At 37.4% G+C, this 46,296-nt stretch carries 52 protein-coding genes and 3 pseudogenes (1 of these 55 cut by a window edge); 8 read left to right on the forward strand and 47 right to left on the reverse strand.

Annotated features, from left to right (window positions below):
• On the reverse strand, positions 1–1,286 hold the 5' portion of the coding sequence (locus CGSMWGV1500E_RS02515) for an MFS transporter (protein ID WP_004128394.1). Its footprint begins 37 nt before the window's first position; the window shows 1,286 of its 1,323 coding nt (coding positions 1–1,286); its start codon is at positions 1,284–1,286; its stop codon lies beyond the left edge, outside the window.
• Between the two features lie 309 nt (positions 1,287–1,595).
• Positions 1,596–2,213, reverse strand: coding sequence for a hypothetical protein (locus tag CGSMWGV1500E_RS02510; RefSeq protein WP_004128396.1), 618 nt, complete (start codon positions 2,211–2,213; stop codon positions 1,596–1,598).
• A gap of 461 nt (positions 2,214–2,674) precedes the next feature.
• Here CGSMWGV1500E_RS02510 and CGSMWGV1500E_RS02505 point away from each other — a divergent pair, with 461 nt between their 5' ends.
• Positions 2,675–2,995 carry a type II toxin-antitoxin system RelB/DinJ family antitoxin gene (locus CGSMWGV1500E_RS02505; RefSeq protein WP_004128397.1) on the forward strand — a complete coding sequence of 107 codons (321 nt, stop codon included), beginning with the start codon at positions 2,675–2,677 and terminating at the stop codon, positions 2,993–2,995.
• Between the two features lie 569 nt (positions 2,996–3,564).
• On the opposite strand, the pseudogene CGSMWGV1500E_RS06540 reads toward CGSMWGV1500E_RS02505, so the two are convergent.
• The 24 genes and pseudogenes from CGSMWGV1500E_RS06540 to CGSMWGV1500E_RS02395 form a co-directional block, all read right to left on the reverse strand.
• Positions 3,565–3,609: pseudogene (locus CGSMWGV1500E_RS06540) on the reverse strand (hypothetical protein); the annotation flags it as partial.
• Between the two features lie 223 nt (positions 3,610–3,832).
• A complete protein-coding gene (locus tag CGSMWGV1500E_RS02500; RefSeq protein WP_004128400.1) occupies positions 3,833–4,438 on the reverse strand; it encodes a hypothetical protein in 606 nt (201 codons plus the stop codon).
• A 198-nt stretch (positions 4,439–4,636) separates the two neighbouring features.
• On the reverse strand, positions 4,637–5,680 hold the full coding sequence (locus CGSMWGV1500E_RS02495) for a DNA methyltransferase (RefSeq protein WP_004128403.1): 1,044 nt from the start codon (positions 5,678–5,680) through the stop codon (positions 4,637–4,639).
• On the reverse strand, positions 5,659–6,546 hold the full coding sequence (locus CGSMWGV1500E_RS02490; protein WP_004128410.1) for a DNA-methyltransferase: 888 nt from the start codon (positions 6,544–6,546) through the stop codon (positions 5,659–5,661). The genes CGSMWGV1500E_RS02495 and CGSMWGV1500E_RS02490 overlap by 22 nt, the downstream gene beginning before the upstream one ends.
• On the reverse strand, positions 6,543–6,731 hold the full coding sequence (locus tag CGSMWGV1500E_RS02485; RefSeq protein WP_004128413.1) for a hypothetical protein: 189 nt from the start codon (positions 6,729–6,731) through the stop codon (positions 6,543–6,545). Before CGSMWGV1500E_RS02485 ends, CGSMWGV1500E_RS02490 begins: the two co-directional genes overlap by 4 nt.
• A 168-nt stretch (positions 6,732–6,899) precedes the next feature.
• Positions 6,900–7,673 (reverse strand): MvaI/BcnI family restriction endonuclease, encoded by a 774-nt coding sequence (locus CGSMWGV1500E_RS02480; RefSeq protein ID WP_004128416.1) that lies wholly within the window; start codon positions 7,671–7,673, stop codon positions 6,900–6,902.
• A gap of 10 nt (positions 7,674–7,683) precedes the next feature.
• Positions 7,684–8,406: an MvaI/BcnI family restriction endonuclease gene (locus CGSMWGV1500E_RS02475; RefSeq protein WP_004128419.1), complete on the reverse strand. Its 723-nt coding sequence runs from the start codon at positions 8,404–8,406 to the stop codon at positions 7,684–7,686.
• Between the two features lie 72 nt (positions 8,407–8,478).
• Positions 8,479–8,694 (reverse strand): hypothetical protein, encoded by a 216-nt coding sequence (locus CGSMWGV1500E_RS02470; protein WP_155114866.1) that lies wholly within the window; start codon positions 8,692–8,694, stop codon positions 8,479–8,481.
• Positions 8,695–8,927: 233 nt separating this feature from the next.
• A complete protein-coding gene (locus CGSMWGV1500E_RS06545) occupies positions 8,928–9,233 on the reverse strand; it encodes an AAA family ATPase (protein WP_080572226.1) in 306 nt (101 codons plus the stop codon).
• A gap of 684 nt (positions 9,234–9,917) precedes the next feature.
• Positions 9,918–10,220: a TIGR04076 family protein gene (locus CGSMWGV1500E_RS06265; RefSeq protein ID WP_230455189.1), complete on the reverse strand. Its 303-nt coding sequence runs from the start codon at positions 10,218–10,220 to the stop codon at positions 9,918–9,920.
• Positions 10,221–10,416: 196 nt separating this feature from the next.
• Entirely contained in the window at positions 10,417–11,535 is a 1,119-nt protein-coding gene (locus tag CGSMWGV1500E_RS02460) for an SPFH domain-containing protein (protein ID WP_004128427.1), read from the reverse strand.
• Positions 11,536–11,556: 21 nt separating this feature from the next.
• The gene (locus CGSMWGV1500E_RS02455) at positions 11,557–12,174 is read right to left on the reverse strand and encodes a hypothetical protein (RefSeq protein ID WP_230455190.1); all 618 of its coding nucleotides are present in this window, start codon (positions 12,172–12,174) and stop codon (positions 11,557–11,559) included.
• A 1,380-nt stretch (positions 12,175–13,554) separates the two neighbouring features.
• Positions 13,555–13,848 (reverse strand): GIY-YIG nuclease family protein, encoded by a 294-nt coding sequence (locus CGSMWGV1500E_RS06495; RefSeq protein ID WP_004128439.1) that lies wholly within the window; start codon positions 13,846–13,848, stop codon positions 13,555–13,557.
• 53 nt (positions 13,849–13,901) lie between these two features.
• Complete coding sequence (locus tag CGSMWGV1500E_RS02440) at positions 13,902–14,480, reverse strand: DUF7010 family protein (protein ID WP_004128442.1); 579 nt, start codon at positions 14,478–14,480, stop codon at positions 13,902–13,904.
• A gap of 220 nt (positions 14,481–14,700) precedes the next feature.
• A complete protein-coding gene (locus CGSMWGV1500E_RS06550) occupies positions 14,701–14,880 on the reverse strand; it encodes a hypothetical protein (protein WP_080572227.1) in 180 nt (59 codons plus the stop codon).
• Entirely contained in the window at positions 14,852–15,100 is a 249-nt protein-coding gene (locus CGSMWGV1500E_RS02435; protein WP_050543269.1) for a type II toxin-antitoxin system RelB/DinJ family antitoxin, read from the reverse strand. The genes CGSMWGV1500E_RS06550 and CGSMWGV1500E_RS02435 overlap by 29 nt, the downstream gene beginning before the upstream one ends.
• A gap of 5 nt (positions 15,101–15,105) precedes the next feature.
• On the reverse strand, positions 15,106–15,750 hold the full coding sequence (locus CGSMWGV1500E_RS02430) for a helix-turn-helix transcriptional regulator (protein WP_004128450.1): 645 nt from the start codon (positions 15,748–15,750) through the stop codon (positions 15,106–15,108).
• Between the two features lie 570 nt (positions 15,751–16,320).
• Positions 16,321–17,490, reverse strand: a complete 1,170-nt coding sequence (locus CGSMWGV1500E_RS02425; protein ID WP_004128452.1) for a M20 metallopeptidase family protein — start codon at positions 17,488–17,490, stop codon at positions 16,321–16,323.
• A gap of 617 nt (positions 17,491–18,107) precedes the next feature.
• Positions 18,108–19,046 (reverse strand): ABC transporter permease, encoded by a 939-nt coding sequence (locus tag CGSMWGV1500E_RS02420; RefSeq protein WP_004128457.1) that lies wholly within the window; start codon positions 19,044–19,046, stop codon positions 18,108–18,110.
• Positions 19,043–19,822: a hypothetical protein gene (locus tag CGSMWGV1500E_RS02415; RefSeq protein WP_004128460.1), complete on the reverse strand. Its 780-nt coding sequence runs from the start codon at positions 19,820–19,822 to the stop codon at positions 19,043–19,045. The genes CGSMWGV1500E_RS02420 and CGSMWGV1500E_RS02415 overlap by 4 nt, the downstream gene beginning before the upstream one ends.
• Before the next feature lie 10 nt (positions 19,823–19,832).
• The gene (locus CGSMWGV1500E_RS02410) at positions 19,833–20,942 is read right to left on the reverse strand and encodes an ABC transporter ATP-binding protein (protein WP_004128461.1); all 1,110 of its coding nucleotides are present in this window, start codon (positions 20,940–20,942) and stop codon (positions 19,833–19,835) included.
• Between the two features lie 450 nt (positions 20,943–21,392).
• The gene (locus CGSMWGV1500E_RS02405) at positions 21,393–21,842 is read right to left on the reverse strand and encodes a hypothetical protein (protein ID WP_004128462.1); all 450 of its coding nucleotides are present in this window, start codon (positions 21,840–21,842) and stop codon (positions 21,393–21,395) included.
• 236 nt (positions 21,843–22,078) lie between these two features.
• Entirely contained in the window at positions 22,079–23,050 is a 972-nt protein-coding gene (locus CGSMWGV1500E_RS02400; RefSeq protein ID WP_004128463.1) for a Fic family protein, read from the reverse strand.
• Positions 23,051–23,262: 212 nt separating this feature from the next.
• Positions 23,263–24,546: a hypothetical protein gene (locus tag CGSMWGV1500E_RS02395; RefSeq protein WP_004128464.1), complete on the reverse strand. Its 1,284-nt coding sequence runs from the start codon at positions 24,544–24,546 to the stop codon at positions 23,263–23,265.
• Between the two features lie 500 nt (positions 24,547–25,046).
• On the opposite strand from CGSMWGV1500E_RS02395, the gene CGSMWGV1500E_RS02390 reads away from it, so the two are divergent.
• Positions 25,047–25,457, forward strand: coding sequence for a hypothetical protein (locus CGSMWGV1500E_RS02390; protein WP_004128465.1), 411 nt, complete (start codon positions 25,047–25,049; stop codon positions 25,455–25,457).
• A gap of 96 nt (positions 25,458–25,553) precedes the next feature.
• On the opposite strand, the gene CGSMWGV1500E_RS02385 is transcribed toward CGSMWGV1500E_RS02390, so the two are convergent.
• From CGSMWGV1500E_RS02385 to CGSMWGV1500E_RS02370, 4 genes are all read right to left on the reverse strand, one after another.
• On the reverse strand, positions 25,554–26,507 hold the full coding sequence (locus tag CGSMWGV1500E_RS02385) for a hypothetical protein (RefSeq protein ID WP_004128486.1): 954 nt from the start codon (positions 26,505–26,507) through the stop codon (positions 25,554–25,556).
• Positions 26,508–26,622: 115 nt separating this feature from the next.
• Positions 26,623–27,129, reverse strand: a complete 507-nt coding sequence (locus CGSMWGV1500E_RS02380; RefSeq protein WP_004128489.1) for a GNAT family N-acetyltransferase — start codon at positions 27,127–27,129, stop codon at positions 26,623–26,625.
• A gap of 494 nt (positions 27,130–27,623) precedes the next feature.
• A complete protein-coding gene (locus tag CGSMWGV1500E_RS02375; RefSeq protein ID WP_004128492.1) occupies positions 27,624–27,920 on the reverse strand; it encodes a type II toxin-antitoxin system RelB/DinJ family antitoxin in 297 nt (98 codons plus the stop codon).
• Positions 27,921–28,050: 130 nt separating this feature from the next.
• Positions 28,051–28,485, reverse strand: coding sequence for a hypothetical protein (locus tag CGSMWGV1500E_RS02370; protein WP_004128494.1), 435 nt, complete (start codon positions 28,483–28,485; stop codon positions 28,051–28,053).
• Between the two features lie 546 nt (positions 28,486–29,031).
• Here CGSMWGV1500E_RS02370 and CGSMWGV1500E_RS02365 point away from each other — a divergent pair.
• A complete protein-coding gene (locus tag CGSMWGV1500E_RS02365) occupies positions 29,032–29,280 on the forward strand; it encodes a prevent-host-death protein (protein WP_004128496.1) in 249 nt (82 codons plus the stop codon).
• A complete protein-coding gene (locus tag CGSMWGV1500E_RS02360) occupies positions 29,277–29,654 on the forward strand; it encodes a type II toxin-antitoxin system death-on-curing family toxin (protein WP_004128499.1) in 378 nt (125 codons plus the stop codon). Before CGSMWGV1500E_RS02365 ends, CGSMWGV1500E_RS02360 begins: the two co-directional genes overlap by 4 nt.
• A 90-nt stretch (positions 29,655–29,744) precedes the next feature.
• Here the strand turns inward: CGSMWGV1500E_RS02360 and CGSMWGV1500E_RS02355 are convergent, their stop codons facing one another.
• Positions 29,745–30,362, reverse strand: a complete 618-nt coding sequence (locus CGSMWGV1500E_RS02355) for a DUF4097 family beta strand repeat-containing protein (RefSeq protein WP_004128502.1) — start codon at positions 30,360–30,362, stop codon at positions 29,745–29,747.
• 467 nt (positions 30,363–30,829) lie between these two features.
• On the opposite strand from CGSMWGV1500E_RS02355, the gene CGSMWGV1500E_RS02350 reads away from it, so the two are divergent.
• Positions 30,830–32,104, forward strand: a complete 1,275-nt coding sequence (locus CGSMWGV1500E_RS02350) for an ATP-binding protein (RefSeq protein WP_004128505.1) — start codon at positions 30,830–30,832, stop codon at positions 32,102–32,104.
• Between the two features lie 371 nt (positions 32,105–32,475).
• On the opposite strand, the gene CGSMWGV1500E_RS02345 is transcribed toward CGSMWGV1500E_RS02350, so the two are convergent.
• The gene (locus CGSMWGV1500E_RS02345; RefSeq protein ID WP_004128508.1) at positions 32,476–33,123 is read right to left on the reverse strand and encodes a zinc ribbon domain-containing protein; all 648 of its coding nucleotides are present in this window, start codon (positions 33,121–33,123) and stop codon (positions 32,476–32,478) included.
• Positions 33,124–33,364: 241 nt separating this feature from the next.
• Between CGSMWGV1500E_RS02345 and CGSMWGV1500E_RS02340 the strand changes: the two genes are divergently transcribed.
• Both CGSMWGV1500E_RS02340 and CGSMWGV1500E_RS02335 read left to right on the forward strand, forming a co-directional pair.
• The gene (locus CGSMWGV1500E_RS02340; RefSeq protein WP_004128511.1) at positions 33,365–33,565 is read left to right on the forward strand and encodes a helix-turn-helix transcriptional regulator; all 201 of its coding nucleotides are present in this window, start codon (positions 33,365–33,367) and stop codon (positions 33,563–33,565) included.
• Position 33,566: 1 nt separating this feature from the next.
• Positions 33,567–34,016, forward strand: a complete 450-nt coding sequence (locus CGSMWGV1500E_RS02335) for a hypothetical protein (protein ID WP_004128514.1) — start codon at positions 33,567–33,569, stop codon at positions 34,014–34,016.
• An 89-nt stretch (positions 34,017–34,105) separates the two neighbouring features.
• On the opposite strand, the gene CGSMWGV1500E_RS06555 is transcribed toward CGSMWGV1500E_RS02335, so the two are convergent.
• The 12 genes and pseudogenes from CGSMWGV1500E_RS06555 to CGSMWGV1500E_RS0106090 form a co-directional block, all read right to left on the reverse strand.
• Entirely contained in the window at positions 34,106–34,204 is a 99-nt protein-coding gene (locus CGSMWGV1500E_RS06555; protein ID WP_415692680.1) for an IS3 family transposase, read from the reverse strand.
• Between the two features lie 317 nt (positions 34,205–34,521).
• Entirely contained in the window at positions 34,522–34,701 is a 180-nt protein-coding gene (locus tag CGSMWGV1500E_RS02330; RefSeq protein ID WP_004128517.1) for a hypothetical protein, read from the reverse strand.
• A 486-nt stretch (positions 34,702–35,187) separates the two neighbouring features.
• Entirely contained in the window at positions 35,188–35,799 is a 612-nt protein-coding gene (locus CGSMWGV1500E_RS02325; RefSeq protein ID WP_004123508.1) for a CadD family cadmium resistance transporter, read from the reverse strand.
• Between the two features lie 449 nt (positions 35,800–36,248).
• Positions 36,249–36,563 (reverse strand): annotated as a pseudogene (locus CGSMWGV1500E_RS0106085) (hypothetical protein); the annotation flags it as partial.
• A gap of 3 nt (positions 36,564–36,566) precedes the next feature.
• Complete coding sequence (locus CGSMWGV1500E_RS02320; RefSeq protein ID WP_004128523.1) at positions 36,567–37,370, reverse strand: KilA-N domain-containing protein; 804 nt, start codon at positions 37,368–37,370, stop codon at positions 36,567–36,569.
• 25 nt (positions 37,371–37,395) lie between these two features.
• The gene (locus CGSMWGV1500E_RS02315) at positions 37,396–38,301 is read right to left on the reverse strand and encodes a BRCT domain-containing protein (protein WP_004128525.1); all 906 of its coding nucleotides are present in this window, start codon (positions 38,299–38,301) and stop codon (positions 37,396–37,398) included.
• Positions 38,302–38,464: 163 nt separating this feature from the next.
• On the reverse strand, positions 38,465–38,686 hold the full coding sequence (locus CGSMWGV1500E_RS02310; protein WP_004128528.1) for a hypothetical protein: 222 nt from the start codon (positions 38,684–38,686) through the stop codon (positions 38,465–38,467).
• A gap of 265 nt (positions 38,687–38,951) precedes the next feature.
• Entirely contained in the window at positions 38,952–39,230 is a 279-nt protein-coding gene (locus CGSMWGV1500E_RS02305; RefSeq protein ID WP_004128533.1) for a hypothetical protein, read from the reverse strand.
• A gap of 186 nt (positions 39,231–39,416) precedes the next feature.
• Positions 39,417–39,596, reverse strand: a complete 180-nt coding sequence (locus CGSMWGV1500E_RS02300; RefSeq protein WP_004128547.1) for a hypothetical protein — start codon at positions 39,594–39,596, stop codon at positions 39,417–39,419.
• Between the two features lie 453 nt (positions 39,597–40,049).
• Complete coding sequence (locus CGSMWGV1500E_RS02295; RefSeq protein WP_004113321.1) at positions 40,050–41,528, reverse strand: Lsa family ABC-F type ribosomal protection protein; 1,479 nt, start codon at positions 41,526–41,528, stop codon at positions 40,050–40,052.
• A gap of 107 nt (positions 41,529–41,635) precedes the next feature.
• Positions 41,636–41,920 carry a hypothetical protein gene (locus tag CGSMWGV1500E_RS06500; RefSeq protein WP_004114737.1) on the reverse strand — a complete coding sequence of 95 codons (285 nt, stop codon included), beginning with the start codon at positions 41,918–41,920 and terminating at the stop codon, positions 41,636–41,638.
• Positions 41,921–42,011: 91 nt separating this feature from the next.
• Positions 42,012–42,603 (reverse strand): annotated as a pseudogene (locus CGSMWGV1500E_RS0106090) (DUF4097 family beta strand repeat-containing protein).
• 129 nt (positions 42,604–42,732) lie between these two features.
• Between CGSMWGV1500E_RS0106090 and CGSMWGV1500E_RS02285 the strand changes: the two are divergent.
• Positions 42,733–43,536 (forward strand): sulfite exporter TauE/SafE family protein, encoded by an 804-nt coding sequence (locus tag CGSMWGV1500E_RS02285; RefSeq protein WP_004128553.1) that lies wholly within the window; start codon positions 42,733–42,735, stop codon positions 43,534–43,536.
• Positions 43,537–43,650: 114 nt separating this feature from the next.
• On the opposite strand, the gene CGSMWGV1500E_RS06295 is transcribed toward CGSMWGV1500E_RS02285, so the two are convergent.
• From CGSMWGV1500E_RS06295 to CGSMWGV1500E_RS06300, 3 genes are all read right to left on the reverse strand, one after another.
• Entirely contained in the window at positions 43,651–44,283 is a 633-nt protein-coding gene (locus CGSMWGV1500E_RS06295; protein WP_004128556.1) for a metal ABC transporter permease, read from the reverse strand.
• 239 nt (positions 44,284–44,522) lie between these two features.
• The gene (locus CGSMWGV1500E_RS02280) at positions 44,523–45,962 is read right to left on the reverse strand and encodes an InlB B-repeat-containing protein (protein WP_004128559.1); all 1,440 of its coding nucleotides are present in this window, start codon (positions 45,960–45,962) and stop codon (positions 44,523–44,525) included.
• Positions 45,963–46,179: 217 nt separating this feature from the next.
• Positions 46,180–46,296 (reverse strand): LPXTG cell wall anchor domain-containing protein (locus tag CGSMWGV1500E_RS06300; protein ID WP_155114869.1); only part of this gene is annotated, 117 nt, incomplete at its 5' end.

Raw genomic sequence — 46,296 nt, forward strand, 5'->3', positions numbered from 1 at the left:
ACAACAAGCAATCCTGCTGTGAAAATCAGCGCAAGTATAGGCAAAAGCTGCCATTGGAACGTAGACGAGAATGCAAATCCAATCCAAGATCCGCTAGTAGCACCAATCGCAAACGCGAGACGCGCCAAACCAGAAAACTTAGCGAGCGCACTTCCTTTAAACAGAATCTGACGCGCAACAATAATCGGCTCTACCAATAACATTCCACCAATCGCTTCAAGTAAGAATGCAAAGCACATCATTGGCAAAAGATTAATAAACATAAGGCAATAAGCAAGCAAGCTCACAATAATACCCAAAATCGCAACTTTTCTTAAACCGAGTTTTTGAGACGAGTGCGCATATAAAACGGACGCGAGCACGCTTCCTACGCCAGTGAAAATATACAGCATTGTTAAAGATTGAGAGCCATATTGCTTACCGATACCGAGCAGGATATAGGAAACGGAGCATGCAGGAATAAAAGCAACCAAAAGAGATCCAGCAAGAAGCATGATTTTACTCTTGAGCGATGGATTCGCAGATTGCTTAGCTGCAGATTTATTGGATGTAGATTTGGAATCAACGTCATTTTCTTGCGATACTTGCGATACTTCTCCTTCTTCACTAATCGCTTGCGATTCATTCTCTACATCTTGCTGCACTTCCTCTTCTTCGCAAGATGCTCGCGATATATCTTGCTTCATAATAAATCGCGTAGCGCAAGCCGCAAAAGAAGTCACGGACGAGAAAACCAAAACCGCAGGAATCGACCAGCTTGCAATCCAAGATCCAAGCGGAGAGCCGAGCAAGGTTCCTGTAACACTCGCCAAAACGCTTACAATGCCACTGTAGTTTACAATCATGCCGTCATCGCCGCCGGCAGCATCAACCTCGAAAACTTCGCTAGCAATATCAATCACTTGACCTGTAATCAACAATGCGCAAGAAAGAGCTACAAGCGACCACTTCCACGCAGAAGAGCCAAACATAAGAAGCGGTAGCAAACTGAGCACGCCTTCTACGCCTTCAGTCATAGCAAGAGCGCGAAAACCGCCAAGCTTATCAACAATCCAACCAGAGCATGGCGAAAGAAAATCGGCAACCGTCATAAAAGTCTTACGAAAACCAATCACCCAAGCCGGCAAGCCCACAATAATAATCGAAGGCAAAACCGATCCTTCATACGCTTGATTGCCGAGCATAGAAAAACAGAAGCCAACCAGCGCCCATCGCAATGCAGGACTAATAGATCTCATACGAATAAAAATATTATTCTTGCTAAAAATTGACTTCACAGCAACCATCTCTCCCACAAAACTCTTGCAAAATAACGCAAACTTGCATAGCTGCTTACATGCAAACTCGCATAACTACCTTCAAATCGATATCCAACTTAAATAATTCATTACAAACTACACAAATCAAATAGCTTATTTGACAAATTTGACAACACTATACTCTTGTTTAAAAAAAGCAAAAATTGCATCTAAAAACCGCAAGAGACCAGTCTAAAATTACTACGAGTCTCTTCACTAGCCATCAAATAAGAGATTTGGTAATACTCAGTCTCACCTTGCCAGTAAGCGTCCAAGACAGTTGTAAACAGAGAGTTGCTAATTTTTTTGTTTGCTAATTTTTTGTTCAATAATTTTATCGGTAAATGCCTTTAAAAATTCTCTAGAATTACTCCATCCTGCACCATTATTTAATCCCGAGAAATCAAAACCAGATATTTCATCTAACGCTTTACTACAAACCCATTCATACATTCCAGCCTGTTTGCTTTTATATATTATTAGGAACAATGGTTTCATTGCTTTTTTACCCAACGACACAACACTCTTGTATTGCTTAGAATATACTACATCGTTATACCATCCTGTCAGCCGATAGTATTTATCTTTGACCCCCTTTTCACCAATCTCGTCGCATAGATTTTGTAACTGTTTAGCCACATATGTGAGAACCTTTTCATCTATGTTTTTTATGAGCAAAGTTTCATCAACACCATTTTTACTTACCTCTTTCCAGTCAACATCTTCATTATTTTCTGAGTGCTTTTCATTCCTTGCAGAATTTTCTGAGTGTCTTTTATTCCTTTCAGACTTTTGATTTTCTGTTTTTACTTCTCTATTATTATCGCTAAAATTATTCTGATTCTTACAACCTGAAATAAGTGACATAAGGCAAACTACCACAGTCAAAAAAGCATAATGCTTAATATGCTTCATTTTACGCCTCCTCTACAACTTAATCTTTACCTAATTGCGGCTACGATTCTCATGCTCAATCTTCACTCTGTTCTTCACCATCATGCTTCACTATCATCCGCCAAATATTTATTCATCTCGGAGTACAAATCATCTTTGAGTTTAATAAAACTGACGGGATGTAAATTATGGACAAGAATGCAGATATGCAGACTATAAAATGATTGTAACTAAAAATCATCCGATAATCTACAGGATTTTATTCCATACATAAACAGATGTGTGGCAAAATGAGTGCACGCTTTAACGATAGAAAAAGGTAATAGTTAAAAGGTTTAAAACCTGCTTAATAGCTTGATTTTGAATCCGAAAACACAACTACGGAAAGTTATAATTTTAATAGTGATTAAACTTTTGCTTTCAACTGCTTGCATATGCTTGCAAGCATTTTGTAAAATAAGGTCAGAAAGGACGCGAACACAATGACAAATACGAATGCTGTATATGCAAGAATCGATACAAATCTTAAAGAAGACGCTGAAAGCATCTTGAACCAACTTGGGATTTCACCATCTTCAGCAATACAAATGCTGTATAGCCAAATCGTTTTACAAAATGGCTTACCTTTTGAACTCCGCCTGCCAACTAATAAGCAAGAAAAACCGCTTGCTTTAGGTAATTTAACTCGAACTGAACTAGATGCAGAATTGCAAAAAGGCATCGATTCACTTTCGACAGGAAAATCGTATAGTGCTAACGATGTTGATAAGTTATTCGTATCTTCTACTCAGGCAGAAATATAGAAAACATTGTTAACAACTCAAACAACTAATGCGCGATTCATTTGAGACTGGCTGTATTAGTGTTTGGCTGTTTCTACGCGCAATTACATTGCTATGTTGTTGCGTTGCTATGTTGCTGTGTTTGCAACAATTCTGCGGTTATTCTGTTATATTTTGCGTTATGTCTTAACGTATCACATTATTATATATGTTTTGTTGTATTTAATCACATTATTATACGTATTTTGGTGTTTTTAATCACATAATTATACGTATTTGAATGATGCTCAGCATAAAAACGGTAAAATCGCACCCAAAAACCGCACCGAACCAGCCTAAAGCTGCCACTAATTAAACCTTTTAACGTTAGACCCTGTAAAGCCCTGCTGTACAAGGGCAAAAAAACACCCACCTATTAAGCCCTCGACATCAAGCAAACACTCTCTACATGGATTGAGAGAACTCCTAGTATAGCTACACTTTTTTCAAGTGCACACTATGGATATTGGATGCACTTTTTAACGATAGAAATATCAAAAAGGCTGTAACGTGTTTTATATCGCTTCACATTGTGAGCGAAATATAATTTGTTACTTATTGCCTTTAGTTCTATTATGCGTTTTGCAAAGCATTTGGAAATTTGACTCGTCCGTTGCACCACCTTTGCTTCAAGCTGTTACATGATCTGCGTCCATTTCGCTCAATTTATAGATACGTTTGGAATTGTTGTCACTACCCAAAGCATAAAGCGGACAATTTGATATATCTTTTTTCTTTAGCAGCTTACGTTTGGCGAGCATACACTTGCTTTTTTATTTTCTCGTCAAATACTCGTATGTTAAGAAGAGTTTTGTCAGATTATCCACCAAGTACATACTCAATAACACAACGTTTATTTTGAACTTGAGAATCTTCCAAAAGTGCATATACTCGTTCTGCAATCTGAGCCTTACTATAGGCATTTTTATGATACGTATAGTACAGCCTTCCCCATTCTTGGCCGCACATTTCACTTACAGTATAGTCAAATATTGAATCTGTCCAATCTATTACAGTATCGAAGTGGTTTTTCAACTGTTTAATATCTGTATCGTTTCTATGTTGAGCCATATAATCGTCAATTTTCCCATCACTCACACAGTCGAGAGCTGTTTCAAGAATTGCTTGACTTTTAGGATCGCCTTTCACATAGGTTTGCCACATATTCATCTTAGAATTAGAAGTATTTGAAAATTCTTCCTTAGCAAGCGTTACAAAACTACCATGATAAGCCGCATTTCTTAGTTCTTGTTTCACTAGTGGAACGCCGGCAATATTAATAGTTTCAAACCATACTTCAATTTCCGAAAGCGTTCCTTCACACACATAAATTGTAAGCTTTGTATTACTAATTAAATCTTGCTCATCTTTGGCAAGGCTGTTGAAATATTTTGGTTTGCCATCACGTTCAACAGCAAAGGCCACGATTGATTAACAAAACGTGCGAATGATGTAATACGCTGTTGCACATCAACGATATGGCAAGGCTTGTAGCCATTCTCAACCAGACACAAGTCCTCTCCCAGCTGACAGTTTCCTTACTTTTCAGCGGCTTCAGTGACAGGAGACCGGTGTAGTGAAAGCGGTCAGGCTGGAGGTTTATCAAATCCTCCCAGAAGTCCACTAACTGCCGCTGCAGTCACGCATAACCGCGCTGATAGTCCGGTATCCCAAATATTCTATTTTGAAAAAGCAGCGACAACGTCTGCAGCTCGTTTGCCATATCTTAAACCTCCAGAAAATTGACCTTTTGAAATCACTCCTCTTTTTTCTTTGCACGGGATTTCTTAGGTTCAACGGGGATTGCGAAATCAAGAATATACTCGAAAAAGTTGTGCCCATAGTTATGTAGCTACTCGGCCATCCAAATATACCTATTTTATTAACAAGGTTTCTTCTATCCCAGATGATAGTGTTTCTAAACTCATAGCCCGCTGCGCGCAATGCATTTACAACATTAATGTGAATAGGAACACGTTTCCTATCAATCCATGCATCTGTTATGTTTATAAGAATATGAGCCTTTTCATCAAATACCGGCATCATCTGTTTGAAAATCTCTGACATGGCCGCTTCAAAAGCGTCTACCTCAAGTGTTCCTAAATTTCTTGGATCTTGACTATATTGTTCAACTTTGCAAAATTGCTTGTTCTTTCTGAGGTCACCCCGACGGCTTTTGTTTTTCCGTTCTCTATTAAGAATATTAGCGTAGGGAGGCGAGGTAAATGCCAATTTCACTGTTCCGCGCACAATCCGATTAACTATATTCCTTGCATCATCACAAACTGCAATTTGTTTGCAATGACGGTCAGCTGGCGGCTCTTCTACACGCGAATTAGATAAATCTACATATTCCTGCTTTAAGTCAAAGCCCACTGCATTTCTATCTAAATCCTGAGCAGCAAGCAGCGTTGTTCCTGAACCGACAAATGGATCTAATACAAGTTCTCCTTTATGTGTGAATTGCTCAATAACACGCTTAGCCATCGCGATAGGAAATACAGCTGGGTGTACATTTCTGTCTCGAATATCTCGTGGTTCGTACATAAACTGCCATACACCTATTTGATTTTTCATCCAGTCTCTTGCTTCAATACAAGATAAAAAGCCCTTTTTGCAGTCGCATAAACGCGTATTATCGATTTTTATGAAATCGGCATCTGGCATTGTTCATATTCCCTCTCTTTCTTAAATCTGGTCTGCGCAAAATCGTAGAATTCTTGATTGATTTCAAACCCAATACAATTACGCTCAAGTCGATCACTCACTATCCATGTTGTCCCTGTTCCTAAAAATGGATCAAATACCGTCCCACCTTTAGGACTGCCGCATAATACGATTTGTTCAACGAGCTGTTCTGGAAATGTTGCCGTGTGACTCCCATTTAACGGCTGCGTATTAATTGCCCATACATCGCCCGGATTTTTCATACGGCCGTTTGCTCCAAGAACTTTTATTGCGTCCAAATCAAAGAAGTATTTCTTATTCAGCACGAAGTGAAATACATGCTCATAAGTATTGTTTAGTCTATCTGTCACACTCGCGGGTATTCTATTCGGTTTTTGCCAGATAATATCATCCCTCAGAAGCCATCCACGTTCCTGCATTTCTATTGCAAAGCGAGACGGTATCAATAGAAGTTGCTTATTCTGGTACAGCTTCCCATTTTGTTTGATCTTAGGCTGTAAAGGCTTTGTAGTGAAATATTTTTCTTTGCGATCTTTTTGCGCTTGAGTAATATTGCCGTCGGCATCCAAATACTTGCTCCAAGCTCCTGCTCCTGAGCCAAAATATGTATCGCCGACATTAATAAAAATATTTGCCGCAGGTTTCAAATATGGGCGAAGGTCGTCAAAAAAATCCGCAAGACGTGACACATATGCTTCAGGTGTTGCTTCAGATCCAATTTCTCCCTCTCCGTTGTATACTCGCTTAGCCCAATATGGAGGCGATGTTACCAAGAGATCAATCGAGGCTGGCTCAACTTTCTTTATCAATTCAAGTGTGTCTCCACACTCAATTACATGATTCATTTCTTTTCTTCCTCATTATTGTCTGCAATCCGCAAAATCAATTCCTTCTTATCTTGATCTAAAAAGATCGAAAACTTTGTTACTCCCTTTTCGACCGACAGATTATTTAAAATTGATTTAGGTAAACGTATACGCATGTCCTGCTGTAAAGTGTAAGTATCAAGATAGATGGGTTTCTTGTTCATGTTAGTCTCCTTTCGTCCTAAATTCAGGACTATTATAGCACATTTTTAGTCTTATTTTATTTCACCCTATGCAATAAAGATCACACGCCAAAATATATGCGCCGTCTATTACACGTTTTGCGCGAATTAGTAGCGGTGTAGCAGGCGGCGCTTCTTTAACTTAACCGATTATATGCTGTTGATAAAGATCTGTTTTACCGAAGGTCTTATTCTAAATTTTGTCCCATGATTATGTCCAGTTCTCGCATCGAAGTCAACGTATATGTACCCTCCCTCAACAAGAGAAAGGAATCTCTCAAGAGTCGGATCAACATATGCTTCAATCTCGTTGTACTTAAAAAACTCTTCCCCATTGATCCTCTTTGTTTCTGCTTTTACATACATGAGGTTATTTAATTTTATGCTGAGCTTCTTGGAAATATCCGAAAACGTCCAATACGGATGAGGATCTATGTCCCCTATTCCAACACCCCGTCTTATAAAATCGCGCCATTCAGAATATCTACTGTCGATCATTGAAAAATCAAAAGAGACAAAAATGCGTTCCTTTCCCCAATCTATATTGACTTTAAACCCACGATCACTCACCGCAGTGGCATTAATTGTCTGCCTGAAGCTTCGCTCATTAGCAGGATATATTGTCCCTGCTTCTTGATGTGGCCAACCATACAAAGGAAGAAGCACTCGAGGAACAATTTGTGCATTTCTCGGTAACGGCTCACTGTGAAACAAGGTTAATAATGAGCCTGTTTCAGCTCGCTGACTTTTTAATTCCCAATCGCCGAAATCTGGAAGTTGCAGATTATTTTCGGCGACATCCAAAAGATCCTCAAGCGTGTTACCCACACCACCCGCATTGCCGGGACGCTGGTTTTTGATCCAACCCATTGATTTTATTTCTGCTAACTTTTCTCTAAGCAGCTCCAAATCATGTTCTCTCATGTTTTCCCTCCTAAATAATTTTTTCGACGCTTTCAAATAAGCTGTTCAATCTTCTTACAGGGATTCGTATGTGCGGGCCTCTATCATGTGGAGCCTTTTGCCTGAAATCCGCCGCAGGCTGATCAATGCACAAATCCATTACTACATCACCAGAGGTAATCGCGTCATAAATGTTCCTTGGAGAGCTTAATATATAGGCCTCAACAAAATGGAATTCCTCATTCTGGGAATTAGCCGCCCCTCTGGTTTCAGCCAACGCTAATAACACTTGCTTGATTTTACCATTCCCACTTGTAAGATCCCAAGTTGCTAAATATTCATCCCTATAATACAAATCGACATTTGCTTCACCGTTTCCACGCAAAATGAATTCAAGACTATTTCTTTTATCCCCACGAATGGTAGTGAACAGTTTTCGCTTAGGAGTACCATCACGTTGAGAAGGCCTCTCATAACTAAATCTATCAAATATTTCATTAGGAGATAACCCACTGGTAGAGGTTTTATGGAATAGCGTTAGTGTACTTGCTTTGTTCTTCTTTCGCATGCCTTTAAGTTCGTATGTGCCTAAATCGGCAAGATGTAGATTGTTTTCAGCAACGCCAAATTCACGCTCTAATATTTGTCCGACAATTCCATCGTCTTTTCTGTACATATCATCCGGTATGCGAATGAATCCCTTATCCCTGATTTCCGCCATCTTTTTAATGACGCTTTCCTTAGTCCACACCATAAAAATTCCTCCTGTAAGAGAGATACAGCCTGCTCATTTGAAGGCAGGAGATAAACTCTCAGATCTGTATCTTTATTCCGTTTCCTCCATCATGTGCCTGAAGTGCTGTCCTTGATTCATCACCTCAAAGATGGAATAGAAAACATCTCTGTACTGCTCACGGTCGATGCTCTCGTCTACGAAGTGAAGACCATCGTTAAAGGCATCCGATCTGTTTATGTAAGAGAGCATGACCTGTGCCAGATGATATTTCATATAATCTAGAACTCCTCTGGCAGGATCATCCATGATCTGTTTCTTTATCATATCAAGCACTGTGGTACTGAGAACCGTGCTCTCGAAATCACACAGTTGCAGGAAGTAGTATTCAAGGATTCTCCGTATCACATTCATGAGCGAGATCGGAGCATCCAGCGTTTCACATTCCCACCAAAGGGCTGCATAGGAGTTCTGAACCGGATTGAAGTTTTTCTATCCTTCTCAGAAACCTTTGTGGCCTCAATGACGCATTTCTCTACGGTCTAAACGTTGTTCTTCTTGTTCACTTTGAAGAAGTACACATACAGATAATGCTTCACCTGATTGTATGTGATCTCACTGTGGAAGAACACATTATGTGTCAGGATGAATATCTGCTGTATATACTTTCCTTTATATTCGTAGTCTTCCAACCGGACATTGTTTCTGCAAACGCCAAGCATCTCGCGCACCAAAGCGATCACGATAAAGAACGCACTGGAGTCCATGCTGGAAACCGGATAATCGATAACCACGATTTTGTCCTTGCCAGAATCTATCTCAGTTTGGCTGCCGCGTAGCGATGATATAAGTACAGGAACGCGATAAAATTCCGTTCTCCTTCGCTGAGATTTTCAGCAACCTTATCATTTCCCGGATTACTTCATAAGTGCCTTTAACTCCTTCTTTTTTCGCGGAGCTGTAAGCCGAAAAGTGTCTTATTTTCAAGTGCTTTCGAGCCTATTTCACTTCGACCCGTGTCATCAATGCGACACTCTCCACGTGAGATTTTTAAGCTATTTTCAATAAGCTCATATAAATTCTTTACTTTTCTCCTATTTGCAAGCATTATCTATAGTTAGCTTACACCTGTTATTTCTTATCTCGGTTAGGAAATTTTATTTTTATAAAATGTCACAACATTCACGACATAATGAAACAAAATTATTTTTTCTTCATTATGTGTTGTCTAATCAGTATATTGTACAAACTCAGTTTTAGTTTCTAATCAATGAAATATACTATTCGACATCACGCCATACACAAGTACAACTTTATGCTCAAGCTCATCTAACATCGCAATCGAGCCTTCTCTAACAGTGGACGCAGTTCGTCCCGATAAGCGCAGAGACCATTGCATTTACTGTTCTTCACCTTACACGCGAAGCAGGAGACGCAGCCCTTGAACGGCTTGTCATAAATGTTGGTGATCTCTGTCTCTGCACTTGCTGCTGCCGCGCCCTCCATGGCCTTTCAAGTAGTTTTGTTGTATTCTAGCCCTTTCGCGGGCTTCCGTTAATAAGAACTACTTTCAAGAAGCTCCCTCCTAATCCTTCACAAGCATCATCAACACTGTTCTTAAAGTTCTGCTTTTCCATCCATTCCTGTTCCTCGTTAGTCTCTGGAATATCGATCCACTCGATTTTGAAAATCACAGGCCGAGTGCCGTCCTTACAGCAGGGAATCATCATGCGCTCATCATTTGTCCACCCATGCATGATGGAGCCTCCCTGTAGCGACGTATAGACATAGCGACTGATGACATCCAACACCTCTCCACAGAACTTGCCGTTCATCAGGTGATAGAAATCATCCTACTCCGGCGTTCTCTTCAAAATAGACTCATCGCCCGTCTTGAAACACAGACAAGTGCCTGACTTGGGATCAGCCAGATATTTTTTTCCTGCAGCTGTGCATTACCATCGAAAGATGAATATAAAAAGCTCCTCGCACCCGTCTCTTTCCGGAGAGAGGAGCTTCTTCCATCACTTATTAAAGTCCCATTATTTCTTTTTTCTTAACGTTAAATTCGTCCTGTGTAAGAATACCAGCATCAAGGAGTTCTTTTAACTTCTTGAGATTCGCTATCTGATCATCAAATGAAGACCCAGCAGCAGGTTTTTGTTCAGCTGTATTTGTAAGCCCCTGAACCATATTCATGCCAAATACCATGCCACCCATATTCCCAAGTCCATTATCCTGTATTCCTTGAGCAATTTTTTGCTGTGCAGCGACATTAGATGCTCTCTGTGACACATCATCATAGGCCTTTAGATTCATCTTGTTAGAGGAATACTGTTTTACAAGTTCTCTCGAATCCTCAGTAAATTCAATGTTTTCAATGGCTACTTGAACAATCTTGAAGCCGAATCTATCCTCCCATGTTCCTGCATTATAAGCATCGTTTGCAACTATCTGTGCAATCGCTGTCGACTGAGAAGGAAGTTGGGAAATACGGTATTTATTTGAAAGCGAGTTCAGCGCAACCGTGAACGACTGCAAAAACTCGGCAAGAATTTGAGAGCGTACCTTCTTATCATCAAAAGTATAGAATGTGACATTAGCAGGTACATAGTTTCTAATAAATTTAACCGGGTCGATGATTTTAATTGTAAATGAGCCACATGCAAAAATCTCCAAGTCCGTCCCGTAAAAAATATCGTTATAAACCTGAGCACCCTTTGTGCCGAATTTTATATCTCTTATCTCTCGCAGATTGACAAATGCTATCTGTTTATAGTCGGCGGAAATGCCGCCATATCCTACTCGGTTTTTGATTTGTCCAAATATTGCTTTCTTTATCCCGTCTCCATTAAAAACGCTCTCTTGACCGTTCTGATATTCATATCCACCGGCTTTTGTTATGATTTCTTCAATGCCTGACTGACTAAAGATAAAAGCAGCTGTATTCTCTGGTACATATATTTTTGAACCATTAGAAATAATTCCGTCTGATCCATAGAAATTTGTGCCTCTTCCGTTGTTCGAAGATTTTAACACGCCGGGAGAAACAACAACATGTTCATCAAACGCACCAGCCGTAATAATATCTTTCCATTGGTCTGCGAATGTTCCACCTATCGCACCTGTAAACGCTCTGACAATTCCCATGTAAATGTCCTCCAATCCTGCTTATAGTGCCTGCTCTGTATCACAGTATTTGCATTTAACTACCTGTCCTCTATTTCCAATGAGTGAAGCAGAACAGGAAACACATTTTTTGCCCACCCTCTCGACACCTTGAGAAGTTGAAGCACTTTTCTTTTTCCCTGGCTTAAATCCAAAGGCTCCAAAAAGTTCAGCAGCAGCATCTTTAAACTGATCACCCGCTTCTTTAAATGCCCCGATAAAAGTATCCTCATCATCATCCTCCTCATCATCATCTTCATCAGAGGAAAAATCTTGATCAACGGTGCCGCCACCGACCAATTTGTTTATGGCATCAATCCATTGATTAATCTTCTTTTTATTACCTAACTGAAAATTAAAAGATTCTACTTCACCGTTGACAAAATACACCTCAAGCGATGGAGTCCCATTTGATAGTTTACCCATGATAGCCTGAGGTTTACCGTTGTATTTCTTGATTTGGCTCAAGGGGTACTGAAAGATGTTTTTTACATTTCCGAAAGTTCCCTTGTTCATGCAAACGATATTCAGATTTGTAAGCATCAGCTCATCTGTATATATTGCCCATACTCCACCATGTGCCACGCTAACTTCTTTAAGTATAATTGCTTCATTTGGCATGAGCCTATACTGTTTTGTCATTTCATCCTCCCGACCTTATGATATCTCTTCCTATCTTTTACCGATGTTAAATGCACTCTTTAAATCATCAGAAAAAGCACCAATCCTATCTATAATGGGTACCGCATTCTCGTTGTTTGAGTAAAACATAATCAAAGACAAAAACACATTCCATGACATTTTTTCTTCTCTTCGTTTCAATTGAACTGTAGGTTTATCTGCTAATCCCCACTGCACCACATAAGTCGTCCTACGTAAAACCAATCCTTGCCCTTAATGGCGGAAAACTCTTCCGTCAAAATATCAATCAACTGTTCTTTTTTGCATCGAATATAGCCTCTTTCATATTAAATTTCCTTTAAGTTCATAAGCCAAAAATCACTGTTTACAATACTTCTAATATTTTACATTTTGTGCCGTTATTTGTCAGCATAAATGATAGCGTCGTCCTCAATGAATTATTCTAACTTCAGATTTTGGTACAGAACCTGCTGCAAATTGTCCTCAAGATACCAATGCACATTCTCCCTCGTTGTTGATCCATATGATATCGCGCTGTGGATCAGAAGGACTATATTTGTGAGGATATCTCTTTTTTGTCGAGTTTAGTCCGGTTCCAATTGCATGAAAAGTGTCAGCAATTCTTTGACTAGTACGATTCTTGCGTGCTTTAGAAATCCATGTTCGATTTAGCTGTGGATCATCTATGCAGTTTCTTACGATAACTGCTTCGGCAACTTTCCCAAGTAATCGCATAGCTTCTATCTTTGAATTACTTTGTAGTATTTCTGCAAAGACTACACGATTGTTATCAAAACGAATAGATCCTGTTTCTTCAACCAGAATCGAGAGAAGCTTTCCCGCTGGATTAAGTCAAAGCGTCGTTCTTTTGTTCGGGATATATAGTTGATCACCTATATGAGCATCCCCGTTCCCATAGGAGCATTTTCGCAGCTATCATCGATTTCGATCTCATCTGCGCTAAGAAAAAATCTCTGTTACACCGCAGGCAACGTATTGGGATATCTTTTTTATTTGAAGTCCATAGTCTTCAAAACCATGGGACGACATATTCATCTTCCTCCACCTGAAGCTTTCTCACGTGTATTTACACACGTTTTGGGAGTAATAATCGAAATCTATCCAGCCAACCAGCAAAAGCGACATACTATCCAAAAAACGACATACCTTTCTCAAAAAACGACATGCTTTTTTGACCGACATATCAGGCGGCTGTCCTTCGTAGCAAATACAGTGTCTTGATTTCTAACTCCGCTTCTTTTTCTTCCGTCACATTACCAGGGTTAGGATCATTACCATTCCTTACCTTGTAACGATCAGTATCAATAGCAAGGTTAGTAAATTTGTTTTCAAGATAACTTATTTCCGTTGCCCCCAAGAATTGTCACTCGTCGTAAACATAACCGCTTCACTAAAGTAAAAATCGTCTTTTAGGTGTTCATTAACTCTAAAAAGAACACCTTCACCATTTTTTCTGTTACTAGCCTGCCCGATGTATACTTCATCCTCGTCATTATCATTCTTGCCGAACAAAAAATAAACGCCGCACTGCTTGAGTTGCAGTCTTTTCTTACATTTATCTAGATAGGTTCTAGGAACTTTATAAGCTAAACCACTCCAACTAGGAAGCGTGCATTTAATACGCCCTGTCACGTCCCACCTTAAAAATGGGCATGAAAAAAGACATCTACTTTTTCGTAAATGTCTTAGTAATATATTTTATTCAGTTCGACAAGCTGGGATTTATGATCCTTGTTCTTAAAAATTCTTACCTCTTTTTGTAAGATAAATACAAAAATAAGTTCTGTGACTGCTACTATTCCCGCCACAACAACCCCACTAAATAAATTACCTATAACAAGTGCCAATATGGGAATTATAATAGCAAATAACTTATAGGATTTTGACTTATATAACCATGAATATGGTAATAAATGGGCGCCAAAAACCATCGCATAGACCATAACCATTTTGCTTGGTAGTGCATTAAAAACCCACATTACAATTAACAAATATAAAATCTGATTCATTGTGAATAAAAATCCTAAATGGCTTAGCTCATTTTCTTTTGAAAATATATCTACACCCATTTTCTTTCCTATCATCCATGACAATGGGAGTAAAGGTGTTGAGCAGCAAAAAGCCAAAATATTTTTGAACTCAATGCTAATATTTAGTGTATAAACGAAGAAAATCATTGTCCAAATTAAAACTGAAACAATAATAAATGGCAGCCCCTTTTTTTGTTTGATAATAATATCATTTCTTAATTCTTCTAAATTCATAATCACCTCAACAAATTCAAATTTATGTTTTACATTAACCTTATTATGCCAAGAATACTCAAGTCTTTAAATTAGAACTTATCAAACTCTGCTTGGATTGCGAGAACTCCGAGTATATCTACACTTTTTTGAGTGCACACTATGAATAGTGGGTGCAACTTTTAACGATAGAAAAAGGTAATCGCAAAAAGGTTTAAGGCCTGCTTGATAGCGCTTTACGTTACAATTCTTCCAGTTGTCTAGCTTGATCTCTTCTAACGTAAATAACCGCGAGTATTTGAACTTCTTTTCTATTCTCATCAACCAAAAAGTAAATGTAATAGTTTTTTACGCGTATTTTCCTAAACCCAAGCTTACCCCACGGTTGCTCATCAGTGTTCAAGCTCCTCAAAAACATCATCTATCGGATAACTATCACCTTGAACCGCCTGATCATAGCCTTTAGCCATCAAAGCATTAAACGTTTTCTCATCCATATCATCTTGTACTGGAAGCGACTTTGGAATAGTAAGCAAAAACGGAATACCATTATTAAGAATGATTTGACGGTAAAACATGTCAATAGCAGTAGCCCTAGGAACTACAATCGTTTCCAAAATCTGCTCAGTCTTCTGCTTAATATTTACTACTTATTACGAAGCAAACCAACTTTCATAAATTCTTTATCTCCAATACGGAACTTTTTACTATTAAACGCCACTCCCATAATTCTGCTAATAATATACTCATCGTTTATAAGCACGAAATACTGCTTATCTTTTTTATCCACCAAATAATACTGATCAACCCCAAGAGTGGAGACAGCTTTACTGAAATCATATATGCCAAACAATGGCAATCCTCCAAGGAGAGTAGAAAACCATCCAACAAAATTATCCACTATCTTCTCAGATGAACTGTTATAAGTTTTAACAACAGTTAGCATATTGATTTCTGAGTCAGGATATTCATCTAGAACAACCTGCTCTTTAATTTTCGACTTCTTAAAACTGCTCAACCTACCGTCTAAACCATATTTATTGAGATTAATAGGCTTCTTAGTAATAGAAAAATCAACGCTATTGTTCTCATCTAAAAGATAATCAACACTCACGCTTAAAGCAGATGCAATAAATTTCAGATTCTCGATATCCGGCAAACCCCGATTCGTTTCCCATTTTGCTACAGCAGCACGAGATACCATCAATAATTCCGAAAGCTCCTCCTGCGTCAACCCGGCTTCCAGACGAGCCTTTCTAATTTTTTCTCCCAAAGATATAACACTACTCATGACAAAACTCCTTTCAAATCACTTATTACACATCATGAAATTACTTGACGGAAACCAAATTAGTATTGAAACATTTGATTTAGATACCGCCTAATTACAAACTAACAAATAATTTACAACGGAAAAAGAAACAAGGTGAAACACTATAGTTACCAACCGTAACAGCATAAGAATGCAAATAATGTAGGGAACTTTTCTACGATTATTGCGACGGTTTGTTCCCCAAAACATACACAATCGAATTAATATCACTCGAGTGAAAACAGCCAAAACACGCTCAAAAACCGCACCAAGCCAGCCTACAGTCACCAATAATTAAACCTTTTAACGATATACCCTGTAAACCCCTGCTACACAAGGGCAAAAATGCACTCGGCTACTCAAAAGCCTTTGACATCAAGCAAACGCTCTCCACGTAGCTTGAGTGGTCATTATTCCGAAGCAAATAAAAAAAACAGCCCATAAAAGAGCTGTTTGAGTCATGCACTGACCTCCAAAAGTTGAACCAAGAAATCCAACTTTTGAAGGTAAGTGCAAAGTGGTCAAATCTTAAGGCCTTTTTAATGCAAATTAGTTGTTGTTTAGCCAGTTGACAACGGCTGTAAGCATTAGCCCCAGCCCAATTGGCATCATATTCTCGTCAAAATTCACTCCAGGATTGTGGTGGCTAAAGTTGTTGTCCGGCAATTTGCAATTTACACTGAAATAGGCGGTTGGAACTTTTTCAGCCACAAGAGCCATATCTTCGCTTGCCATTATTTTTGTGTCAGGAATAAGTTCGCCATCAAAATCACTATTTTTTATATAGCCCACAATTTCTCTTGTGAATTCCGGATCTGAATAAAGGCTTGGAACTCCGGTGAAGAAGTCAAGATCGATTTCAGCTTTGGTTGAGATCTTTAATCCTTCAATAATTTCCAGCATTCTTGATTTTAATTTATTTCTAACCTCCGGATTGTATGCGCGAAGTGTTCCTTGCATTTCTGCAAAAGCCGGAATAACATTTGAGTTTGAACCGGCACTTAGCATTCCAAAGGTCAATGTACTCGTTTCTTGAGGTGGACATTCGCGGGCGATTAGCTCTAAGAAATTTGTGTAAATATTGACAGCTACATGTATCGGATCAATCGTAGTGTGAGGATATGCGCCATGGCCGCCTTTACCCTTAATTGTAATTTTGAAGTTATCTGAGCTTGTAGCAAAATAGCCTTCATTGTAACAAATTGAACCTGTTTCTCCGTCAAGACCTGTGTGAAGTGCAAGGGCCCTATCCACCTGAGGATTTTCTAATACTCCGTTCTCAATCATCATTTTAGCTCCTGCAAAAATTTCTTCAGCAGGTTGGAACATAAATTTTACTGCGCCTTTGAAATGTGCCTTTTCTTTTAATAGAGCTTTTGCAGCAGTTAAGGCAATAGAAGAATGGAGATCGTGGCCACAGGCGTGGGCAGTATTTCCGGTTGATGCAAAGGGCAAACCACTTTCTTCATTCATTGGAAGGGCATCCATGTCTGCCCTAATCATAATGCATTTTCCTTCACCTTTTTCACCTTGAATAAGGGTAGATAAACCGGATGTACCATATTCTTTTACTTCAAGACCAAGTTCTTCGAGCTCACCCTTTACATATGCCTTTGTTTTTGGTAAATCCAGTCCAACTTCAGGAATTTGATGCAAGGCTCTTCTTTTTTCAATTAGCTCACCTTTGTATTCTAAAGCTTCTTTAAAATAATCAGTCATAATTCATTCCGCCTTTTTCCCATCGCCTCGACTCGACCTGCACGGATATCTGCGTTTTTCGTAGTGCGATCCGGTGATGCTGCATTTTCTTATATGTCTTGCCGTACACCTCTATCGTGCGAGCTTCCATCACAGGTTTTCTTTTTCCTAATAATGCCTGTAATCAATATACCAATTGATATTCCATATAATATACCAATTGCTAAATCACTTATGTTAGATATTACATTTAAAACTATTGCCAAAACTAGAAATAACATTCCTATCAGTACATAATTATTTTTATTTAATTTCATCTTTTTAGCCTCACTCAAGTTCTAATTTGTTTTTAATATATAACCCTATTATGCCAAGAATACTCAAGTCTTTAAATTAGAACTTATCAAACTCAGCTTGACTTGCGAGAACTCCTAGTATAGCTACACTTTTTTGAGTGCACACTATGGATATTTGGTGCACTTTTTAACGATAGGAAAAACTATCGTTAAAAGGTTTAAGATTGGCTTAATAGTTTGCTGAGCAATCTTACGCAATAATCAACATGCCACTAGTCTTACACCCACTCTCCATACGCGAATTTAATCTTTATATAATTAACTAAATCCCATATTTATCAGCTAAAACCCTATATTTGTTAAAGTACCTTTATGCTGTTGAACCGCCACACCAACATTCCATATGATCACACCAACAATTGCCCACAACGCACCAACAACAAGAATCACAAGTATCGATACACCAACATTTACAGAACCATCAACTATACTACGAGATGCTTGAGTAACATGAGTTACTGGAATCACATATAACACGTATTGCATCATCTTAGGAAATACGCTAATTGGAGCAATCACACCACAAACAATAGGAAGTATTGCACTAAGCGCGTTAGAAATAGTATAAACATCATTCATCATCATGCTTATAGCAGCTATAGCGATACCAAATCCCGTAGAAACAACAGGAACAATAAGGAACAACAGCATCAACGCACTCATATTAATCACAAAGAAAGCACTTGGGCTTACTACAAGCATTGTTATGAACAAAGTCACAGCATCACTCACTAAAGAAATAGTCACGAGCGCAATAATACGACCGAACCATAATGGTAATGCAACTTTCGCGCTTGTAAGCACGAATGGTGTCGTGCCTTCAAAACGATCCCATGCTAGTGCTTCTGACACAGTCATACTTGTGGAAATAGAACACGCACCCATCACAGCAGCAAGAGTTGAAGCAATCAAACTATGATTAAAACCAGCGCTAGTCGCTACACTAGCTGCTCCATTGAATCCTCCGCTTACAGCTCCAGCTAGAAAAACGTATAAGAACGTGGATAAAAGAGGCTCAATAATCATACGAATAACAGCAGTATTCCAACTATTTAAGCTAGGTATACTCTGTATACTCACTCTTGCACCAGTTCGTATACTAGATAACACGCTCACGTGACCATACTGTGAATATTGATTATATTGATGCAATCTAGCGCACTTACTATTTTGAATAATTTTATTTCGCATAGTTTCAACCTGATTATTATTTCGTATCATATTATGTTCAAACTTCCATTAAGCGTTGCAAGTCGAATAGCATGACGTAACATAAAACCTGCAATAACAAGCAGAACGCTGGATAATACAACACATAACACAATTGCTAACACAGTAGTAGCATTAAACGCTTGCGCATGAGACACCCACACTGCAGACGTAAGCGGATGAATAAACGCAATAATGCGAGCAGGCAATGGCATTGATTCTACAGGGATCACTATTCCACAAAGCATCCATACAGGAATTAAAATCAAACCTTCATAAACTGTAGCTTTACGGCATAATACAAAAATTCCAGATAATAATGCAGCAGAAGCTACGCAAGCAAGCATAGAAAGTAAGTATCCAACTAGCTGCGTGAATGTTATCATAAAGAACCCATGGCAGAAAACAGCCACTGTAATAATCGCAAGCGGCATACCAATGCACCCAAGTAAAGCTGCGGATCCTACAATAGGAAGAAACACTGCAGAAGGTGAGATAACACTTAAAGTTAAATATTGTAATGTTCCTAAATAACGCTGGTATCCAATAATTCCAACAGCAGTAGTTGTAGCAGACCATAATCCAGCTATAGAAGAATCAACCCAAATATTATTAAGACAATTAGCACAATTATGAGAAAAACCATAGTAGGCAACAATTTTCATCAACGCAAAACATACTGGAGCAAGTATCGCATTTTGCAAGAAAAACGTTGTTTTCGCTAAGCTTTTAAGCTGAAACCACATGCCACGAATCACAGAAGCGTATGAATGAGTAGAAGTATTCATATTAAGCCTCCTACTTACTTAATGGGAGTGAGGACGGCGAAGAAGACAGCGTAACAGCAGAAGTAGAAGTAGAAGTATTTGACGCAGAAATATTATCATTTTGCACAATAGCAAGATACGTTTCTTCCAAACTTGCAGCACGATCACCTAAACGCGTAATCCCATCAACAGAAATTTTAATATTTCGTTCTTGAGATAATGTTTTACTCCACGCGATAGTAATATTTAACACTCCGTGTGATTCAAAAACATCACACCACAACACTCCATCAAGTTTTTGCAATTCTTCCTTAACACTAGGAGTTCCGCTTGATGCTTCACCGTCATACGCGTACATTGTTACATGATCAATATGCTGCAAAGAAGCCAACTGCTGCACACTTCCCTGAGCGATAATATTACCGTGATTTATTACAGCAACAGTATCAGCTAATTTTTCAGCCTCACTCATCTCATGCGTAGTTAGCAAAATCGCTATTCCTTGATCTCGTAAAGCATGAATAATTTCACGTACTTTCCTAGCATTTTCAGGATCCAAACCAGTGGTAGGCTCATCTAAAAGCATAAGATCCGTTCTAGCAACCAGCGATCGAGCAATATGTAATCGCTGCCACATTCCCCTTGAAAAAGTTTGAACAGCATCATGAGCTTTATCAAGTAAATCAACTTGCTCAAGAGCATCGTGAATACGCTTTCCTTGCTCCCTATATGGAACAGCGGAAAGATCCGCAAAATAACGAAGATTATCTAATGCACTTAACTTTTGATAAAATCCTCGCTCACCTCCAAGAAGTAACGACACGTGCTTACGTGCTTCTCGAGGATTACTCACAGCATCAATACTGGCAATACGAACACTACCACTATCAGGAGCTAACAACGTGCCAACAATTTTCACGGTAGTTGTTTTACCTGCACCATTAGGGCCAAGCAAGCAAAATATTTCACCAGAATGAATATCAAAAGATACGTTATGTAAAACTTGGCGAGTTGTTTTCTTACGACCGAATCCACGAGAATAAGATCTTGTTATATTATCAATACGCAATATTAAGTTGCTAGATGACTGCTTATTATTGTTATCGCGACTATTAGTTGCATTTTCTATATTATTATTCATTATTATTGCTTCGTTCTTACGTGTTATTAAAGCTTAATTCTTACTTTTATTAAACCTTAATTCTTACTGTTATTGAATAAATTTCAACAATGAAAATCAGTTAGTCAGATAAGAAAAGATAACGCTTGCTTACAAGAACGATAAGAACACGCAAAAACATGCAAAAAACGTGCAAAAACCACAGAAAAACCAGCGCGCATGTGCAAACATAATGACAAAACATCATGTGCAATGCGTGTTTAATACTGCTAAAGAATATGTATCTTAAGCTGTTTTATGTGCTTTTATATGCCTTTCAAACCGTTCTTAAGACTAGCTATCATTTGGGCAGTCATAGCGCAACACCTCATAAACTTAAATGTGCTTTACGTGGAAAATTATATGAGCATTCCGCAAAAAACTCAAATATAAGCAATCACAAAACATTTGTTTAACATTTGCAAAATATTACTATTTCTTCTTATAACCTATAGCAACATTACCTGTTTTATTAATCCCTGGTATTTTAAGAACACAAGAGCTTGACTTACAAGAGCCTGGCTTGTCTTTTAAATCAAATTTCCCAACTAAAAATAAAGCTTTAAGTCCTGAACTAGGCAAATTAAACTGTGAGTCAACTAATTTGATGGGCTTATCTCCAAGAGTGACTTTAGACAAATCATAATGAGAATCCAGAATATCTCGTGACACAAAGAGATACAACTCATCTTTGTTCATATAGTTTTCTGGTATACGAAACTCTTCCCGAGACACCGCTACTGTTTCCCAATGATACGACGCAAGCTCCGCCTTCTCATCATCGTCGGAACATCCAGCAAGAGAAAAGAGAGAACCTAGCAGCAGAAGCATAACAAGACAACTTTGAAAAATGTTTTTACAAAAAATAGTTTTACTTCTCATAACACTACTAGCCTCCTTTTCGTTAACACCACTTTGTATCAAATGATTATAAAACAGATTATTAAGTAAACAAGATCTCCTATTCGCTCTGATTACTGTAATAATCTTAATAAATATCCTATTTTTTTATTAATTTGTCTAGACTATCGACACTAATTTCTTCATTTACTAGCAAACTATAATTTTCATAAACAGCAAGATTCGAAGAAACAGAAGAACCAACATAATCACGCGGTTTAATGCCTCCAACAATATTCCCTCATAAACGAAGCAATCACCTGCAAATCTTCACCCTCATAATACTCAACAAGCAACTTCTTAAACTCAGGAACCTTATTTTCTGGAATAACCAACAAGCCTTTACCGTGAGAAATCAAATAATGATTCGCAAAAATCACAGAAGCCCTCTTATTCCCATCTAAAAATATCTGCGACTTCATACAATAAACGCATAATTCAATCGCAATATCAATAGGCTCTTTCCTTCCAACTCTACCTTCAACATTCTCACTATCTTCCTCACTTTCAACAATATTCCTTATTTTTTCTTTAACATCTATTTCATTAGGAATAGGCGGAATATAAGTAGATCCACCAATCGCAACAGGAACACCCCTAATACGACCGCCGTCTAAGAAAAAACCCTCATTAACAAGCTTCGCTATATGACTGAGCATGTAATAATCAGACCTGCTTAATACAACATCCTCGTCTAAAATAAACTCCCAAGCATGCTTCAAATTCAAGATTTTTTGAACGTCACTCGCAGAAACACCAAACACTTTCCCGTTATCTATAATCTCTTCAGTTTGAGGAAAAGTAGTAGCAACACCTTCCAAAACCGCCTGATCGTAAATATTCGCCTTTAAGTTAGCCCTTGCAAAAGCAATATTGTTCACCAAATCAGCAGATAACTCACTATTAGAATATCCGGCATTCGCAAGCTGCCTTACTACAGCGCGAAGTTCCTTACGCAATTGCCTAGATTCACTTGCATTGCGAAGAAGAAGATTATACAAATCGTCCGAATACACACCAACATACGTGGACGTCAACTTTCCCGAAACACGCTTTCTGGTGTATAAATATTTACCATCTCCACGATTTTTGATTTCAGGAGTACCATCATACGCAAGCAAACTCAAGCGAGCATTAATATCAGCCTTTTTTCTAAGCAATTCTTGCACATCATCATATTTTGCAGCCATCTTCACACTCCTTTTTCACATAAATTGGGGAACATTTACTTAAATAAAATACCGTTTTGTTCCCCAATAATCAATAATGTAGGGAACTTTTTTACAATTTTTACACCGTTTTGTTCCCCAAAATATAAGCAACTAGAGCACACAATTATGGATGCTACTATCTAGTAATCTTCCGATAGTCTTATATTCCTACATATAACCAATCAACCCTACTACCAATATGACCTACTGCTCTTTGCAATTAGCCCAGTGCTATATTCATAAGTATAGGTGTTCTGCATACAAGCATCACTCGGCGACCAGCTTCCATCTGAAGATTTTGAAGCCTTAAACAGAATATAAAGACCACATTTTCCATCCTGAGAGTCCCTGTTATACTGCAGATAGGTAATGTCCGAACGGCTTTCACTCAGAACAAAATACATATCCCCCTTGGCGGTATAGTTCTCCTTGAACGCAAAGCCTTTCGCCGCAAAATACTTATCAAATATCTTAATCGCTGCATTTCTTTCCCTCTTTGATTCTAAATCACGCTCAGCGGCATCATGCAAATCGTAATTTTTATCTGGCTCTTCAGCCTTTAATCTTGCATCTTTTAATCTTGTATCTTTCCTGTTATTACGATCAATTCTACTACACCACTCAGATTCACTTATTTTTGGATCAGTATCACTTGAATCTTTCATTGGCCGAAGATACTTAAGGAAAAATGGGCCTTCAGACTTATAAAGATAATACTCAAAAGGAGCATACATATCATCCACGTGCTCTGTGTACGTACCATTATCATTTTGTTTCACAGAATATCTGCCAACAATAAACAAAACGTCAAAAAATCCAAGACCTAAGATAATCAGCACACAAAGCAGAACATGTAGACAACGAAGTACAATTCTTATACCTATCTTCCGTACGAGTGAGATAAGATAAAGATTATAGAAGACACATACAAGAGAAATCGTAATCATCCAAACAACTGGCATTGCCGCGCATATAACATACGCCCAAGTCTGCAAAAGCCACTGATTTGGAAGACGTACCGCAGTTATTCCAAAGAATGCAGTTAGAATACCACTTAACACAAAAAAGCAACAAAGAATCAGCGAGATTCTACCCTTCCACCGTTGCTTGCCATAGCTAAGAAAAGATTTATTACGCTCTACATTTGCACTCCTAAAACGACTATGTATATTGCGCTGCCAAATAACACAAATAACCCAAATAAGAGAAACTACAACAAGAAGCAGAATTGCAAAACAATAAGTGATCCATCCAAAAAGCTGTAGCTTATTGAACGCCATAAAAACAGTTCCAATAATCATTAAGATGGAAAAGATTTCCGCACTCGGCTGCAAAACCTTATACTTGGATGATCCCTTATTTGCACTGCGAAGGTTTTCACATATTTGCTCATGTGATTCACAATATAGAGGATTTTTCTCATCTGTAGGAGTATGTTCCTGCTTTTCTTTCTCTTTCGTCGACGAATCTAACATTTTTCTATCCCTACATTCTGTTTCCTATATTGCGCTTACGATTTACAATTGTTCTAATTATTCCAGTTGCTTAGCCTGGTCTCTTCTAGCGTAAATAATCGCGAGTATTTGAACTTCTTTTCTACTCTCATCAAAGCATTAAACGTTTTCTCATCCATATAAGCAAGCATATTCGATACGCAATATTAAATATATTAAAGACGCTACTTCTATACGAACCAATACTTATGACACATCAAATCGTCAAAATTTCTCTGAACTTTATGTCATGCTCATAAAAGCAAACAAAATCTCGCTTATCACACCTACGCTGCCTTAGTGAAAACGGTACAGTATTTACCCAAGCTCCTTAAACCCCGTCTGCCAATGACCGCTAGATTTTAATCGGATATGATTATCCCAACTTTCCAAGTAAGATAAATTAACGTAAAATGAGTGAAAAATAGTCTGTCTATGACAGTAGGCATCCACTTGACTATATAAATTTAAGGAGGTTAGTTATGAAGAAATCTGTATATCAAGCTATACGATTATTCCTTTTTTCATTATTACTCCCTCTTTTAGGACTTATTATCAATTCTCTTAAATCACTCGATTGGGAAATTGTTTATGACTCACCCTTTTTACTCATTGTTATAGCTCATGCACTTGGTTTAACAAAAATTCTTCTTTACTCGATTGTTGTCAATCAAAAAACACTCGAAAACTTAGGAGTTTGTAAAACCATCGCTATCGCGCTTATCGCCCCTGCTATTGATTTATTGATATTACAAGAGTCTCCTCGGCAATTGGGTAGTAGCTGGACTTGCACGTACATTACATTTTTTATTACTCTTGAATGTATCCCAACTATAATTCCAATCATTGTTAAAGAGTTTTTACGAAGAAGAAACCAAAAGCACAAAGCCTAAAATACACCCACCTAATCAGACCTTAACATCAACACAACGCTTTCGACGTACGTAGAGCCCTTTGCTCAAAGAAGAAGAAAACAGTTTTATAAAATCTTATGCGGCTACTGCGGTTCTTCTCCATGGATGATGCTTTATAACGAGAACAATATTGGTAAGCACAATACCAACGACTACGCTTACCCACACCAAGCTCGGTGTAAGCAGCCAAGCGAGAACACCAAAGATCAGCAGTCGAAGCAGTACAACAATAACCAAGAAAGGCCAATTTTTTGTTAGGCATTTCTGTTGATCAGCCTTCAATGCGCCCATCAGAACCATAACCGCAGACGCCGCGCAAGAAAATAGCATATTGCCCAAGAATATGACGAGTAGCGTTCGCCAGCCAGCGATACTACCCAGCATCCACCATTGCAGCATCAATGCAAGCAAAAATGTAACAACAGCATATACTGCTTCCATCAGCATATTCGCAACAATTAACGAGGAGAATGTTAAAGACGTACCTCCAGGAGTGCCTGTTTTACCTGCACTCGCATGCTGTAATGCAATCTTGTTTCTCACCTCGGCGCGCTTTACGCGTTCTTCTTCAAGCATTTGAACGCCAAGCTCAACCGATTTCTTTGAAGCTTCCTGTAATTGCACATCCGTCATACCTGGCTGCCAAGGCTTTTCAAAAACAAACAGCAACACACTAGTAATCGCTGCACCAATAATAATGCTTAGCAGCGTAGTATTTGAAACAAGCAATAAAGCAATACCAGAAGTCACCAGAAGCCTGAGCACAAAATCGATGATTCCAATAAGCAAATACCCGTCATCTGGTCTGCGATGCCTATACCACTGCAGATACGCTGCACTTAGCAGCGAAAACACCACAACACTCAACGCGAGTATGACCACAGTTTCCCAACCTAGTACGCGGTGGCCTACGAACTGCTGTACAAGCAGCGCAATAATAAGAGTGCAAACGCCAGCAATAGTTTCTATAATCACATTATCCCAAAAAGCATGCTTGAAAAGAACTGGCCTCACATTCATCTCACTCATCATCTTTCTCCAGAAAATGCAATCACGGAATATAGTGCTTTGATTATACAAAATGTCTAAAAATTGTCCTAATCCACGATTGAGTGGTCAGTATAGATAAAATTTAATATTTTTCCTATATATTAATCCAATACCTTCTTGTTGTAACGTTTCCTCTTGATAAGCTATTTTTCACTTTATTTTCTAAAATTCCACCATTATTTTCTATAACTCGTATCGAGCCAATATTGTCATCATCGCACGTAATCAAAATTTTATGCAGATTCAAAGTCTCTTTACAATATGTAAGTGCCATAGAAAGCATTTTTGTTCCATAGCCCTTCATACATTCAGACTGTCTAATCTCGTACCCTATGTGACCACCATAGTTAATTAAAAAAGAATTTAATTCATGCCTAATATTAATTTCACCAATAAATTTTTCATTATCTATCAGCCAAAATGTAGTAGCTTTAACATAATTTTCAGGCAAATTTATACCATGCTCATAGTTATAAGAACTCTCTATAATCGTCTCAGGGTGTATAAAACGTCTTTCTGCATTCGGCCTAAAAATTTCATCTTCTTCATTAGCTTCTATATAACCTTGGATATATTTACTATCTGGTCTAATTAGTCGCATACGTGCTCCTTATTTTTAATATGCAATTCTAATAAGATTGCAATTCTAATAAGAATGCAATTCTATTAAAATTAGAATCCATAATAGTCTGTTTAGCTTTAATAGTATTACTATTAAAAAAAAACCATACATACAAACTTTATTAAAGAAAAATTTTTTATTTTTCCAATAAGTGCAAGCTTTTCGCATACATAAAATTTTTCTTTTCCATAAATCACAGCTTCTACTAGAAAAATAATGTATGATACAACCAAATATACAAACAAAAAAGTGGGTGCACTTTTTAACGATAGGAAAAGCTATCGTTAAAAGGTTTAAGATTGGCTTGATAACAACGTTTACATTACAATTGTTCCAGTTGATTAGCCTGATCTCTTCTCACGTAAATAACCGCGAGTATTTGAACTTCTTTTCTACTCTCATCAATACAAAAATAAACGTAATAATTTTTTACGCGTATTCTTCTAAAACCAAGCTCACACCACGGCTGCTAATCAACGTTCAAGCTCTTCAAAAACATCATCTATCGGATAACTATCACCGCGAACCGCCTGATCATAGCCTTTAGCCATCAACGCGTTAAACGTTTTCTCATCCATATCATCTTGCGCCGGAAGCGACTTCGGAATAGTAAGCGAAAACGGAATACCCTTATTAAGAATGATTTGACGATAAAACATGTCAATAGCAGTAGCCCTAGGAACTCCAATAGTTTCCAAAATCTTCTCCGCCTGCTGCTTAATATTTTCCTGTATTCTCACATTCACATTCGCTGTTTTAGTAACTGCCATATCAATCAACCTCCATACACACATCATAAAATACTGTGTCGCATATTGCAACACAATTTACATGAATAGGATTCCTCGACTGATATAAACACTTTCAACATTCACACTAAGCATTTAGTGCAAAATACTACTATTTCTTCTTATAACCTACAGCAACATTACCTGTTTTATTAATCCCTGGTACTTTAAGAACATTAGAGCTTGGCTTGTCTTTTAAATCAAATTTACCAACTAAAAATAAAGCTTTATACCCTGAACTAGGCAAATTAAACTGTGAGTCAACTAATTTGATTGGCTTATCTCCAAGAGTAACTTTAGACAAATCATAATGAGAATCCAGAATATCTCGTGACACAAAGAGATACAACTCATCCTTATTCATATAGTTATCTGGTATACGAAACTCTTCTTGAGACACCGCCACTGTTTCCCAATGATACGACGCAAGCGCCGCCTTCTCATCATCGTCGGAACATCCAGCAAGAGAAAAGAGAGAACCTAGCAGCAAAAGCATAACAAGACAACTTTGAAAAATGGTTTTACAAAAAATAGTTTTCCTTCTCATAACACTACTAGCCTCCTTTTCGTTAACACCACTTTGTATCAAATGCTCATAAAACAGACTATTAAGTAAACAAGATCTACCATTCGCTCTGATTACTGTAATAATCTTAATAAATATCCTATTTTTTTTATTAATTTGTCTAGACTATCGACACTAATTTCTTCATTTACTAGCAAACTATAATTTTCATAAACAGCAAGATTCGAAGAAACAGAAGAACCAACATAATCACGCGGTTTAATGCCTCCAACAACATTCCCTCATAAACGAAGCAATCACCTGCAAATCTTCACCCTCATAATACTCAACAAGCAACTTCTTAAACTCAGGAACCTTATTTTCTGGAATAACCAACAAGCCCCTACCGTGAGAAATCAAATAATGTAGGGAACTTTTTACAATTTTTATACCATTTTGTTCCCCAAAACATAAACAACTAAATCGCATATAGACTATATGTCATTTATAAAATGACTCTCAAAATACTTAGGATTTATTTATCCTAAAATATATGCTATAATTCTCCTAAAAATGGAGGTTATACATATGAATGTAAATACAGACACACTTGTTTCTATTTCCGAAGCAAATCAAAACTTTTCTAAAGTTGCGCGACTTGTTGACACGTACGGATCAGCTGTTATTTTGAAAAACAACGCTCCTCGCTATGTAATTTTAGAATTCCCAAAAGCCAAAACTGAAAAAGTTACTGTTCCAGCAGACGATGAAGTTATGGCGTTATCCAACATGTTCATCAAAAAGAATAAAAAAGTCTATGAGGAACTTGCCAAATGAAGTATTTAACACGAGAACAGGTGATTAAACTTCACCAGGCTCTGATTGAAACAAGCGGCGGTTCTTCAGGTATCCGAGATGTAGGAATGCTTGATTCTGCATTAAAGACTCCACTGCAAACATTTGACGAGAATGAACTTTTCCCATCTGTATTAGATAAGGCAGCACGTCTAGCTTTTGGTCTTATAAAAAACCACCCTTTTATAGATGGAAACAAGCGTATCGGCACACATGTCATGCTAATCTTTCTGGCACTCAACAACATTATGTTGTCTTATAAAGATGAAGAACTGATCGATATTATTCTCAAAGTTGCATCAAGCAAAGCAAATGAAAATGACCTTTACACTTGGATTAAAAACCACCAAGCCTAATACTCCAACATTCCGAAGCATTTTTAGAATATGCCAAACTCTATTTCGTGCGACTAGTCACAGTGACGGACACAAAACACCAAAACAGTATTACTTCACTACAGCTTTCCCATTCGAGCAATGCACAACGTAGTGAGCACATGCATCTGTTTTGCGCCCAAGATTATTACAACTAAGGTTAGCTTTATGCTTATCAGAAACCTCGCTAATACCATTCTCACAAACTACTTCAAGACATGCATCCTTAGGTATTTCTCCTTCTAAAACACTCGTACCATTTAACGTATCCACCATGCAAGAAGCAACAGCCTTAACATTATTCGCCACAGCAGAACCATTAAGACACTTTAGAAAAACATCATTCGCCTGAACATTTCTTGCTTCCACCCTGCCGTTATGAACTTCCGCATAAATCTTGTCAGCTTTAATATCTGTTACTAGTACTTGATTCGACTCAGCTTCAATCTCACAAAAATCAACACTCTCTGGCAACGAAACAATTACCTCAGGACTGCCTTTAGCAAGCCAATGCAACCAGTAAAAAGCCGATACTTTCTCTGTTTGAACGAGCTTTATACCATCTTGATTTTCATCAATCCCAAACACGTCTTTTTCACAATTAACATAACTAATACTAAAAGAATCAGCCCTTCTAACCGTTAAGCTAACATCTTTCGTTTTTGCTACAAACTTCCTACTATTCACCACTTGAACAACTCCCTTGTTAAATATCTTGGTTATAGGCCAAAATCAAAAGACCCGACTTGGTCCGCATTGTTAAGAGGCGCATCGGGTACTGTTAATTACATACGCTACACCAATGAGAGTATTTTATTAAATCTTTCAAACTAACACAAATTTTTTCTTTCTAACAAGATTATTTAGTCTTACACTCACCTTCATGAACACAAACAAACGTCAGAACGAAAACGCAAACTATCACAGCGCACTAAATATCTTGCCCTTTATGACTTGATGACATGTATTTCACGCACCGCGCTTTCCAATCATCCTCACTGATGCCGCCAAACATCGGAACAGAATTTCGCCAATCATCGGAATGAAATCCCGACAATCGTCGTAACAAAAACTCGCCAATCGTCGGAAAATAATGATAGAATTCATAGTTATTATTAGAAAATACGAGCATACTTAATTGAAATACGGTGACACAGTTGAAAAAATACAGGAAAAGAATTGCTGACGATATTTTAAAAAGAAAACTAGAAGGCAAAGGCGCGGTACTGATTGAAGGTCCGAAGTGGTGTGGGAAAACCACTACTGCAGAACAATTTGCAGCAAGCGTTTTATATATGGACGACCCGGAAAAGAAAGAACAGAATATCGCTATGTCGGAGCTACGCCCAAAGCGATTACTGAAGGGAGTTACCCCAAGATTAATTGACGAATGGCAGCTTGCTCCAAAACTTTGGGATGCAATACGATTTGAAGTTGATCACCGCAGTGACCTTGGGCAATTTATACTAACCGGCTCCGCCGTTCCTGCAAACACTACAGAAATTACCCACTCTGGTACTGGACGCTTCACATGGCTAACAATGAGGCCAATGAGTTTGTATGAATCCGGTGATTCAACGGGCGAAGTTAGCTTGAAAAACCTTTTTGCAGGAATTAAGAGTATTGAAGGCGATTCAAACTTGAGTATTGACCGCCTATCTTTTCTTACATGCCGTGGAGGATGGCCACAATCAGTGGACATGCGCGATGAAATTGCTTTAGATCAAGCTGTTGATTACTATGATGCTGTTGTACACTCCGACATTAATCGTGCAGATGACGTACAAAAAGATGCTGAAAAAGTTAAGCGTCTTATGCGCTCATATGCAAGGAATCAAGGGGCACAAGTACCAAATACTGTGCTTTCGCGGGATATTTCTGCTAATGAAGATAAGCCAATTAGCGAGGAAACCGTTGCGTCGTATGTTAATGCGCTTCGCAAAATATTTGTTGTAGAAGATATGCCTGCTTGGAATCCAAATCTAAGATCAAAAACTGCCATTCGTTCATCCAATACGCGTTATTATATCGACCCATCTATTGCTGCAGCTGCTTTGGGAATTGGACCAAAAGACTTGATAAACGACTTAAATACTTTCGGTTTTCTATTCGAAACACTTTGCATCAGAGATCTGCGAATTTTTGCAGATTCTCTAGGTGGCGAGGTTTACCACTACAGAGATAAAGGCGGACAGGAATGCGATGCAGTTATTCATTTAAGAAACGGTAAATACGGTCTTATTGAAATTAAACTCGGAGGGGAAAAGCTCATTGAAGAAGGTGCAAAAAGCCTTAAAGCAATGAAAGAAAAAATCGACACCGATAAGATGAACGCACCGTCCTTCCTTATGGTTTTAACTGGAACAGGCGATTTTGCGTATTGTCGCAAAGACGGTGTTTGCGTAGTTCCTATCGGTTGCTTAAAAAACTAATACGAAGTCTTGCATAACTACAAACACTAAAAACCTTTTAACGTTTAGCCTCGCTAAGACTTACTACAAAATGTACAAAAACACTACAACAGGATGCAAGCACAGTGAAATCAGCAAAATGCCATTGCAGTTTAGTGCGATTTGCAAAGAAGCGCCACTGATTCTGTATGGATTGAGAGAACTCCAAGTATATTTACACTTTTTTGAGTGCACACTATTGATAGTGGGTGCACTTTTTAACGATAGGAAAAGCTATCGTTAAAAGGTTTAAGATTGGCTTAATAGCTTGGTTTTTGAGCATAAAAACAGCCTAGAGGAACTCCCCTAGGCTAGATTTGGTAACGTTTCAAACGCTAACAGTCTTTTGACTTTTATGATGCTCTTTCAACGTTCACGCTAATCTCTGATTTAAAAGTTATACTGAACCTGTCCTCGTAAACTTTTATTTTCTTGATGTACTTTCTTACCAGCTTCTCGTCATACTCACTAATATCGCGACGCTCACTTTTCAGAAAATCTTCCATTTCTCTGATTCGTCTTTTAGCATCTTCTTGACCTGCTTTTTCTATAAGAAGCTGCTGTTTCTTAACTTTAAGCTCATCAATCTCGTTGGCAGTTTTCGTGTAGTCTTTTTTAGCTTTAAGCAAGGTTAATAGTATCGCTTGTTGGTCTGCAATTCTTTTATCAACCGTTTCAATCTCGTTTAAGTTGTTGCCTGCGATAATTTCTCTAATATTGTTATTCAACGTATCCAATACTTCATCCGATATACTAAACACCTTGTTTATGGCTTTCACTATGGCAGATTGTAGTTCGTTCTCTTGTACTGTCGGAGCATCGCAAGCACTAGGACCGTTTTCCACTCTGGTGCAACAACGCCAGACAACAGAATGCACTCCTCGGTTGTTCCAAGCAATTCTTCTGTAAACATCCCCGCATTTAGAGCAAACACATAGGCTGGATAGAGCGTACTTACTGGAATAAACTCTCCTTTTTTTGTTCTCCTCACCGCTAAACATGTTGGCTCGTCTTAACATTTCTTCTTGAACTTTAAAGAAAATATCTCTTGGAATAATAGGCGTGTGGCTATCTTTTACATAATATTGTGGTTCTGTTCCATCATTTTTTATACGAACATGGTTGATAAAATCTGTCGTATTTTTAGTTTAAGAAATTATAAAAAAGCAAAGTACGCTTGACAAAAAAAGCAAAGCGAGCTATACATTATATGTAAAGTGAGCTTGCTGTTGGAGGAGGAAAATGAAAAATGCAATTTCTCAATTAAGAAAACAGCATAAAATAACTCAAGAAGAATTGGCAAATGAAGTTGGAGTTACAAGACAGACCATAACTTCCATTGAAACTGGGAAGTATATAGCGTCACTGCCGTTGGCTTTTAAAATTGCTAAGTTTTTTGATACAAGTATTGAAGAAATATTTAGCATAGAGGAGGACGATTAATATGAACAAATTAGAAAAATATAAAAAAGAAATAGGATTTAGAATTACTATTTTAGTCTTATTATGTATGGTTGCCTTACTCGCAGTTATTATTGGAAATTTTTACTTAAAATATAAATTTCCATTAAAAGAAGATGTGACAGATTATGTAGTAGTATTTTTTATTGGACTTGAACTTGTATCTGTATTCTACATGTCAATGCTTGGTAGAGCATATAGAAATAGAGATATATTGGAGAAGATGCATACTAAAGAAACAGATGAGAGAATGATATTAATAAGGATGAAGTCAGGATCAAATATAATACCTATATTTTCAATGGTTATTGTAATAGTTTCTTTATTTGTAGCATATGTAAGTTATGAAGCCTTTTTAGCGTTAATAATAGTTGCATTTGTACAAATAATATTTTCTAAATTATTAAAAGTATATTGGTCAAAAAAGATTTAAAAATATCGTAGTAAAGGTATTAGACGATAGACAGTTAAAACTCTATCGTCTTTTTAGGGTTATAGGTCAAACGGGGCTTAGGACAATTTTTAGACATTTTGTGCAATCATAGCACGATGTTCCATAATTGTCTTTCCACTAAGACTTATTTTAATTCTGTGATTGTTGTAAAAATCAATATAAGACATGCATTGATGGATATCCTAATACTCTTAATGTTTTACTATAGGATTTATATTTCTTGTAGGTTTGTATAGCATGTTTCTTTTGAGCTTCTGTATAGATAACTTTCATTGTGACTTTCAGACTCCTTCCATTTTGTACAGAATTTTGTCCTAAGCCCCTTTTGGCCTATAACCCGATTACCCTAACTAATCACCGGCTAAACAGGACGGACATTGAGCCTGACTTTAAGATTCATAAAAAGAAGTGACTATTACTGACAGAGATCAGTAACAGTCACCCAACGTGAGATATTCAACTATTGACTTGAACCAAACAAAATTCAATCAGTCTTTCGAAGGACAGTCTTAAGCGAGATCACTGTGACACCAATAGCAAAAGAGGTAAAACCAATTCTAATAGCAAGTGTGCCATCCCATATTAAGGCAAGCAGCATCGCGATTAAGGCAACCGTCAAGCCGAATGTCGCTACTTCACGGCAAAAACGAACTAGCTTGTCCATTCCAAAACCTCCTCGTGCACATACTAATAATCAGATTTCATTTTACAATTTGAGCTATATTTTACCACTTCACAAGGTGGGTGCAAGGTGGGTGCAAAGTGGCGAATCGACTTGCATGAGCGATTAAATATAATTCGCGAATGCACTTCGATTCGCTGAGCTTGCTCAAAGTTGAAAGCACAGTGTGCTTTCAACGCAAGCGAAGTACGTTAACATCCTGTGCACTCGACCCTACACCGTTGATATCTTCCCTCAAACAGCCAAACTGCGCTCAAAAACCGCGAGAACCCAGCTTAAAGCCACTTCGCATTAAACCTTTTAACGATAGACCCTGCAAACCCCTGCTGCACAAGGGCAAAAATGCACCCACCTAATCAGCCTACTGCATCTTATAGCACGGTGAAGCGCCGTGACGGTGGGAAGCACCACTTATTTTCTCGTTTGAGTTTGAACATAAAAATAGCAGATAAAGGGAAGGAAATGAATTTACACCACTTTTAGGACTTGACCTATGAAATAATTAATAGTTCCATTTTCAATCAATATATAAAGACCGAGTCCAATAAACACGACAGGTACAATTATTTTTTCGTACTTTTCCACAGTCTCTCCGATAGCAGAAATTGAGGCGAGATTTTGAGATAATTTGCATAGAACCAAAATCCCTAAGGCAAATATTACTAAACTTATACCAATCTCAATCAAACTCTTTCCTGTAAAATAAGGGATATAAATTCCTAAATTATCTCCACCCATTGCCACTGTTAAACTTGTAAATGCTAAGATTTTTGATCCATTTCCGGTAATTTTCCCCTCGATATCTTCTTCATCAATATCTTCATCCACAAAAATTGCTCTTATACCAAGACCTAGCGGAATTAGACCAAGGAGTCCGATAATCCAATCTTGTGGAATAAAATTTAAAAAGTAAGCGGCAATAAGACTAGCCAGTACAAGCAGTCCTGTACCTAAATACTGCCCTACATAAATTGATTTCAAACCTTTCTTTCCTTGACTAGCGAATAAAATAGTCAAAACAACTAAGTAGTCAATGGATGTAGAAACAAAAACTAATAAAGCGGATACTATTGTTTCCATTATTCCTCCTTTCAAAATGTTAAATTTTTTAGACAAGGGGGTGCAAAGTGTGTGCACTTTTTAATGTTAACATCCTGTGCACTCGACCCCAGAGCGTAGACATGTTCCCTCAAACAGCCAAACTGCGCTCAAAAACCGCAAGAACCCAGCTTAAAGCCGCAGTGCGCTAAACCTTTTAACGATAACCCTCGCTAAACCCTGCTACACAAGGACTAAAACGCAGCAACTAGACTGCACGCATAGTAGATGTCATCAAAACGATATCTTGATTAAGTGCGATTTGTAAAGGAGCGCCACTGATTCTGTATGGATTGAGAGAACGGGTAGTATAGCTACACTTTTTTGAGTGCACACTATGGATACTTGGTGCACTTTTTAACGATAGGAAAAGCTATCGTTAAAAGGTTTAAGATTGGCTTAATAGCTTGATTCTTGAGTGCAAAATATTACTATTTCTTCTTATAACCTACAGCAACATTACCTGTTTTATTAATCCCTGGTACTTTAAGAATATCAGAACTTGACTTGTCTTTTAAATCAAATTTCCCAACTAAAAATAAAGCTTTAAGTCCTGAACTAGACAAATTAAACTGTGAGTCAACTAACTTGATACGCTTATCTCCAAGAGTGACTTTAGACAAATCATAATGAGAATCCAGAATATCGCGCGACACAAAGAGATACAATTCATCTTTATCCATATAGTTTTCCGGTATACGAAACTCTTCCCGAGACATCGCTACTGTTTCCCAATGATACGACGCAGCTTATTGCAATTTTTTAATTGATTCACTTTCAGATAGTATCCTCATTTGTTCAATAGCTATTGCATTTAATTTCTCCAATCTTTCAGATTGACTCATACCTTCATTTATAAATACAGCATTAAGATTCTCAAGATTAGAAAGGCAAACAAGCTGAGATATATCCGCATAATCTCTAATATTGCCTTTTAAATCCGGATTTTCATCACGCCACTCTTTAGCTGTTATTCCAAATAAAGAAACATTAAGAATATCCGCTTCATTTGCATAAATAAAATTGATTTTTTCTTTTGAAAGTTTATCTGGTACAAGTTTGTTCTTAATGGCATTTGTGTGAATTCTATAATTTATTTTTGCCAAATTTCTTTTAATATCCCATCCTAACTTCTTCTGTTCTTCTTCCTTTAAACGTTCAAATTCTTTGATTAAATATAATTTAAAGTATGGCGATACCCAAGAAGCAAACTCAAACGCTATATCTTTATGAGCATAAGTTCCACCATATCTTCCCGCTCTAGCAACGATACCGATAGAATTGGTTTTCTCCACCCATTGCTTAACAGATAATATAAAACGGTTAAGTCCTGCTTCATTTTTAATTCCCTCGAATTCGGTGGAATTAAAATTCGTGTTATACATTTCTTCCCAAATACCTAAAAACTCTATCGTATTCTTATTCCTAAGCCACTTTTCAATCAAAGCAGAACCGTTATCAATATTTCTAACCATATCCGTTAAAGAAATATAATCTCTATTGTCAATGGCAATAATGCTAATTTCTGAACCTTCAACATTTATTTTAGACACGTAATCACCTCTCAATCATCCAATTTCACTCATTTAACAAATCATAGAAAGTACGCTCATCAATAATTTCTATATCTTGCCCCTCAAGCTTGAGCTTTTCTGCTTTCTTATGCTTTGATGACTTCTCACCTTTAAGAATTGCATTGTAATCATTATCCCCAAGTATCAGATAGTTTGTTTGCTTAGTCACACTATTATCTAAGACACCGCCGAGATTCGCTACAATCTGCTGAGCATCCTTGCGAAGCATTTTCTCAAGCTTACCAGTGAAAACAACATGCCGATTATAGAAAAACCCATCTTTATCAACAACCACTTCATCAGGCTTAATTGCTTTGATATCTATCCCTTTACCACTGTGACTTCCACTGGCAGGCCATAAGTCTTCAATGACTAGATTCTTCTCAGCCATGCGTGTTTTAACAGCATCATATAATTCTTTCGTTGATGTGCAGTCTGATAAAGCACGGTGTTCATTATTGTGTAATCCTAAGTAGTCAGTTAAATCGGAGAGTCTGTGATGTTTCAGCTCAGGATACAGTTTTCTTGCAAATTGCATCGTATCCATATACCGGTTAGTCAGTTGTTCCTTAAAGCCTTCATTCAAAAAGCGCATATCAAAAGAAGTCCTATGACCAAGGATAATGTCATCACCTATGAACGAAAGCACAGACGTTTTCACACTGTCTATAGATGGCATACCTTCCAGCATGTCATTAGTTATTCCTGTTAATGCTGTAATAAAACCGTCTACTTCTATACTCGGTTTAATCAGCTGATCATAACGGTCTACTATCTCATTATTTCTAACTTTTAAGATACCAATCTCAATAATCTCATTATAATACGCAGAAAAGCCGGTCGTTTCGGTATCTAGCACACAGTAATCATCAATGAGTTGCTTAGTGTAATTTGAGTTTGAATTGGACATGAAAGCACCTCCTTCATCTATTGAAATGAGCTTTTACAAATTTATCTTCTAATACTCATTATATCTTGAAAGCTAAGTGCCTTAAACATAAAAACAGGTCGATTTTAATCCTCGACCTGCTGTTTTAACTATTATCCCACCCTCATATAAAAGTAACTCTCATTTAAATCTCATCATATTTCTTTTTTAATTTATCCATATTATCAAGGTCAATCCACTCCTCGCTAAAACCACAGGCAGTGCAAATATACCTATCAATAGGTACTGCCGACATAATTGTATGGCCAGTCATAATATTATTTCCAGTCCCATAAACCCCAGCAGATCCAGGCACAAATATAATTTCACTTCCCCCACACTTTGGGCATTTTTTCGTATTTTTCATAAATCCTCCTTTTTAATCTAATAATGTTCTTTTATTGTTTTGAAAAATTTCATAAAGATAGGAAGGAACGCATACCTATACATCAGGTATATATTTCTGCCAATTAAAAATTCTACGTGAAAAGAGACAGAACTACGCTGTCTGTCTGTCAAGGATTTTGTCAGTTTTTTCATGGCTTGCCAACCTTTTATGCTAACTTTTCTTGAGTTAATCATACAAGAAAAAATCTATATTGACTTGCCTTCATATATTGTATATTTGTTATTTACTCGTCTACTTTCATTACACTCCCATCAAGGAAGATAATATCAACCTTTCCATCTTGATGCACGATTAGATAGTAAACCATGCTAAGCCAGACGTTTTCATCGAACACTGTTAACAAGTCCTGTTTTTTCAAGTCCTCGATAAAATATTCAACTTCATCATGCCTCATTTGCTTGTCAACAATGCGAGCTTTTACTTCCTTAAGCCTTGATTCTACAGTATTAAACCTGTTCACTAGACTCGTATATTTTTTCTCATACTCATCCTGGTTCTGCAATTTCCGTGCATTTTCATTGATACAGTTGTTAATCTTTTAACGATTACCCTAACTAATCACCGGCTAAACAGGACGGACATTGAGCCTGACTTTAAGATTCATAAAAAGAAGTGACTATTACTGACAGAGATCAGTAATAGTCACCCAACGTGAGATATTCAACTATTGACTTGAACCAAACAAAATTCAATCAGTCTTTCGAAGGACAGTCTTAAGCGAGATCACTGTGACACCAATAGCAAAAGAGGTAAAACCAATTCTAATAGCAAGTGTGCCATCCCATATTAAGGCAACCAGCATCGCGATTAAGGCAACCGTCAAGCCGAATGTCGCTACTTCACGGCAAAAACGAACGAGCTTGTCCATTCCTTAAATACCTCCTCGTTCACATACTAATAATCAGGTTTCATTTTAACTTTTGAGCTATATTTTACCACTCAACAAAGTGGGTGCAGGGTGGGTGCAAAGTGGGTGCACCTTTTAACGTTAACATCCTGTGCACTCGACCCTAGAGCGTCGATATCTTACCTCATACAGAAAAATAGCACTAAAAAATCACGCCAAGCCAGCCTAAAGCAGCCACACGCTAAACCTTTTAACAATAGCCCTCACTAAGCCTTGCTGCACAAGGGCAAAAATGCACCCACCTATTAAGCCCTTGACATCAATACGACAGTCTCACGTGTATCAAGACTACCCTTATGATAACCATGCATCAATAAAAGAGCCTTAACGTTCATTGCAGGAGAGAAACTGGCAAGGGGAATGTCGTATGATGATAAAAGTCTAAGGCACTACAAACTGGGATTTGGATTTTACTTAAAATTGTATTATTTTATTAGCGATATCTTCTACAAATCGCTTATCGTGTTCCACAAATATGAGTGTAGGCTTTGCTTCTTTTATAATTTCCTCAATCTGTATTCTTGATATTACATCTATATAATTCAGTGGTTCGTCCCAAACAAATATATGAGCTGGCTTTGAGAAACTTACAGCAATTAAAACTTTCTTTTTTTGTCCATCACTATAATTCTTCATATCCATTTCAAATAATTCTCTTGAAAAATCTAATTTTCTTAGAATTGTTTTACACAATGTTTCATCAACATCTTGCTTGTGAATATATTCATTTAGGCTACCTGTTAAATTAGATGTGTCTTGAGGAATATACGAGATTTTTAAATTACCTGCTAATTTTATCTCACCTGTATACTCGTGATTTATACCTAATAAAATTTTAATCAAGGTTGATTTTCCGCTACCATTACCCCCATATATAGCCACTATGTCGCCTTGCTTTATCTCGAAACTTACATTATTTAGGATCTGTCTCTCTCCATAGCATGATGATAAATTGCTAACCGATATTAGAGGATTTTTATGATGATGTAATGGATGCAATAATAGACTTTCCTTTGTTTCGATATCTTTTAGTAAACTCTGTTTTTCTTCTATTGCCTTGTTTTGTCTATTCTCCAAATTCTTAGATTTTTTCATCATCTTGGCTGATTGATGACCTATATGTCCTTTGTCTGGTTTTACACCTGATACTTTTACACCATTTTTAGTATTTTCAATTTTATCAGACCAAATTTGACTTTGTCTTGCAGACTCTTTTAATCGTTTAATATCTTTTCTTAATCTCTCATTTTGACTAATTTCAAATTGGTCTTTCATCACTTTGTTTTCATACCATGATGTAAAATTTCCCGATTGGACATCAATAGAATTCCTGTTAATAGAAATAACATGATTGATACAACCATCTAAAAAATCTCTATCATGAGATATAAGCAAAAATCCTTTTTTACTTTTCAGATATTCACTTACAATTTTTCTTCCGTCCATATCTAAATGGTTTGTTGGTTCATCAATAAGTAAAAAGCCATCTTCTCTTGTAAACAAAATAGCTAAAAGGATTTTTGTTTGTTCCCCTTTAGAAAGCGTTTCAAACTCTCTGTAAACAAGGTTCTCATCTACATTTAGCAAACTGAGTTCTCTAAATAACTTCCATTCTTCATCATCTGATATTAGTTCTTTATATAACTCAATTCCTAATTTTGAAGTATCGCTTATATTTGGTGGAAATTTAATAAATTCAACATCCTTGCTTATTTTACCTTGATAAGTTTCTTGATTTAAAAGTAACTTAAATAGAGTTGATTTACCGATTCCATTTCTTCCTATCAATCCCGTTTTCCAGTTTGTATCAAAGGAAAACGATACATTTTTAAATATGGGTTTTACATATCCATAATATGAGAAAGTGAGGTTTTCAATTTTAATTACTGACATAAAACGCCTCCCTAAATTATCATTTACCGCCCGGGTGCAAAGTGTGTGCACCTTTTAACGTTTAGTTTTTCATGTATTACTACGGTTATCACTGCTTTGCTTTTCAGTCATTTCAATTCTCGATTAGGTAATTTTCCAGTTCTCAAAGCGACAGTAACAAACTCAACCTCTTGCAAGCACTTCTCGCAAAGTTCATAACCTTCATTGAAGTTCACTCTTGACCTAAATGTGCTAGCAATGAATTCGCATGGTGAGGTGATCCTTTCAACTACACCGCACCGTTCGCACTCAGCATACACATTCCCATCCTTAATCGGAATAAACATTCCATGATCTTTCTCATTTCCCATGACGCTAACATCTTCGAAATCATCAAATTTTACATAGAGCATATACGGCTTCCTCCTTTATCGGTATGTCTATATACGCTCTAATTCCAACTTATATCAAGTTTTATTGCTTCTTTTTTGATCTATATGTCTGCTACTTCGCAATAGCTTTCCCATTAAGACAGTGCACCATGTAATGCGCAAATCCATCGTTTTTACAATTTACCTTCTTCTTATCTGAAACCTCGGTGACACCATTCTCACAATCTACTTCAAGGCTTGCATCCTTGGTGATTGTTCCTTCTAAAATACTCATGCCATTTAACGTATCAAGCGTACAAACATGAGTTACTTCTACGTTTGTTGCTGAAGCCAACCCATTATAACATTTAAGAAAGACATCATCCGCCTTCAAATTAACAACTTCTACCTTGCCATTGTTCACTTCTACATAAAGCTTACCAATCTCAATATCCGTGATGAGCACTTGATTAGAATCAGATTCAACCTCACAAACTTCCACATCATGTGGCAAACTCACAACAATTTCAGGCATACCCTGAGTAAACCACCTCAGCCAATTCGAAGCTGAAACTTTTTTAGTTTGAATAAGCCTTATAACATTTTGCGCTTCCTCAACCCTCAATATATCTTGTTCACAGTTAAAAGCTCACACCAAAGGTATCAGCACGTTTCACCGTTAAACGAACATCTTTCGTCTCTGCGATAAACTTCTTATTATCCATTACTTACGTTAATTAGATAAATAAATACATAAATTACAATTGAACTAGTATAGAAATATTCTATTTTTCACATAACATAGTAAAAGTAGTGAATAAAGTACGAGGAGGTAATTTGTGAAGAAAAGATATATGTTGAAAAATATTTTTAAAACCAAATATAATTTCCATAATATTGTTTTAATCGTTTTCATTGGACTATTAGCAGGTTTTTTATCAGGATTGTTCGCTGTAGGTGGGGGAATTGTGATAGTTCCTGCATTAACTGTTTTTATGAAATTTGATCAGCGTCATGCTACTGCTACTTCTCTTGTTGCCATAATTATAACGTCGCTTTGTGGAAGCATTGTTTACGGTTTAGACGGCAAAGTGTCATTTTTATCAGCATTTTTTCTAATAATAGGTTCAGTTTTCGGATCACAAATTGGGGTATATTTTTCACATATTTTGCCTAAAAAAATATTTCCTTGGTGTTTTACACTTTTTGTATTACTAGTTATATGTTCTAGTCAAGTTTGGATTCCGTTAAGAAATGTAGATTTTAATGTTAATTTTTTAAAAGCTATATGTCTTATATTTATAGGCGTTTTTTCTGGTATTTTTTCAGGTATTTTAGGCGTTGGTGGCGGAGGAATTATAGTGCCATGCGTGCAACTTTTGCTCGGCATGGGAGACCTTATGGCAAGAGGAACTGCTTTGCTTGTCACGCTTCCTACAGCTATAAGTGGTAGTATTGCTAATGCTCGTTACCATTATACTCATTTTACTGAAGGAATTATTATCGGTATTTTTGCGACATTTACTGTAAACTTAGGCGCAATAACTGCGCGCAGTATTTCACCTTTTATATGCAATATATTGTTTTGTATTTTTTTGTTCAGTGCATGCTTACGAATGATATTAAAAACAGGTATTTTAGCTAAGAATAAGCGTTAAATATGTAAAGTCTTTGACTTTTATTTATTTGAAAAAATAGTTTTGAATATAAAAAGTGGGGCTTAGATTTAAGCCCCACGATATAGGAGAATGTTATAAAGTAACTTTTTACAATTATGCCATTTGAGTAACATCTCTTTTTGCTTGTATAAATTTTATTATCATGTTTTTTGCGTGATAAATAATTACGCAAACTATATAAACAATTGCAGAAAATACAGTTATCATTCCTCCGGAAGATAGACCTAAATAAATACTTGAATAGAGACCCAAAGTTCCAGCTATAATTCCAAGTATTGGAGCAAAAATTACCGTTTGCCATATTGATGAGCTAAGTTTTATAGCTGCGCTTGCAGGTCCTACTATCAGAGAGATAGATAATACTGAACCAACAGCAGGCATCACTATAACGACTGTAACTGTAATCATTATTAGTATGATAAAGTCAGTTTTACGCAAATTATATCCGCTTGCTTGCATACACGTTTCATCGAGGCATGCAAAAATAATTTGTTTACCATATGCAAGTAATGTGATTATGCATGCTATTAATGCTATTGAAGTTACTTGTATATCCAATGAGTTAGCTGTTAATATATTGCCAGAAATAAAACTATTTACTTTTAAAGGTATTGGTTGGAAAAGTTTCAATAGTAAAAAGCCTAGGGCGAATCCTACAGTTAAAAGCACTCCAGACGCTGTATTTGGACCTTGTCCTTTTACTTTGGAGATTACATCTAGCTTCATTACGTGTTGTATACAATGAAGCTTTGCTTTTGAACTCTGAAACTATTGCTCTGTACTCTGAAACTATTACTCTGTACTCTGAAACTTTAGAGCTTGGAGCATCATATTATTTCTTATTGAGAATAAAAAAGCTTACATCTCAAATAACACTTAAAAAATAACACTCAAAAAAGATGGCTCTAACATATCGCTAGAGCCATCTTCTAATAAACAATGCTAGTTACTTAAAACAAGCGTGCTTACTTATTGTTTTCTTCCGTCATTTTCTTCTTAAGAAGAATTGCAAGTCCGGCAATCGAGAAACCAAGTGCTGCAAGCAAGCCTGCAAACGACGCCGATTCACCCGTCTTAGGAATCATGCCAATACGCTTTTCAGGCTGCGGCTTATGAGCTGGCGTCGGAGTTGGAGCCGGAGTTGGAGCCGGTGTCGGAGTCGGAGTTGGAGCCGGTGTCGGAGTTGGAGTCGGTGTCGGAGTTGGTGTCGATGTCGGAGTTGGAGCAGAATCTTTCGCGTAAATGGCATACACAGTCATATCACCATTAACTACGCTTTCTCCCGTAAACGTCTCACCCTTACCATTTTCCTTCGTATTCCACTCCTTGAAGGTATAACCGTCCTTCGTTGGATTCTTCGGCATGTACTCATTAGTCAACGCATCAGTATTAATAGCCTTACCAGTTTCCACTTTCACTTTTGCATGAGTCTTATTGCCATCCTTGAAAGTAACTGTTCTTTGAATCCGCTTCCACTGAGCGACGTATGTTACGTCACGAGTTACCTTATTCGCAACGGTAGGAGTCCAGCCTGTAAAAACATAATCTGTTCTGCTTGGAGCGGTTCCCTTAAAAGCAGGAGTATCGGAACCCGAAGCAGCTTTGTAAACCTGATCGGTAAAAATTGCTTCGTTGTCAACGCCATCAGTATAAGTTATCGTGTATTCTCTTACAAAGCTTACTTCTATAGTGTGAGGCGATTTTACAGCCTTGAATTCATATGAACCCGAAGCTGTATGTTCGACGGTCTGTTCTACTCCGTCTATCTTCAGCGAAGCTATTATGTATCCTTTGTTGGCTGTAAAATTGTATTTCTGATTTTCTCCGTATGTGACTTCTGTCTTTCCGGCAGGAGTTATCGATCCGCCTTCACCGGCAGTTGCCGTGATAGTAGGATTAAGGTTTGCATAGACCTTATAAATTCGCTTAATTAATGTTGATTCTCCTATAGTCCCCGTTCTGTTTACGGAAATCACATTTCCCGATGTATAAGGAATGCTCTTGTTGTTGTGATCTTTCGAAAATGAATAGAAAACACCTTTGTAGTTTCCGTAGTCCTTGTCTTTAAAAAACTGCTCGTACGTCCAATTCTTAAAAACCCAACCTTCTTTTGCAGCGGCAGTGTACTCCCTTACGCCTGTAAGCTGAGGGTCAACTCCACCCGAATTTTTGTGAGTGATAGTTATCGCGGCTGCAGGCGAGCCGTTATCGTCTTTTACAGAATAAACATGCAGCTCTGCGTCTTTTATATACGGTTCCTGCATGTCTATTTCCGTATATTTGTTGGCTTGCTTAGATGCTACCGCATCGCCACCAGCAAATGCCTGCGTAGTTCCAGCTACTACGCCAAATGCTACTAATGTTGCCAGCAGTAGCCCCATTGTCTTTTTTGCTAACAATTTCATCTTATTCACATTTCCTTATTAATCTAAAAATGTTCTTTTTATTACTTTGAAAAAACTGCATAAAAATAGGCAGAAACACATACCTATCCATCAGGTATATAATTCTGCAAATTAAAAAATTCTACGTGAAAATAGACAGAGTTATGCTGTCTGTCTGTTTATCTGTCAAGGATTTTGTCAGTCTTTTCATGGCTTGCCAACCTTTTATGCTAAGACGTTATTCACAATCCTTCATTTTTTTGTAAAGTACTCCAAGACCAGCTAAAGATAGCCCCAACGCAGAAAGAAATGCGCCAAGAGAGCTGGATTCACCAGTCTTAGGTAATGTTGATGG

The organism is Gardnerella vaginalis 1500E (assembly GCF_000263595.1).
GTDB classification, from domain to species: domain Bacteria; phylum Actinomycetota; class Actinomycetes; order Actinomycetales; family Bifidobacteriaceae; genus Bifidobacterium; species Bifidobacterium vaginale_E.

Excerpts from the sequence above, each read along its gene's own strand:
- CGSMWGV1500E_RS02470 (WP_155114866.1), bottom strand. The coding sequence starts at position 8,694 with ATGGATGATCCTGCCAGAGGAGTTCTAGATTATATGAAATATCATCTG.
- CGSMWGV1500E_RS02310 (WP_004128528.1), bottom strand. The coding sequence starts at position 38,686 with ATGAAAAATACGAAAAAATGCCCAAAGTGTGGGGGAAGTGAAATTATA.
- CGSMWGV1500E_RS02415 (WP_004128460.1), bottom strand. The coding sequence starts at position 19,822 with ATGAATACTTCTACTCATTCATACGCTTCTGTGATTCGTGGCATGTGG.
- CGSMWGV1500E_RS02420 (WP_004128457.1), bottom strand. The coding sequence starts at position 19,046 with ATGATACGAAATAATAATCAGGTTGAAACTATGCGAAATAAAATTATT.
- CGSMWGV1500E_RS02375 (WP_004128492.1), bottom strand. The coding sequence starts at position 27,920 with ATGGCAGTTACTAAAACAGCGAATGTGAATGTGAGAATACAGGAAAAT.
- CGSMWGV1500E_RS02455 (WP_230455190.1), bottom strand. The coding sequence starts at position 12,174 with ATGCCAAATGAAGCAATTATACTTAAAGAAGTTAGCGTGGCACATGGT.
- CGSMWGV1500E_RS02315 (WP_004128525.1), bottom strand. The coding sequence starts at position 38,301 with ATGTCCAATTCAAACTCAAATTACACTAAGCAACTCATTGATGATTAC.
- CGSMWGV1500E_RS02430 (WP_004128450.1), bottom strand. The coding sequence starts at position 15,750 with ATGAGTAGTGTTATATCTTTGGGAGAAAAAATTAGAAAGGCTCGTCTG.
- CGSMWGV1500E_RS02485 (WP_004128413.1), bottom strand. The coding sequence starts at position 6,731 with ATGAACAAGAAACCCATCTATCTTGATACTTACACTTTACAGCAGGAC.
- CGSMWGV1500E_RS02360 (WP_004128499.1), top strand. The coding sequence starts at position 29,277 with ATGAAGTATTTAACACGAGAACAGGTGATTAAACTTCACCAGGCTCTG.
- CGSMWGV1500E_RS06550 (WP_080572227.1), bottom strand. The coding sequence starts at position 14,880 with ATGATGTTTTTGAGGAGCTTGAACACTGATGAGCAACCGTGGGGTAAG.
- CGSMWGV1500E_RS02510 (WP_004128396.1), bottom strand. The coding sequence starts at position 2,213 with ATGAAGCATATTAAGCATTATGCTTTTTTGACTGTGGTAGTTTGCCTT.
- CGSMWGV1500E_RS02405 (WP_004128462.1), bottom strand. The coding sequence starts at position 21,842 with ATGAGAAGTAAAACTATTTTTTGTAAAAACATTTTTCAAAGTTGTCTT.
- CGSMWGV1500E_RS02330 (WP_004128517.1), bottom strand. The coding sequence starts at position 34,701 with ATGGACAAGCTAGTTCGTTTTTGCCGTGAAGTAGCGACATTCGGCTTG.
- CGSMWGV1500E_RS02295 (WP_004113321.1), bottom strand. The coding sequence starts at position 41,528 with ATGTCAGTAATTAAAATTGAAAACCTCACTTTCTCATATTATGGATAT.
- CGSMWGV1500E_RS02390 (WP_004128465.1), top strand. The coding sequence starts at position 25,047 with ATGAAGAAATCTGTATATCAAGCTATACGATTATTCCTTTTTTCATTA.
- CGSMWGV1500E_RS02300 (WP_004128547.1), bottom strand. The coding sequence starts at position 39,596 with ATGGACAAGCTCGTTCGTTTTTGCCGTGAAGTAGCGACATTCGGCTTG.
- CGSMWGV1500E_RS06295 (WP_004128556.1), bottom strand. The coding sequence starts at position 44,283 with ATGAAGCTAGATGTAATCTCCAAAGTAAAAGGACAAGGTCCAAATACA.
- CGSMWGV1500E_RS02370 (WP_004128494.1), bottom strand. The coding sequence starts at position 28,485 with ATGAGAAGGAAAACTATTTTTTGTAAAACCATTTTTCAAAGTTGTCTT.
- CGSMWGV1500E_RS02495 (WP_004128403.1), bottom strand. The coding sequence starts at position 5,680 with ATGCCAGATGCCGATTTCATAAAAATCGATAATACGCGTTTATGCGAC.
- CGSMWGV1500E_RS02410 (WP_004128461.1), bottom strand. The coding sequence starts at position 20,942 with ATGAATAATAATATAGAAAATGCAACTAATAGTCGCGATAACAATAAT.
- CGSMWGV1500E_RS02400 (WP_004128463.1), bottom strand. The coding sequence starts at position 23,050 with ATGGCTGCAAAATATGATGATGTGCAAGAATTGCTTAGAAAAAAGGCT.
- CGSMWGV1500E_RS02345 (WP_004128508.1), bottom strand. The coding sequence starts at position 33,123 with ATGTTTAGCGGTGAGGAGAACAAAAAAAGGAGAGTTTATTCCAGTAAG.
- CGSMWGV1500E_RS02460 (WP_004128427.1), bottom strand. The coding sequence starts at position 11,535 with ATGGGAATTGTCAGAGCGTTTACAGGTGCGATAGGTGGAACATTCGCA.
- CGSMWGV1500E_RS02280 (WP_004128559.1), bottom strand. The coding sequence starts at position 45,962 with ATGAAATTGTTAGCAAAAAAGACAATGGGGCTACTGCTGGCAACATTA.
- CGSMWGV1500E_RS02395 (WP_004128464.1), bottom strand. The coding sequence starts at position 24,546 with ATGTTAGATTCGTCGACGAAAGAGAAAGAAAAGCAGGAACATACTCCT.
- CGSMWGV1500E_RS02335 (WP_004128514.1), top strand. The coding sequence starts at position 33,567 with ATGAACAAATTAGAAAAATATAAAAAAGAAATAGGATTTAGAATTACT.
- CGSMWGV1500E_RS02440 (WP_004128442.1), bottom strand. The coding sequence starts at position 14,480 with ATGAATTTAGAAGAATTAAGAAATGATATTATTATCAAACAAAAAAAG.
- CGSMWGV1500E_RS02385 (WP_004128486.1), bottom strand. The coding sequence starts at position 26,507 with ATGAGTGAGATGAATGTGAGGCCAGTTCTTTTCAAGCATGCTTTTTGG.
- CGSMWGV1500E_RS02475 (WP_004128419.1), bottom strand. The coding sequence starts at position 8,406 with ATGGTGTGGACTAAGGAAAGCGTCATTAAAAAGATGGCGGAAATCAGG.
- CGSMWGV1500E_RS02505 (WP_004128397.1), top strand. The coding sequence starts at position 2,675 with ATGACAAATACGAATGCTGTATATGCAAGAATCGATACAAATCTTAAA.
- CGSMWGV1500E_RS02340 (WP_004128511.1), top strand. The coding sequence starts at position 33,365 with ATGAAAAATGCAATTTCTCAATTAAGAAAACAGCATAAAATAACTCAA.
- CGSMWGV1500E_RS06265 (WP_230455189.1), bottom strand. The coding sequence starts at position 10,220 with ATGAACGGCAAGTTCTGTGGAGAGGTGTTGGATGTCATCAGTCGCTAT.
- CGSMWGV1500E_RS02285 (WP_004128553.1), top strand. The coding sequence starts at position 42,733 with ATGTTGAAAAATATTTTTAAAACCAAATATAATTTCCATAATATTGTT.
- CGSMWGV1500E_RS02480 (WP_004128416.1), bottom strand. The coding sequence starts at position 7,673 with ATGAGAGAACATGATTTGGAGCTGCTTAGAGAAAAGTTAGCAGAAATA.
- CGSMWGV1500E_RS02365 (WP_004128496.1), top strand. The coding sequence starts at position 29,032 with ATGAATGTAAATACAGACACACTTGTTTCTATTTCCGAAGCAAATCAA.
- CGSMWGV1500E_RS02490 (WP_004128410.1), bottom strand. The coding sequence starts at position 6,546 with ATGAATCATGTAATTGAGTGTGGAGACACACTTGAATTGATAAAGAAA.
- CGSMWGV1500E_RS02380 (WP_004128489.1), bottom strand. The coding sequence starts at position 27,129 with ATGCGACTAATTAGACCAGATAGTAAATATATCCAAGGTTATATAGAA.
- CGSMWGV1500E_RS06555 (WP_415692680.1), bottom strand. The coding sequence starts at position 34,204 with ATGTCTTATATTGATTTTTACAACAATCACAGAATTAAAATAAGTCTT.
- CGSMWGV1500E_RS02425 (WP_004128452.1), bottom strand. The coding sequence starts at position 17,490 with ATGACTGATTATTTTAAAGAAGCTTTAGAATACAAAGGTGAGCTAATT.
- CGSMWGV1500E_RS06500 (WP_004114737.1), bottom strand. The coding sequence starts at position 41,920 with ATGCTCTATGTAAAATTTGATGATTTCGAAGATGTTAGCGTCATGGGA.
- CGSMWGV1500E_RS02325 (WP_004123508.1), bottom strand. The coding sequence starts at position 35,799 with ATGGAAACAATAGTATCCGCTTTATTAGTTTTTGTTTCTACATCCATT.